This window comes from Pseudomonas sp. NBRC 111127 (genome assembly GCF_001320345.1).
Taxonomy (GTDB): domain Bacteria; phylum Pseudomonadota; class Gammaproteobacteria; order Pseudomonadales; family Pseudomonadaceae; genus Aquipseudomonas; species Aquipseudomonas juntendi.
In genome coordinates this window covers 1-50953 of record NZ_BCBD01000020.1, presented here as the reverse complement: position 1 = coordinate 50953, position 50953 = coordinate 1, and the positions used below count along the sequence as shown (strand labels likewise).

Annotated in this window: 45 protein-coding genes and 4 pseudogenes; 19 read left to right on the top strand and 30 right to left on the bottom strand. The window is 60.2% G+C overall.

Annotated features, from left to right (window positions below; genetic code table 11):
• The 3 genes from APH30_RS06185 to APH30_RS06175 form a co-directional block, all read right to left on the bottom strand.
• A partial coding sequence (locus tag APH30_RS06185) for an SDR family oxidoreductase (RefSeq protein ID WP_156326373.1) occupies positions 1-410 on the bottom strand: 410 nt, incomplete at its 3' end.
• Positions 407-829, bottom strand: a complete 423-nt coding sequence (locus APH30_RS06180) for a nuclear transport factor 2 family protein (protein ID WP_029887149.1) — start codon at positions 827-829, stop codon at positions 407-409. The genes APH30_RS06185 and APH30_RS06180, both read right to left, overlap by 4 nt.
• 100 nt (positions 830-929) lie before the next feature.
• Positions 930-1376 (bottom strand): PAS sensor domain-containing protein, encoded by a 447-nt coding sequence (locus tag APH30_RS06175; protein ID WP_054903840.1) that lies wholly within the window; start codon positions 1374-1376, stop codon positions 930-932.
• Between the two features lie 153 nt (positions 1377-1529).
• On the opposite strand from APH30_RS06175, the gene APH30_RS06170 reads away from it, so the two are divergent.
• A complete protein-coding gene (locus APH30_RS06170) occupies positions 1530-2417 on the top strand; it encodes a MerR family transcriptional regulator (protein WP_054911975.1) in 888 nt (295 codons plus the stop codon).
• 73 nt (positions 2418-2490) lie between these two features.
• On the opposite strand, the gene APH30_RS06165 is transcribed toward APH30_RS06170, so the two are convergent.
• On the bottom strand, positions 2491-3030 hold the full coding sequence (locus APH30_RS06165) for a type 1 glutamine amidotransferase domain-containing protein (RefSeq protein WP_054911974.1): 540 nt from the start codon (positions 3028-3030) through the stop codon (positions 2491-2493).
• Between the two features lie 178 nt (positions 3031-3208).
• Between APH30_RS06165 and APH30_RS06160 the strand changes: the two genes are divergently transcribed.
• The 3 genes from APH30_RS06160 to xth all read left to right on the top strand — a co-directional run bounded on the left by APH30_RS06160 (position 3209) and on the right by xth (position 4693).
• Positions 3209-3481, top strand: coding sequence for a PepSY domain-containing protein (locus tag APH30_RS06160; protein ID WP_047149911.1), 273 nt, complete (start codon positions 3209-3211; stop codon positions 3479-3481).
• Between the two features lie 178 nt (positions 3482-3659).
• Positions 3660-3902, top strand: coding sequence for a hypothetical protein (locus APH30_RS06155; RefSeq protein ID WP_009685528.1), 243 nt, complete (start codon positions 3660-3662; stop codon positions 3900-3902).
• Complete coding sequence (xth, locus tag APH30_RS06150; protein WP_054911973.1) at positions 3899-4693, top strand: exodeoxyribonuclease III; 795 nt, start codon at positions 3899-3901, stop codon at positions 4691-4693. The genes APH30_RS06155 and xth overlap by 4 nt, the downstream gene beginning before the upstream one ends.
• Before the next feature lie 78 nt (positions 4694-4771).
• Here the strand turns inward: xth and APH30_RS06145 are convergent, their stop codons facing one another.
• The 3 genes from APH30_RS06145 to APH30_RS28630 all read right to left on the bottom strand — a co-directional run bounded on the left by APH30_RS06145 (position 4772) and on the right by APH30_RS28630 (position 7242).
• A complete protein-coding gene (locus APH30_RS06145; RefSeq protein WP_054911972.1) occupies positions 4772-6559 on the bottom strand; it encodes a thiamine pyrophosphate-requiring protein in 1788 nt (595 codons plus the stop codon).
• Positions 6560-6675: 116 nt separating this feature from the next.
• Positions 6676-7008 (bottom strand): hypothetical protein, encoded by a 333-nt coding sequence (locus APH30_RS06140; protein WP_054911971.1) that lies wholly within the window; start codon positions 7006-7008, stop codon positions 6676-6678.
• A gap of 90 nt (positions 7009-7098) precedes the next feature.
• Entirely contained in the window at positions 7099-7242 is a 144-nt protein-coding gene (locus APH30_RS28630; RefSeq protein ID WP_156326371.1) for a hypothetical protein, read from the bottom strand.
• A gap of 194 nt (positions 7243-7436) precedes the next feature.
• On the opposite strand from APH30_RS28630, the gene APH30_RS06135 reads away from it, so the two are divergent.
• Positions 7437-7664, top strand: a complete 228-nt coding sequence (locus APH30_RS06135) for a hypothetical protein (protein ID WP_054911970.1) — start codon at positions 7437-7439, stop codon at positions 7662-7664.
• A 95-nt stretch (positions 7665-7759) separates the two neighbouring features.
• Here the strand turns inward: APH30_RS06135 and APH30_RS06130 are convergent, their stop codons facing one another.
• Complete coding sequence (locus APH30_RS06130; RefSeq protein ID WP_054911969.1) at positions 7760-8005, bottom strand: hypothetical protein; 246 nt, start codon at positions 8003-8005, stop codon at positions 7760-7762.
• Between the two features lie 167 nt (positions 8006-8172).
• On the opposite strand from APH30_RS06130, the gene APH30_RS06125 reads away from it, so the two are divergent.
• Positions 8173-9282, top strand: coding sequence for a Gfo/Idh/MocA family protein (locus tag APH30_RS06125; protein WP_054911968.1), 1110 nt, complete (start codon positions 8173-8175; stop codon positions 9280-9282).
• A gap of 41 nt (positions 9283-9323) precedes the next feature.
• Here the strand turns inward: APH30_RS06125 and APH30_RS06120 are convergent, their stop codons facing one another.
• Positions 9324-9788 carry a hemerythrin domain-containing protein gene (locus APH30_RS06120; RefSeq protein WP_054911967.1) on the bottom strand — a complete coding sequence of 155 codons (465 nt, stop codon included), beginning with the start codon at positions 9786-9788 and terminating at the stop codon, positions 9324-9326.
• Between the two features lie 188 nt (positions 9789-9976).
• Here APH30_RS06120 and APH30_RS06115 point away from each other — a divergent pair, with 188 nt between their 5' ends.
• From APH30_RS06115 to APH30_RS06110, 3 genes are all read left to right on the top strand, one after another.
• Entirely contained in the window at positions 9977-10273 is a 297-nt protein-coding gene (locus APH30_RS06115) for a DUF6555 family protein (RefSeq protein ID WP_054911966.1), read from the top strand.
• Between the two features lie 119 nt (positions 10274-10392).
• Positions 10393-10551, top strand: coding sequence for a hypothetical protein (locus APH30_RS29010; protein ID WP_009685520.1), 159 nt, complete (start codon positions 10393-10395; stop codon positions 10549-10551).
• A 59-nt stretch (positions 10552-10610) separates the two neighbouring features.
• Entirely contained in the window at positions 10611-11135 is a 525-nt protein-coding gene (locus tag APH30_RS06110; protein ID WP_029885623.1) for a hypothetical protein, read from the top strand.
• A gap of 27 nt (positions 11136-11162) precedes the next feature.
• Here the strand turns inward: APH30_RS06110 and APH30_RS06105 are convergent, their stop codons facing one another.
• The gene (locus APH30_RS06105) at positions 11163-12386 is read right to left on the bottom strand and encodes a zinc-dependent alcohol dehydrogenase (protein ID WP_009685518.1); all 1224 of its coding nucleotides are present in this window, start codon (positions 12384-12386) and stop codon (positions 11163-11165) included.
• A 212-nt stretch (positions 12387-12598) separates the two neighbouring features.
• Here APH30_RS06105 and APH30_RS06100 point away from each other — a divergent pair, with 212 nt between their 5' ends.
• The gene (locus APH30_RS06100; protein ID WP_054911976.1) at positions 12599-14197 is read left to right on the top strand and encodes a hybrid sensor histidine kinase/response regulator; all 1599 of its coding nucleotides are present in this window, start codon (positions 12599-12601) and stop codon (positions 14195-14197) included.
• Between the two features lie 206 nt (positions 14198-14403).
• A complete protein-coding gene (locus APH30_RS06095; RefSeq protein WP_054911965.1) occupies positions 14404-16476 on the top strand; it encodes a PAS domain-containing sensor histidine kinase in 2073 nt (690 codons plus the stop codon).
• Positions 16477-16504: 28 nt separating this feature from the next.
• Here APH30_RS06095 and APH30_RS06090 read toward each other — a convergent pair whose 3' ends face one another.
• A complete protein-coding gene (locus tag APH30_RS06090; RefSeq protein ID WP_054911964.1) occupies positions 16505-17362 on the bottom strand; it encodes an SDR family oxidoreductase in 858 nt (285 codons plus the stop codon).
• A 139-nt stretch (positions 17363-17501) separates the two neighbouring features.
• Positions 17502-18509, bottom strand: a complete 1008-nt coding sequence (locus APH30_RS06085) for a zinc-binding alcohol dehydrogenase family protein (protein WP_054911963.1) — start codon at positions 18507-18509, stop codon at positions 17502-17504.
• 368 nt (positions 18510-18877) lie between these two features.
• Here APH30_RS06085 and APH30_RS06080 point away from each other — a divergent pair, with 368 nt between their 5' ends.
• Both APH30_RS06080 and APH30_RS06075 read left to right on the top strand, forming a co-directional pair.
• Entirely contained in the window at positions 18878-19060 is a 183-nt protein-coding gene (locus APH30_RS06080; protein ID WP_009685512.1) for a hypothetical protein, read from the top strand.
• Positions 19061-19308: 248 nt separating this feature from the next.
• Positions 19309-20856, top strand: coding sequence for a sensor histidine kinase (locus APH30_RS06075; protein ID WP_054911962.1), 1548 nt, complete (start codon positions 19309-19311; stop codon positions 20854-20856).
• A 24-nt stretch (positions 20857-20880) separates the two neighbouring features.
• Here APH30_RS06075 and APH30_RS06070 read toward each other — a convergent pair whose 3' ends face one another.
• Both APH30_RS06070 and APH30_RS06065 read right to left on the bottom strand, forming a co-directional pair.
• Positions 20881-21573, bottom strand: coding sequence for a DUF421 domain-containing protein (locus tag APH30_RS06070; protein ID WP_054911961.1), 693 nt, complete (start codon positions 21571-21573; stop codon positions 20881-20883).
• 187 nt (positions 21574-21760) lie between these two features.
• Entirely contained in the window at positions 21761-21997 is a 237-nt protein-coding gene (locus APH30_RS06065; RefSeq protein WP_054911960.1) for a hypothetical protein, read from the bottom strand.
• 359 nt (positions 21998-22356) lie between these two features.
• On the opposite strand from APH30_RS06065, the pseudogene APH30_RS06060 reads away from it, so the two are divergent.
• The 3 genes and pseudogenes from APH30_RS06060 to APH30_RS06050 form a co-directional block, all read left to right on the top strand.
• Positions 22357-23280, top strand: a pseudogene (locus tag APH30_RS06060) (universal stress protein); the annotation flags it as partial.
• Positions 23281-23430: 150 nt separating this feature from the next.
• The gene (locus tag APH30_RS06055) at positions 23431-23856 is read left to right on the top strand and encodes a YeeE/YedE family protein (protein ID WP_054889761.1); all 426 of its coding nucleotides are present in this window, start codon (positions 23431-23433) and stop codon (positions 23854-23856) included.
• A 1-nt stretch (position 23857) separates the two neighbouring features.
• Entirely contained in the window at positions 23858-24271 is a 414-nt protein-coding gene (locus APH30_RS06050; protein ID WP_054911959.1) for a DUF6691 family protein, read from the top strand.
• 22 nt (positions 24272-24293) lie between these two features.
• On the opposite strand, the gene APH30_RS06045 is transcribed toward APH30_RS06050, so the two are convergent.
• The 12 genes and pseudogenes from APH30_RS06045 to APH30_RS29000 form a co-directional block, all read right to left on the bottom strand.
• Positions 24294-24752, bottom strand: coding sequence for a fimbrial protein (locus tag APH30_RS06045; RefSeq protein WP_177333711.1), 459 nt, complete (start codon positions 24750-24752; stop codon positions 24294-24296).
• 26 nt (positions 24753-24778) lie between these two features.
• A complete protein-coding gene (locus tag APH30_RS06040) occupies positions 24779-25225 on the bottom strand; it encodes a fimbrial protein (protein WP_177333710.1) in 447 nt (148 codons plus the stop codon).
• Positions 25226-25256: 31 nt separating this feature from the next.
• Positions 25257-26156 (bottom strand): hypothetical protein, encoded by a 900-nt coding sequence (locus APH30_RS06035; protein ID WP_054911956.1) that lies wholly within the window; start codon positions 26154-26156, stop codon positions 25257-25259.
• Positions 26153-28735 carry a fimbria/pilus outer membrane usher protein gene (locus APH30_RS06030; protein ID WP_054911955.1) on the bottom strand — a complete coding sequence of 861 codons (2583 nt, stop codon included), beginning with the start codon at positions 28733-28735 and terminating at the stop codon, positions 26153-26155. Before APH30_RS06030 ends, APH30_RS06035 begins: the two co-directional genes overlap by 4 nt.
• Positions 28736-28774: 39 nt before the next feature.
• Positions 28775-29473, bottom strand: a complete 699-nt coding sequence (locus APH30_RS06025; protein ID WP_054911954.1) for a molecular chaperone — start codon at positions 29471-29473, stop codon at positions 28775-28777.
• Between the two features lie 66 nt (positions 29474-29539).
• Entirely contained in the window at positions 29540-30112 is a 573-nt protein-coding gene (locus APH30_RS06020; protein ID WP_054911953.1) for a fimbrial protein, read from the bottom strand.
• 234 nt (positions 30113-30346) lie between these two features.
• Complete coding sequence (locus APH30_RS06015; RefSeq protein ID WP_054911952.1) at positions 30347-30994, bottom strand: response regulator; 648 nt, start codon at positions 30992-30994, stop codon at positions 30347-30349.
• A gap of 6 nt (positions 30995-31000) precedes the next feature.
• Positions 31001-34189, bottom strand: coding sequence for a hybrid sensor histidine kinase/response regulator (locus APH30_RS06010; protein ID WP_054911951.1), 3189 nt, complete (start codon positions 34187-34189; stop codon positions 31001-31003).
• 84 nt (positions 34190-34273) lie between these two features.
• Positions 34274-35461 carry an EAL domain-containing protein gene (locus APH30_RS06005; RefSeq protein ID WP_054911950.1) on the bottom strand — a complete coding sequence of 396 codons (1188 nt, stop codon included), beginning with the start codon at positions 35459-35461 and terminating at the stop codon, positions 34274-34276.
• Positions 35448-38261 carry an ATP-binding protein gene (locus APH30_RS06000; protein ID WP_054911949.1) on the bottom strand — a complete coding sequence of 938 codons (2814 nt, stop codon included), beginning with the start codon at positions 38259-38261 and terminating at the stop codon, positions 35448-35450. Before APH30_RS06000 ends, APH30_RS06005 begins: the two co-directional genes overlap by 14 nt.
• 133 nt (positions 38262-38394) lie before the next feature.
• Positions 38395-38745: a cupin domain-containing protein gene (locus APH30_RS29005; RefSeq protein WP_177333712.1), complete on the bottom strand. Its 351-nt coding sequence runs from the start codon at positions 38743-38745 to the stop codon at positions 38395-38397.
• 27 nt (positions 38746-38772) lie between these two features.
• Positions 38773-39351, bottom strand: a pseudogene (locus APH30_RS29000) (N-acetyltransferase family protein); the annotation flags it as partial.
• A gap of 263 nt (positions 39352-39614) precedes the next feature.
• Between APH30_RS29000 and APH30_RS05990 the strand changes: the two are divergent.
• Together APH30_RS05990 and APH30_RS05985 are read left to right on the top strand one after the other, a co-directional pair.
• Positions 39615-40739: a DUF4062 domain-containing protein gene (locus APH30_RS05990; protein WP_054911948.1), complete on the top strand. Its 1125-nt coding sequence runs from the start codon at positions 39615-39617 to the stop codon at positions 40737-40739.
• A 4-nt stretch (positions 40740-40743) separates the two neighbouring features.
• Positions 40744-42510, top strand: coding sequence for an alkaline phosphatase family protein (locus tag APH30_RS05985; protein WP_054911947.1), 1767 nt, complete (start codon positions 40744-40746; stop codon positions 42508-42510).
• 46 nt (positions 42511-42556) lie between these two features.
• Here the strand turns inward: APH30_RS05985 and APH30_RS05980 are convergent, their stop codons facing one another.
• The 3 genes and pseudogenes from APH30_RS05980 to APH30_RS05975 form a co-directional block, all read right to left on the bottom strand.
• Entirely contained in the window at positions 42557-45265 is a 2709-nt protein-coding gene (locus APH30_RS05980; protein WP_054911946.1) for an AAA domain-containing protein, read from the bottom strand.
• A 97-nt stretch (positions 45266-45362) separates the two neighbouring features.
• Positions 45363-45497 (bottom strand): annotated as a pseudogene (locus tag APH30_RS29425) (toxin YhaV); the annotation flags it as partial.
• Positions 45494-45676: pseudogene (locus tag APH30_RS05975) on the bottom strand (AbrB family transcriptional regulator); the annotation flags it as partial. The pseudogenes APH30_RS05975 and APH30_RS29425, both read right to left, overlap by 4 nt.
• A gap of 544 nt (positions 45677-46220) precedes the next feature.
• Here APH30_RS05975 and APH30_RS05970 point away from each other — a divergent pair.
• Entirely contained in the window at positions 46221-46736 is a 516-nt protein-coding gene (locus tag APH30_RS05970; RefSeq protein WP_016486311.1) for an MgtC/SapB family protein, read from the top strand.
• 39 nt (positions 46737-46775) lie between these two features.
• On the opposite strand, the gene APH30_RS05965 is transcribed toward APH30_RS05970, so the two are convergent.
• Positions 46776-50885, bottom strand: coding sequence for a CheR family methyltransferase (locus APH30_RS05965; RefSeq protein ID WP_054888248.1), 4110 nt, complete (start codon positions 50883-50885; stop codon positions 46776-46778).
• Positions 50886-50953 lie beyond the last annotated feature (68 nt).

Genomic DNA, 50953 nt, shown 5'->3' with positions numbered 1-50953 from the left:
GTTACCGAACTGCCGACCACCACCAGGTGCGGGCGCACGCCTGCCCGCAACAAGGGCAGGGCGGCGGCCAGGCAGTTGCTCACGCCCAGCAGGTTGGTGCGTACCACGCGTTCGACAAGCGCCGGGTCGAAGTGGCCGGGCTCCAGGTATTCACAAGTGCCTGCATTGAAGACCGCCATGTCCAGCCCACCCCAGGCTTGCTCGATGCGGGCGGCGATCTGTGCCACTTGTGCAGCGTCGGCAATGTCGCCCTCGGCCAACAGCACCTGCCCCGGATACCGCTCGGCCAACGGCAGCAGTGCCTGGCTGCGACGGCCACCCAACGCGACCTGGTGCCCTTGTTCCAGCAGCGCTTGCGCAAGGGCTGCGCCAAGGCCGCTGCTAGCGCCTGTCAACCAGCAGCGGCTCATGCCAGCCTGCCTTTGAGCCAGCGAATGGCCCCGCCCATCAGTGGAACGTGCTCATACAACAGCGCGCCTGCGTCGAAGAAATCCTGGTGAAAATGGACGCGGTCACGCCACTGCAGAAAACTGCAGCCTTGCACCGTTATCGGTGCCCCCCGTGCCAGCCGTGGGTGACGAAACTCGAGGGTCCAGCGCAGGTAACCCTGGCCAGGTAGCACCTCGTCCGCCGCGGCGAAGGCATAGCGGATATCGCGGGCATTGGCGTACAACTGGGCGAAATAGGCCTGCAGGGCATCGAGCCCGTGAATTTGATGCAGGGGGTCGCGGAAGACAACGTCTTCGCTGTACAGGGTGTTCAGTGAATCGAGGCTGTCCACGTCAAGGTGGGCAAAGCGTTCGGCGAACTGCTGCAGGTAAGCGGACATGCTCGGCTCCGGACAATCCTGTACAACACCCGATTGTTGTACAGGTATACTCGAAGCCTACGACAAAAATTGTACAAGTCAAAGTTTTTGTATAGCTATTTCAGCTTTCGCGTTGCGCCAACTGTTGCCGCAGTTCAGCGACCTCGGCTTCCAGCGCCTTGATCCGCGCCTCGGCCTCTACCTGCCGGGAAACATCGTGCTGAATGCCGATGTAGTAGGTCAGTTGATCCGCCTGGTTGAACACTGGGCTGATGGACAATTCGTTCCAGAACGGGCTGCCATCCTTGCGGTAGTTGCGCAGGACTTCCCGGCACGGCTTGCCGTCACGAATCGCCTCGCGGATGCGCTGTACGGCTTCCTGGTCATGGTCGGCGCCCTGCAAGAAGCGGCAGTCCTGGTACAGGATGTCCCTGGCCTGGTAGCCCGTCAGCCGTTCGAAAGCTGTGTTGGCATAGATGAGGATGCTGTCTTCGCCTTCCTGCTCGGCTACGACGATGCCGTCGTTGGATTGCTCGACCATCAGTTGCAGGAGTTTTGCAGTGATCATGTAGCGCTACCTACGCAAATGTCATGTTCAGTAAGCGCAGCGTAGCCTCTGTGCAGGGCTTCGCGCGCAGTTTGCTGCATGATGACCCAGTTCGGCACTGCGCAGAAGGTGTGTATCGGTTTAGAATGGGGCACTTCCCGGACGACCCGTGCAATGACTGATACTACTCAAGCCGACCTGCTGCCCATGCGCGATGTGGTCACCCTGACGGGCATCAACCCGGTGACCCTGCGCGCCTGGGAGCGGCGCCATGGCTTGCTCCGCCCGCAGCGCACCGACGGTGGTCACCGGCTGTACACGGCCGAGGACGTGCAGCGTATCCGCGACATTCTGCACTGGACCAACCATGGGCTGCCGATAAGCAAGGTCGGTGAGCGCCTCGCCGCCCAGCCGAAAGCCGCCATGCAGTCGGATTCGGCCTTTGCCGAATGGCGCGCAGCGCTGCTGCGTGCTACCCAGGCGTTCGATGCACAAGCGCTGGATGCGCTGCATGGCCAGTTGTTCACGTTGTTGCCCAAGGCGACGGTGCTGCGCGAAGTGTTGATGCCGGTCTGGCAGCAACTGGCCGCCGGGCGAGCCTTCGGCCAACGCAGCCAATGGGTGTTCTTCGATAATTTCTTGCGTGCGCGCCTACTGATGCGCCTGCAGATGAACCAGGCCAATGCGCCGCGCGTGATAATGGTGGGCACTGAAGGGCATGCTGAAGCGCAGTTGCTGTGCACCGGTCTGTTGCTGAGCAGTGAGCAACAGCGCATTGATGTGCTTGGCTGTGATCAGCCACTGGAAGAGCTGGCGCTGGTCTGCGCCGCCGTGCAGCCTGCAGCGTTGGTGATTGCCGTACAGGGCTCGGTGAGCGCAATACTGGCCCGCCAGCTGCGCGCCTTGCAGATGGATGTCGCGTGCCCGCTGGCGTTGGTCGGTGCGGACCTCGCCGGGTCACAATCGGTCTTGCAAGGCATCCCCTTGCGGCTGCTGGATGAACAGGGCGATGACCTTGCCGGGGTGCTGAGTGCCTTGCTGGCAGGCCGGTTGGAGCTTTGAGCACCCGCTGCATGACCGGGTGCGCAAAACTCACAGCATCAACGCTACCTCAGCCTGCCTTGGCTGACGCGGTTCATTCGCTCAGTGCTTTGATCAACTGATCGTTGAAGGCCGGGATATCGTCCGGCTTGCGGCTGCTGATCAGGTGGCCGTCTACCACCACCTTCTCATCCACCCACTCGCCCCCGGCGTTGCGGATATCGTCCTGCAAGGTCTGGTAGCTGGTCATCCGCTTGCCCTTTACCAGGCCCGCCGATATCAGCAGCCAGGCCCCGTGGCAGATCACTGCCAGGGGCTTGTTTGCCGCAGCGTGGCTTTTCACCAGCTTTTGCGCGCCCTCGATCAGGCGGATGGTATCGGAGTTCTGCACCCCGCCCGGCAACACAATGGCGTCGTACAGGTCCACCTGCGCGCTGTCGAAGGTGGCATCCACGGTAAACTCGTCAGCCGGTTTGTCATGGTTCCAGCCGCGTACCGTGCCGTCCTTTTCGCTCAGGATATCGACCACCGCGCCTTTTTGTTCCAGGGCTTCACGTGGGCCGGTCAACTCCACCTGTTCAAAACCGTCAGTCACCAGGAATGCCACGCGTTTGCCATTCAGTTTGTCGTACATCGTGATTCTCCGTTTTCGATAGGCCTGAGAAGGAGGCCATCTTCCCGCCGTGAAGTTCCAACGCGATTCACCGGCGGTGCTGGCTGATGACATCGCATCCATGTCCCCGAAACAAAACTGAACGCTGAGGTGCGGCCGCCAGTCGTACCGCTAACTTTCATGAAAAAGGATGTTGGCGATGAAGACGATGACTCGACTGTTCACTGGCCTGGCGCTGGCGACCGCGCTGGGCAGTACGGCGGCGTGGGCGGACCAGCCTGGTGCTGACTGGAAGGTGAGCAAAGACCAGGCGGAAGCGACGCTGAAGGGCGCTGGCTACACGCAAATCACCAAGATCGAGGCCGATGACGGCCATTGGGAAGGTGAGGGCATCAAAGCCGATGGCAAGCAGTACGAGTTCAAGGTCGATCCGCGCGACGGCAAGGTCGTCAAGGACGAACTGGATAACTGATCCAGAGCGGGTGTTGCTCACTGAGCGGCCCGTGCCTGGCGCACGGGTTTTTTTTGGGGCCGGTTCCTGCGCCGTTCTGTTGCGCAGTGGCCGGCCGCGCTCGACCGCCGATGCACCCGGACTGAACATCGCGCGCTCGAGGTGCTCTCACCCATAATGATTGAGCGAGGGCAGCGCCATGAGTATCGAACGTAGCATTCCCGAGCTGGCAGCGTGGTATGCGCAGTACGACGACGTCAGTTACCGCAGCGAATCGCCAGACGCCTACCACCATGAACTGCTGCGCACCGCCGAGGCACTGCGCGACGATGGCACACTCGACTGGGACGACTGGCTGGCGCTCAAGGCACTGGCCGACGAAGCCCATGTGCGAGCGCTGGAAGACGCAGTTCAGGCCCATGTGAATGACCCTGACGCATGAAAAACCTCCGCATCGCCACGTTCAACATCAATGGCATCAGCAGTCGCTTGCCTGCGTTGCTGGAGTGGTTGAAGCGCGAACGGCCCGACATCGCCTGCCTGCAGGAGTTGAAGGCCGCCGATCACAAGTTTCCGCGCCAGGAAATTGAAGCGGCAGGTTACGGCTGTGTTTATCAGGGCCAGCCCGCCTGGAACGGCGTGGCCATTCTGGCGCGTGACAGCGAGCCGCTGGAGGTGCGACGTGGCCTGCCAGGCATGGAGGACGACACACAGAGCCGTTACCTGGAAGCAGCGGCTCATGGGGTGCTGGTCGGGTGCTTGTATCTGCCCAACGGTAATCCGCAGCCTGGGCCGAAATTCGATTACAAGTTGCGCTGGTTCGAATGCCTGATCCAGCATGCGCAAACGCTGTATGCCAATGGGCACCCAGCGCTCCTGGCGGGTGATTTCAACGTGGTGCCCACGGACCTGGACATCTACGACACACGTTCCTGGCTCAAGGATGCCTTGTTGCAGCCAGAGTCCCGTGCCTGTTTCGAGCGTCTGCTGACGCAAGGTTGGACGGATGCCGTTCGCCACCTGTACCCGGACGAGCGCGTTTACACCTTCTGGGATTACTTCCGCAACCACTGGGCGCGTAACGCCGGGCTGCGCATCGACCACCTGCTGCTCAACCGCGAGCTCGCCCCTTACCTGAAAGGGGCGGGGGTAGATGCCTGGGTGCGCAATGAGGCCAAGGCCAGCGATCACGCCCCTGTGTGGGTCGAATTGGGCGGCCGCCGCCGCAATTGAGGCAACGGTCAAAGCGCTCTGCCTCGGTGGCTACCGGAACAGCCGAGGCCCATTCCGGTAGCGCAGTCACGTGGTGCGTTACTTCTTGCCCGGCAGCACCGAGCTGAGCACCTGTTTGGCGGCCTGCACGATGACCCCGGCCTGGTCAGGGTCGCCCTTGAGCAGGCTGCTGGCGAAGTTCTTGGCCTGCTCCAACTTAATGTGTGGGGGCAGGGGAGGCACATTCGGGTCGGTCTTGAACTCGATCAGCACAGGCCGGTCAGCCGCCAGCGCCCGCTCCCATGCGTCGGCGATATCCTCCTCCCGCTCCACGTAGATACCCTGCAGGCCGATGGAGATCGCGAATAGGTGATAAGGCACATCCGGAATTGACTGTGAAGCCTCGAACTTCGGATCGCCTTCCATGACCCGTTGTTCCCAGGTGACCTGGTTGAGGTCTTCGTTGTTGAACACCGCGCAGATCCACTGGGGGTTGTCCCATTGCTGCCAGTACTTGGCAACGGTAATCAGCTCGGCCAGGTTGCTCATCTGCATCGCGCCGTCACCTACCAGCGCGACCACGCCACGCTGCGGGTGGGCGAACTTGGCGGCGATGGCATAAGGTACCGCCGCGCCCATGCTCGCCAGGCCCCCTGACAACGAACACTGCATGCCTTGGCGCACCATGAGGTCGCGGGCATACCAGTTGGCGCAGGAACCCGAGTCGCTGGTGACAATGGCATGGTCGGGCAGGCGCGGGGAAAGTTCGTGAACGACCCGCTGCGGGTTGATGGGGTCTGCCTTGGCCATGGCCCGCTTGGCCAAGGTCTTGTCCCACTTGCCGCGCCAGCCTTCGACCTTGGCCCGCCAGCGCCGATCGGTCTTGTGCTCCAGTAGCGGCAGCAGGGCCTGCAGAGTTTCGCTGGCATCCCCCACCAGATTGACTTCCATCGGGTAGCGCAAGCTGAGCATGTCCGGCTGCAGGTCGATCTGCACGCCACGGGCCTGGCCTTCCTTGGGCATGAATTCGGCGTAGGGGAAGCCGGAACCGATCATCAGCAAAGTGTCGCATTCGTTCATCAGGTGCGCACTGGGCTCGGTGCCTAGCAGGCCTATCGCCCCGGTCACCCACGGCAAATCGTCGGGCAATACCGCCTTGCCCAACAGCGCCTTGGCCACGCCAGCACCCAGTGCTTCAGCCACCGCCATCACCTGTTCGCTGGCCTGCAGCGCGCCTGCCCCCACCAGTATCGCCACCTTGCGCCCCGCGTTCAGAACCTCGGCGGCGCGTTGCAGGTCGGCTGCGAAGGGCACTACCTTGGGCTTGCTGTAGCCAACGCCGGAGTGCACGGTGCCGTGGGCCCGCGGTGGGTCCTCATAGGGCAGGTCCTGCAAGTCGTTGGGAAGAATGACAGCGGTAACCCGGCGCTCGCCGACGGCAGTGCGTACCGCGCGGTCAAGCAGGTGCCGCACTTGCGCTGGGGTAGACGCCTGCTGGACGAAGGCCCCGGCAACGTCCTTGAACATCGACACCAGGTCCAGCTCCTGCTGATAGTGCCCGCCGAGCGCGGCGCGCGCCTGCTGGCCGACAATCGCCAGAACCGGCTGGTGATCCATGCGCGCGTCATACAAGCCCGTCAGCAGGTGCGAAGCGCCTGGGCCGGAAGTCGCGATGCACACGCCCAGTTCACCGGTGAACTTAGCGTGTGCACTGGCCATGAATGCGGCCATCTCCTCATGCCGTGCCTGCACGAACTGGATCTTGCCCTCAGCTCGCCTCAAGGCACCGAACACCCCGTTGATACCGTCCCCGGGGTAGCCAAAAATACGCCGCACACCCCATTGGTACAGACGCTCCACCAGAAAGTCACCTACCGTGCTGCTCATCATGTTCTCCCTAGGCGTGATCGATAGGGGTCTGGACTGAGCAGCAGGCGGTAAAGTTTCAAGTGAGTGCGCGCGGGCCACTCGAGTGGGCGCATACCGCGCTACAGCCGGCTGGCTCAACCACCGGCGCCGCTGCCACCTGCGCCAGATCCGCCACCCTGGCCAGTTCCGGTGCCGTTCCCCGTCCCCCCACTACCCGAGCCGTGGGTGGTGCCATCTCCGCCTGTTTTATCCGTGTCATTGCTGTCGGTACCGCCGGAGCCGGTGCCCATGCCATCGCTGGGTGTGCCGGACCCGGTAGCGCCGCCGTTGCCGTTCATGTGGCCGCTGTCATCCGTGTGGGTAGCAGGAGCACGCTGGTCATTCATGTCGGTGGCGGCCAGGGTCAGCGGCGCACTGGCTCCAAGGCATAGCGCCAACAACAGCGCGTGGGGCTTGAAAGTCTTCATGGTGAGTCTCCATCGAGGTTGATCACCTTTGTATGGCCTGATAAGCGCACCGTCCGTGCATTGCTGCCGACGGATGGCGCAACGCTGGGTTCAACCGTCGGACTGTTCCTCAGGCGGAACCTGGCCTTCCGGCCAATCGGGCGCCTGCTTCGGTGGCTCGGGTTCGGGTACCGGCTCGCCGGGGTTGTGGGGTATCTCGTCAACATAGGGGTCGGGATGAGAAGGGTCGATCATGCTGGTTCTCCGCTGGGTGAGTGAGCAAGGCGTTAGGCGGTGTCGCCACGTAGACCGTTCCATCCAATCTGCCCATGGGTACACAAACTGACGATTCGACGACGCTGTCGCTACGCCAGTGGAGCAATGCAAATCAAACTTTTACCAGCCTGCATGCTCTTCTGATTACACCTGACGCAGCTGAGGAGAAACTCATGAAACACACCGATGGCAAGACCGGCGACAAGGTTCCACGCCCCATTTCCTCGGAAGAGGCACAACGTGGCGAGCAGGTGCCTGGCCCTGTTTTGGAGAAACCCGACCCCAAGACCGAAACGGTAGACAAGGTGATTACGCCTACGTCGATCAAAGAGCAGGAAGCAGAGACCGAGGCCATCAAGCGGCAGTTGGCGCAGGTCGATGAAAAGGTGGGCAAAAGTTGAGCTGTTGATCGACTGAAGGATGACGGCCGTGAGCCAGGGTTGCGCGGCAGCCCTGGCTGAACGCAAACAGCCTATGGCTGCAGATGCGTAATGACTCAGCCCGCTTCCATGGCGGTGTTTTTCTTCCAGCCGCGCAAGTTCATGCAGCACAGGCATACCTGCAGAATGATCAGTGCCCAGGCTTGTGCCTGCCAGCCCCATATCGCCCACAGCACATTGCTGCCAATGAAGCAACAGAACCCCAGCTTACGCCTGCCGGGCCGGCGTGAGCCGATACACCATGCGGCCAACACTGTCAGGATCATGGCAGGCCATTCAAGCCAGTCGATCAAGTCGGTCATCAAAGCTACCCAAACACATGCATTTGATGGTGGGACCGCACTCCTTCTGGCGTGGTTCACACTACCTGACGGCCCGGGGCAGGCAGATTTATGGAACCTCTCAACCCGTGGGCTTGCCCATTCCATGACTCAAGTGCTCAACCATCCTGATGAAAAGGAGCAGTTCAATGCCCACCGCAGCAGGCAAGATCCGCTATGGCGTAGTGGCCGGTGGTTCGATTTCCCAAGGTGCGTTCATGCCCGGCATCGGCCAGACCGACAACTCGGTAATCACCGCACTGGTCACCGGCGATGCGCAGAAGGCTACTCACCTGGCCGCCCAATATGGGGTCAAAGCCTATGCCTACGAGGAGTATGCGACGCTGTTAAGCGCCGGTGAGGTGGACGCGGTGTATGTTGCTACACCTAATTTTCGCCATCGCGAGTTTGTGATCCCCGCACTGGAGGCCGGTATCCACGTGCTGCTGGAAAAGCCGATGGGCACCAGCGAGGCGGATTGCAAAGCGATGATCGAGGCGGCGAACCGCTCGGGGGCAAAGCTGATGATCGCCTACCGCTTGCACTGCGAGCCTGGCACGCTGGACATGATCGAGCGTGTGCATGCAGGCCATTTCGGCGACCCGCGGTTGTTTACCTCGACCTTCACCCAACGGGTCAAACCTGGCAACCACCGGGCACAGAACGGTTTTGCTGCCGGGCCGGTACCCGATATGGGCCCTTATCCGCTGAACATGGTCCGCCAGTTGTTCAATGCCGAACCGATCGAGGTCAGCGCAGTGGGGGTCCACTCGCCGGGCAGCACCCTGCAAACCTGGGACACGGTCACTGTCAGCCTGCGCTTTCCCGAGGAGCGGTTGGCGCAGTTCACCGTCAGCTACACGTTGCCAGACACGGAACGCTTCCAGCTGTTGGGTACAGAAGGCGAGATCGAAGCTTCGCCTTGCTTCGGCTACGGAGAAGGGGTCGCTATCAGTTACCGTGCCACGATCGGTGGCGAAACGCGGGTGCACGTCAACCCGATTGTCGACCAGTTTGCCGGGGAGACCGCTTACTTTTCCGATTGCATTTTGCGCAATGAAATGCCGGAACCTGACGGTGAGGAAGGCTGGCGCGACGTGCGGGTGGTGGCGGCAATCGAGCGCGCCTTGCTGACTGGCCAGCCACAACGCCTAGAGCTGTTGCCTGCGCGTGCGTTTGCCCGTCGGCGTGAGCAGCGCCGGGCCTTTGCGCTGGCAGAGGCGGCACCGATGATCAACACTGAATCGCCTACTGAATAAAGCCGGTGGCTGCGCGCCCGGGGAGGGCGCGCAGGCCAAGGTCATGCCGCTCGCTGTTCTTCCTTGAGCAGTTTCTTCTGCGCCTCCATGGCCAGCCCCATTTCCTCCAGCTCCTGCTTGCCCAAGAGCTTGAGGGCAGTGGGGAACAGTTCGCTTTCCTCCTCCTCGATATGGTGCTCGAGCAGCTCCTTCATCACTTTGACCCGGCCGGCGAACTCCACGGTGCCGGTTTCGGTGTGCAGCAAGTCAGGAATGACCAGCGAGTCGACAGTGCGGTGTTCCTCTTTGGCCTCGTAATACATCTTGGCCTCTTCCTTGCCGCCGGCCTGCTTGATCGCCGGGTACAGGATCTCTTCTTCCAGGGCCGTGTGGATGTCGACTGCCTGCTTGATCCGTGCGAGCAGCTCGGCACGCTTCTTGACCGCGCGCTCGGTGGTCGAGGACAGTTCTTCGAGCAGTTTCTTCACCAGCTGGTGGTCCTGGATCAACAGTTCAATTGCGTTCATGTGGTACCCCTCATAGGCGGGAAAAAGGTCACGGTCGCGAAGTGTTGAGCCAGCGGCAAGCGGCAAGGTTCAATGCGGTTGATCAGCGAACCGGCGTACTGAGCAGGGGAATGACCAAGTGGTCAAAAATTTCTGAATTTTCTAGCGTCGGTTCACTCCATTAGCCTGAATCGATGGAGGAGAGTCCAATGGCAGGGCAGCAGTTGTATGTGATCGAATATGAGCTTCACGGTGAATTTCGCACCTTCATCATCCGCCTGGAGCGTATGGACAACGCCGAGGCCTGGCACTGGGCGAGTTGTGATGCAGGCGTAGGAATTATTCCCCGCTTTGGCCAGCACACGATCAAGAAGGTCAGCCGCCCCATGGCTGAGCGCTATGGCATCGGGAATGTGCGCTGGCGCGCCTCGGGGGATGGCCCGGAGTTCGTTGCACAGCCCATTGATGTGAAGAAGTTCTCGAATGGCGTGCCGGGCAAAAGCTGATACCGCCTGCACGCCGCCTGCCGTTGATCCTGCTTTGGCAAGAGCCGCTGAACTTCGTCGGGGGCTACAGATTCATGTTACCGGCCCTCATTACCACCACGCAGCAGAGGATAAGCACCATGACAGCGTCAGAGAAGGACAAAGCCACCGAGCAGGCCGAAACCACCGGCGAGCAGGAGCGCGACAACGATGCCCAGCGCCCGGATGGCTCCGGGGGCACTTCGCATGACTCCACCGCCCAGAAGGAAGCGCGCGAGAAGGGTGAGCACGGCGCCTGAGGCTGGGCGTGCTTGCAACCGCCAGGGTTCATCAGATCTCACCTATCAGGAGCCGACCTGTGCCGCGCATCATAACCCCCACCACGCCGGAGCATGAGGTCAGCGCGCACAACGCCCATATGTTCGGCTCACCCAAGGAGCGGCTGGATTTCTATCGCGGTGAAATCCAGTATGAGACCAGTATTCTTGCCAACCGCACCGACGCCTACTTGGCCGCACAGTCATTTCTGGTCATCGCGTTCGTGTCATCGATGGGTAACCTCAACCAGAGCTGGGGCGAAATGTTCACCCTGGTGGTGCCGCCGTTTCTGGCCCTGCTTGGCATACTCAGCTCGCTCAATGCCTGGCCCGGTATCCGCGCGGCCTATCGCATCATCGAGCACTGGCAACTCAAACAGAGCCATTTGCTGCGCAGCGAGCCGTTGATGGGCCTGGCCTATGACGAGTCGCCTCTGTTCAGTGAGACGGAAACATCACAGGCCGGGCACCGTAAGTCGCTGTTGTTCTCGCTGCGTACACCGTGGATATTCCTGGTGTTCTGGCTGATCCTGGGTGCCTATGCGGTGTTCATCCAGCTGGCCTGAGCAACGCCGCCGGTAGCAGACCTCGCCTCAACGATGGCGTGGTAACCCTGTGCCAACGCTCGCGGCCAGGTTACTTGGCGCAGCACCTGGAACCAGTATGACCTTGCGGCAATCGTGGCTCTTCTGATCGAACATCTTGTAGGCGAAGGCCGCCTCCTCCAGGGCCATGCGATGGGTCACGATGAGTTCGGGTTGCAGGCGCCCGTTCTCGATGTAGGTGAGCAGTTCGGGCAGGAACTTCTGCACATGGGTCTGGCCCATCTTGAAGGTCAGGCCTTTGTCGAAGGCATCGCCGAACATGAACCCGTGTACGTACCCGGCGTATACCCCCGGCACACTGACGATGCCCCCGCGGCGTACGGCGGCAATGCTCTGGCGCAGCGCCTTGCCGTTACTGCCCTCGATTTTCAGCGCGGTCAACACCGCTTCGGCGGTACTGCCTTTGGCTTCGAAACCCACCGCGTCAATCACGGCATCTACCCCACGCATACCCGGGGTGAGGCGGATGATGCTGTCGGCCGGGTCGTCGTCGTCCTCGATATTGATCGGCACTACGCCATAGGTGTCGTGGGCGAAGGCCAGGCGGTGCTGGTTGGCATCGACCATGAAGATGGTCTGGGCGCCCAGCATCCGCGCACAGGCGGCACTCAGCAGCCCGACCGGCCCGGCACCGTAGATCGCCAGCGTCGAACCCTGGCCCACCTGGGCGTTGGTAACCGCCTGCCAGGCGGTGGGCAGGATATCGGAGAGGAACAACACCTTGTCGTCGGACAGTGCCGTCGGCACCTTGAACGGGCCGACATTGGCCTTCGGCACGCGCACATACTCGGCCTGGCCGCCGGGCACGCCACCGTAGAGGTGGCTGTAACCGAACAGGGCGGCGCCGGGTGGGATGCTTTTCTTGTTGACGATGGCGCCGCGGCCTCGGTTGGTGGTTTCGCAGGCGGCGAACTGGTCGAGCTGGCAGAAGAAGCAGCTACCACAGGCGATCACGAACGGGATCACAACGCGGTCACCGACCTGCAAGTGGGTAACCCCGCGCCCGGTTTCTTCGACGATGCCCATGAATTCGTGGCCGAAAATGTCGCCAGCTTCGGTCTCCGGGATCCTGCCGTGGTACAGGTGCAAGTCAGAACCGCAAATGGCTGTGGCGGTGACTCGCAAGATGACGTCGTCGTCGTGCTCGAGGATGGGATCCGGAACATTGTCGACGCGAACGTCCTGTGGCCCGTGGTAAGTCAGTGCTCTCATGGATACGACTCCTGCGGTGGCTGCTTTCAAGATGGTCCATGCCGGGGAACTCGGCAAGTCGGCAATGTTCAGAAACGGCAATTTATTGGCAAATTCGGTGGGCCACATGCGCCGGCAGCGCAGGCCCGGCAGCGCTGCTGTCTGCATTGAGCAATCTGCCCGCTGGCGTTGTCCAGATTGGACCTGCATCGGTAATGATCGAGGAGTTTTCCGTGAGCAGTAAAAAGGCCCGCGTCAGTAACCAGGCTTCAGGGGATATTTCCGAGCTGCCCCACGACATGTTCTTCGCGGCCGTGGAAACCACGCGGATGCCCATGATCGTCACCGATCCCAACCGTGACGATAACCCCATCATCTTCGCCAACCGGGCGTTCCTCGACATGACCGGCTATGAGCTGGCAGAGATCCTCGGGCGCAATTGCCGGTTCCTGCAAGGCCCGGAAACCGATACCGAGGTGGTCGCAACCTTGCGCGATAGCATTGAACAGCGTGTGGATATCGCCACGGAAATTCTCAATTACCGCAAGGATGGCTCCAGCTTCTGGAACGCGCTGTTCATCTCGCCGATCTTCAATGAGCGCGGCGACCTGATCTATCACTTTGCCTCGCAACTGGACGTCAGCCGCCGTCGCGATGCCGAGGACGCCTTGCGCCAGGCCCAGAAAATGGAGGCTCTGGGCCAACTCACCGGCGGTATCGCCCACGATTTCAACAACCTGTTGCAGGTGATGGGTGGGTACCTGGGGCTGATCGCCAATGAGGCTGACAAGACTCAGGTCGACCTCAATCGCATCCGCCGCAGTGTGGGGCACGCGCAGACGGCGGTGGAGCGCGCCAGCACGCTGACCAAGCAGTTGCTGGCCTTCGCCCGCAAGCAGAAACTGCATGGGCGCGTGCTCAACCTCAACCACCTGGTCGATGACCTGCGGCCCATGATGGAGCGGACCTTTGGCGCCGATGTTCTGGTGGAATTTGACTTCGAGGCCGACCTGCGCAATTGCCGCATCGACCCCACGCAGGCCGAAGTGGCACTGCTCAATATCTTCATGAACGCGCGCGACGCGCTGATAGGGCGCAAGCGCCCGCACGTTTTCATTGAAACCCGCAATGTGCTGGTCACCGACATCAACCATTCCTTCGACGGCCTTTTGCCCGGCAACTATGTCAGCCTGTCCGTGACCGACAATGGTATAGGCATGCCGGCCAGCATCCGTGACCGCGTCATGGACCCGTTTTTCACCACCAAGGAAGAGGGCAAGGGCTCGGGGCTGGGCCTGTCGATGGTCTACGGCTTCGCCAGGCAATCCGGGGGTGCTGCGCGCATCTACACCGAAGAGGGGGAAGGCACGACCCTGCGCCTGTACTTCCCCGTCGACGACGCCAAGGTCGTCCAGCAGCCCGCCGTGAAAACCGCCGAACGCAGTGGCGGCTCAGAGCGTATCCTCATCGTGGAAGACCGGCCGGATGTGGCAGAGCTGGCAAAAATGGTGCTCGAGGACTACGGCTACGCAGCCGACATGGTGCTCAATGCGCGGGAAGCGTTAAAGCTTATCCAGGCTGGCGAGCGCTACGACCTGTTGTTCACCGACCTGATCATGCCAGGCGGCATGAACGGCGTCATGCTTGCCCGGGAGGTGCGCAGGCTGCAACCGCAGATCAAGGTATTGCTCACGACTGGCTATGCTGAAAATTCGATCGAGCGCACCGACATCGGCGGCTCGGAGTTCGAGGTGATATCCAAGCCTTGCCAGCCCCATGACCTGGCACGGCGGGTCAGGCAGGTGCTGGATGGGCCTACCGGCGTCACCTGAGCCGCGGCCAGCGGCTGCACGACTGAGCAAGCCTTTCCAAGTTATTGAATTGTTTGCACCTGCTTGTGGTCCAACACTTGCGCTAGGGTCATAGGCTCTGTACATCTTCGTATACAGCCTGGTCCGTGACCTGTACCAGCGTCACATGTCGGTGAGCAGCGGCTGCCGACATTGCCAGGATTATGACGCTCCCACAGAGGTGGATCATGAATAAAGAGGGGGTTGCCGCACCGTCGGCATTGAATACCCGTTCTGAATTACTCTCTATTGCAGATGATTCCTCGGAAAAATTGCGACTTGTGCTGGAGGCAGCCGCTATCGTCGGTACCTGGGTCTGGGATATTCCCAACGATCGGGTCACTGCAGACGAGCGTTTCTCCCGTTCGTTCGGCATTCCTGCGCAGCAGTGTCAGGCCGGCATCCCCTTGGCTGAAGCGTTTTCGGCGATTTACCCCGATGACCGTGAGCGGGTGCATCAGGATATCCAGCGGGCAGTGGCCAACGGCGGCGCGTTTCGCTGTGAATACCGCGTGCGTAACGAGGAGGGTGTCTACCACTGGATCGAAGCCAACGGCCATGCCGAGCTGGACCATAGCGGGCGAGCCGTGCGGTTCCCGGGTGTGCTCATGGATATCGAAGCGCGCAGGGCCGCCGAAGCGGAACGCGATCGGGTCTCGGCCCTGTTGCGCACATTCACGGCCGCCGTGCCGGGCGTGGTCTACGCCAAGGATCTCGACGGCAGGATGCTGATTGCCAACCACGGCGCGACGCAGCTGATTGGCAAACCGCCCGAATTCTACCTGGGCAAGACCGACCTGGAGTTCCTGGAAGACAAGGACCAGGCGCGCCAGGTGATGGAAACGGATCGGCTGGTGATGGGCAGCGGCAAGACCGTGCAGGTTGAAGAGCGGGTCGACATGCCCGATGGCTCGGCAACCACTTGGTTGTCAGTCAAGGCCCCGCTGGTCGATGAAGCCGGGCAGATCATCGGCCTGATCGGCTCATCGATTGACGTTTCCGGGCGCAAGCAGGCGGAAGCTGAACTGCTGGAGCTGAACCGCACGCTGGAAAAGCGGGTCAGCGAAGCGGTTGCCGAGCGTGAGGCGGCGCAGGAGGCACTGCGCCAGGCGCAAAAAATGGAAGCCATCGGTCAGCTCACTGGAGGCATCGCCCACGATTTCAACAACCTGCTGGCAGGCATCATTGGCAGCCTTGACCTTGCCCGGATGCGCGGCAAGGCTGGGCGCACTGCAGACGTTGAGCGCTACCTCGAAGTCGCGCACCGGGCAGCGCAGAAGGCCGCAGCGTTGACTCACCGGTTACTGGCGTTTTCCCGTCGGCAGCCGTTGCTGCCCGTGCGCACCGATGTCAATGAGCTGGTCGAGGGTTTGAAGGACCTTATCAGCCGCACGGTCGGCCCGTCGATTGCCCTCAAGGTCAATCTGAACGCGCAGTTGGCCACGTGCCTGGTTGACCCGGTACAGGTCGAAAACTCCCTGTTGAACCTTTGCATCAATGCCCGCGATGCCCTGGCGCAGAAGCCTGGCACGATCACGATCGCCACGGCCAACCATACCTTGGAGGCAGGCCCTGGGCTGGATGCCGAACTGCAGCCAGGCGAGTACCTGACCATCAGCGTCACCGACAACGGCATGGGCATGTGTGCAGATACGCTCGCCAAGGCGTGCGAGCCGTTCTTCACCACCAAGTCGATAGGCGAAGGCACTGGGCTGGGCTTGTCGATGGTCTACGGTTTTGCCAAGCAATCGGGTGGCCAGGTAAGGATCAGTTCTGAGGAGGGGGTAGGCACGCGGGTTGAATTGTCCCTGCCGGCAGAGAGGGGCCAGCCGCAGCTGGCGGGCCGTGCAGCACTCGAGCATGGCCTGTGTGGCCGGTGGTCTGACCGTACTGTACTGGTCGTTGACGATGAACCCTCCGTGCGCCTGTTCGTCAGTGATGTGCTCGGCGGTTTGGGGTGTACGGTCATCGAGGCGGCTGATAGCCAGGCTGGCTTGCAGCTGTTGTCTTCCGACACACGCATCGATTTGCTGGTAACGGATGTCGGGCTGCCTGGCGGCATTGACGGTCTTCAGATGGCGTCGTCCAGCCGCCAGATTCGCAAGGCGCTGCCCGTTATCTTCATGACGGGTTTCACCAACCCGGCATTGTTCGAGCATGAGCTTCTGCGCGACCCATCGGCTTTACTGACCAAGCCATTCGCCGTAGACGAACTGGTGGCCAGGGTACATGCCATGCTGGGCGCGCAGCCCGAACGATAATGCCGGGGTTGGCAGGGCGGCTCTGCCCTCAAAGAATTGGTTTACCACCTGTCACGGCATAGCGCGACCCGCTGATGTAGCTGGCTTCGTCAGATGCCAGCAGCACGTAGATCGGCGCAACCTCGACGGGTTGCCCAGGGCGCCCCATGGGGTAGCCGGAGCCGAAGTTCCGGACCGCCTCATCGGGCATGGTCGCCGGAATCAACGGGGTCCAGATCGGCCCCGGGGCTACGCTGTTCACGCGAATGCCCTTTTTGCCCAGCAACTGCGCCAGGCCGGCCGTGAAGTTGGCGATGGCACCTTTGGTCGCCGCATACGGCAGCAAGCTGGGGGAGGGGTCGTCGGAGTTCACCGAACTGGTATTGATGATCGAGCTGCCCTTGGGCATGGAAGGCAACGCCGCCTTGCAAATGCGGAAAATGGCGGTGATGTTGATATCGAAGGTTTTCACCCATTCATCATCGTCAATTTCCTCGAGGGTTTCGTGGGCCATCTGGAACGCGGCATTGTTCACCAGGACATCGATGCGGCCAAACCGCTCGACGGTCTTGGCCACGATGGCCTGGCAGTGTTGCTTGTGCGCCAGGTCACCAGGCAGCAGCAGGCATTGGCGGCCTGCGGCCTCGACCCAGCGTGCGGTTTCCTGCGCATCCTCATGCTCGTCGAGGTAGCTGATGGCAACATCTGCACCTTCCCGGGCATAAGCGATGGCCACCGCCCGGCCGATGCCACTGTCGGCCCCTGTAATCAGGGCGATCTTGCCTGCAAGCCGGCCATGGCCGGTATAGGACTGCTCGCCGCAATCCGGGTATGGCTCCATCTTGCGCTGCGTACCAGGAACGCTCTGCGGTTGAAACGGGAACGGCGGGGTAGGGTAGTCGCGCATGGTAAAAGCTCCTGCAGTTGAGAATGCTCATACCGGTTCGAGGAGGCTGGTACCTGCGCGTTGGTTCCAATGCGCCGAGGAAGCGACGAGCGGTGTCACCCCTGCTCGTGAACCAGGGCGCGATTGCTTCGCGCTCCGGTCAGAAGCTTTCCAGCACGATCTTGCCCCGGGCCTTGCCGCTCTCGATGACGGCGTGCGCACGGCGGAGGTTCTCGGCATTGATTGCACCGAAGTGCTCGCCCAGGGTTGTCCGCAGCACGCCCTTGTCGACCAGGCTGGAGACACGTTCGAGCAGATGATGTTGCTTGATCATGTCGTCGGTCTGGTACAGCGAGCGGGTGAACATGAGCTCCCAGTGCAGCGACAGTGACTTGCGCTTGAGGGGCACGACATCCAGCTGCGCCGGATCGTCGATCAGCGCCAGCTTGCCTTGTGGGCGAAGCACTTCTACCAACTGGTCCAGGTAGGTATCGGTGTGCGTCAGGCTGATCACATAATCCACGCACTCGAGTTCATGCGCTGCAAGCTGAGCGGCGATCGGCCGGGTGTGGTCGATGACATGATCCGCACCCAGTTCCTCGATCCACTGTTGGCTTTCAGCCCTGGAGGCGGTACCGATCACCGTCAATTGCGTAAGCTTGCTGGCAAGCTGGATCAGGATGGAACCCACCCCGCCGGCAGCGCCGACCACCAGCAGGCTTTGCCCTTGGCCAGCCTGCTCTGCAATGCCCAGGCGGTCGAACAGCAACTCCCAGGCGGTGATGGAGGTCAACGGCAACGCCGCAGCATCAGCGTTATTCAGACTACGGGGCTTGTGCCCGACGATACGCTCGTCAACTACATGCAGCTCGCTGTAGCTGCCCGGGCGGTCGATGGCGCCGGCGTAGAACACTTCGTCGCCGGGCCGGAACAACGTCACTTCAGGGCCCACCTCGCGCACAACCCCGACAGCGTCCCAGCCAAGCACCTGTGGCTGTTGGCCGCCGCGGCTTGCCCGTATTTTCGTATCGACCGGGTTTACCGCAATGGCCTTGACCTCGACCAGCAGATCCCTGGCACCCGCCTGGGGCGCGGGCAATTCTGTGTCGTAGAGCGACTGTGGGTCGTGAATGGGCAAACCGGGTTGGGTATAGACGACGGCTTTCATGGGTTGTATCCAGAGGCTGGGAAAGTGGGTGCAGGCTAAGCATTTCAATTGATTGGAAAAACAGCCTGCATGAAGCAAGACTTTCTCTGCAGGCGTGAAAATGCATTGAGGGCCTCGCGACCCGGCCCCGGTTTACGCTTGCCCTGATGGGGCTGTGAAGTGATCAGACATTCACTTCAATGAATAGATAATGTGCAAATTCTGGAGAATCAGAATAAACAATCGAAAATCTTTTCGGCGGTGGCGTTTTTAGGCAGCACATTCCCCGGCGGGCGCATCATCATATTGACCAGCATGTGGCCTTACACGGGCCGCTTGCCTGCGGGGTGAACCTCACCCCAATCGAACCTCCCAAAAGGAACGCCATCGTGCACCACGTCAAATATGACCTGTCCGAAGCCCAGACCAGCCTTGAGTACATCCTCGAACAAGTCATCTATGGCACGGTCGTTGTCATCGTGCGCAATGGTATTGAAATTGCCCGGGTTACCGCGGTGGAAGGTTTGAGCCAGCGTGCTACGCGGCCCATGGCCACCCCGTATGAGCTGTAGCAACGCTGCAGGGGGCGCCACCCACCGGCTGAACAGGCACAGCGCTGCTGCACGCCTCGTCATAATATGCACCGCCCCGTGAATTTACCGCGTAAAGTGACCATTGAAGTCCAGCCCTACGCTGGCGCAGCGGGGCGAGCACTGGCGCGCGTACATCAATTAGCGGCTATTGTAGGAGGGCGGTAAGCGAACCGCCTTCGCTGGGTATGGAGGCTGGACGCGTTCCTGCACACTACAAAGGGAACCCTATGCAGCAGCTACCTACGGACGAAACGATCCGTGCAGCCTTGAATCGAACCCATGCACGGCTTCACCGACAACATGAGCTGGTTGTCGAGTTTGGCGTGGTGTCGTTGCAGGTCACAGAACTCGACCTGCTGCTGACGCGCGCCTGTGAAGTGGTTGCCGAGGGCATGAATACGCGCTACGCCAAGGTGCTCCAGCCTGAATTGGACGGCGACGGTTTCGTCCTGTCCCATGGGGTTGGCTGGGATGCTGCAGACATCGGCAGGGCTACCGTGGGTGCAGATGAAGCCAGCCCGGCAGGGTATGCGCTGGCCACCTACAGGCCGGTACTGTCGAACCATCTGGGCATGGAAAATAGGTTCCGCACCCCTGAGCTGCTGAAAAAATACGGTATAGAGCGCGCGATCAATGTACCGATTCGCGGTGTACTCGGCCCATTCGGCGTGCTTGAGGCCGACAGCAGCAACGGTGAGGATTTCGTGGAAAGCGACCTGGTGTTCCTGGAAGGGATTGCTACCGTCATTTCACTGGCTGCCGAACGGATTGCCGCAGGGGTCGAGGCGCCTCACCCCGACCCCTATTCCGAGACGATCCTCAATGCCAGCCCTGACTGGGTGGAGATCATGTCTGCCGACGGGCACATCGAATTCATGAACGAAGCTGGCCTGACCTTCATGAACACCAGCGCTGCCGAAGTCACAGGCCAGCGCTGGCATGAGCTGTGGCCAGAGGAATCCAGGTCGATTGTGTGGGAGGCGCTGGGTAAAGTCGGCGCTGGCGAGACCATTCGGTTCGAAGCGTATTGCCCGTTATCGGCTACTGAGCCGAAATGGTGGGATGTGACGGTGGCGCCGATCATGGGCGTGAATGGCCAGGTTGAGCGAGTGATCGCCGTTTCGCGCGACATCACCGCACGGCATCAGTACGAGGCCCAACTGCTGTCCCTGATCGAGGCGCAGAACACCAGGCAAGACCGCAGCGACCTCTATCTGGAGGAGATTCATCATCGGGTCAAGAACAGTTTGCACCTGGTGAACACACTGCTGCTGCTGCAGGCAAACCTGGCAGCCGACGCGGCGGTCAAGCTGCAGCTTGAAACCGCGGCTGGCCGGGTAGTCACCATTGCCAGTGTTCACGAGCGGCTGTACCAGACCGCTGAAGACCAAGGCGTGCATGCTGAAGAATATCTGAATGCATTGCTCGGCGATCTGGGCAAGGCCTTGGCAGACCGCAAGATCGTTCTGGAGGCAGATGATTTCGTGCTGCCGCCTGAACGTATGGCGCCCCTGGGCCTGGTCATCTCCGAGCTGATCACCAACGCGCTCAAGTACGGCAAAGGCACCATTGAGGTGCTGGTCAAGCATGCAGGCGACCATGCATTGCTCACCGTTCGCGATGAAGGCGATGGCTTCCCGGACAACTACCCCAAGCCGACGGGCACCGGCCTGGGTATGCGCTTGGTCAAAAGCTATTCCGGGTATGGTAGCGCCGCGGTGACCATTGACCGCCAGGCCAGCAAGAGCTGTATTCATGTCCGCTTCAAGCTCTAGCCTTGCCGGCGTTGGCAGCCTGCCTTATCGACTGCGCAAGGTGTCCAGGGCCGGCGACCAGACGCCATGGCCACAACGTTCGCAGCAGCGCGTATCTTCAGCCTCATGGTAGGTCGCAAAGCCGCAGCCTACGCAGCTGTATAGCCCGGCCGCGGGCGGCGAGCTGTATTCGGGCCGGTGTTCGGCAGGCAGCACGGACAAGCCTGGGCGGGTATCCTCGGCAGTGTAGAAATACAGGCTGAGGTCGCCATCGGTCTCCAGCAGGCCCAAACGGACTTGCCCCAGGTGCTCCACGCCTTGTTGGCGCAGCTCCATGAACAGTTCACTGGCTGAAATGTTCAGATTACGCAGCGAATGGACCTCGTACATGCCGTCCTTGACCACGGTGATGGGCAGGCCATCAATCCACGCCTCGCAGGTCTTGCTTCGCTTCATGAGGTAGATGGTGCCGCGGTACAGCACGAGCAGGGTAATGAACACCAGGGCTACCGGCAGAAGCGGCACATCCTCGTAGAATGTCACGTCGCCCGCCGCAGACCCCAGGGTCAGAATCACCACCAGTTCAAAGCGCGATAGCTGCTTGATCCCGCGGCGCCCGCTGAACTTGAGAAAGCAGAACACAGCGAGAAAGGCGGCCAATACCCGAACGGCGACTTCCAGGAGAAAGGTGACCGGAAATTCGCCGAGCAACATCCTGTGCAGATCGAATGTGACCATACTTGTCTTTTCCCGGCCGTTAAGCCCTCAATGTGGGCCGAATCACGCCTGGCACGCGCTTACCGGCGGCTGGCATGAACCGCCGCCCAGCGCCGTGCCAGAGGTCTGTCAGGCGTTCGACCGCAGGTAACCTCGCAATGCTCCGTGCGCAGCGGCCCGCGGCAATCGCTCAGCGGGCTGATTACCTTTATTCGCTGGCCTCCAGTTTCGCCCATTGGCGGTAGGCCGCTTTCAGGCTGGCAGGCAAGCAGGGCGGATCACCCTCGATTTTACTGTGTGCCGGGTGGCTGCCCTTCCATTCCATCAGCCACGCGATCAGCGCTGGGCGCGTACCGGGGCAGGGGCCAACCTGCTGCTCGAGGGCATCGGCGATGGGGCCGAGGGTTTGGATGTAGTGGTCGAGTTTGGCGAGTGGGTCGTCCATGCTAATGAACCTCTATCGATTGCGCAGCAGCGGTGCTGCTGCCATCAGCGTATCTAGCATGGCACGGTCAGGGCTTGCAGTCTTCCATTGCCAGGCTCGCCTTTCTCCAGGGCCAGCAGGGCCGGCATGTCGAGTGTTTCCACCAGCTTGCCGCGCAGGTTGACGATACCTTGCCTGACGGGTGAGGGCGTTGCGATGGGATCAGGTTGTGCCTGGCGTCCGGCAACCGGTTGATCTGCGCCAAATACCCGCGTTGTGATGAATGCCGTTGTCGTGAGCGCGTCAGTTGACAAACGTCAAGTCTGCCGAGCATGGCTGAACGATGCTGCGAGCACGTAACGGAACCGCCGAGGTGGGCCATGCAAACCCCGCAAAGACTGCTGTTGATAGCATCGCCGCTGATGCGCCGGACCCCTGTCTACGACCGCGCCGCCGCGCTGGCCAAGGCCAAGGGCATGGCGCTGCATATCGTGGCGTTCGACTATGTGGAAGGCCTTGCAACCGCAGGCCTGGTCAATGAACAGGCACTGGCGGCAATGCGCGAAAGCTATGTGCAGCAGCACCGCGACTGGCTCGAAGCCCAGGCGCTACCGATGCGCCGCAGCGGTGTCACCGTGACCACCGAAGTGCTGTGGGTGCAGCACCCGCTCGACGAGATCCTGGTGCACCTGCGCGAACAGCCGTTCGCCATGCTGATCAAGGCCTTCGAGCATGAGCCTTGGTGGGCACGCGCCATGTTCACTTCCCTGGATATACAACTGCTGCGCGAAACCCGCATCCCGCTGCACTTGGTGCACAAGGCCCGCCATGCATTGCCCCGCACCATCCTGGCGGCGGTGGACTTGTCCAGGCCAGAGGATCAGATCGAGGGTTTCAATGACCAGATCATCAGCGAGGCGCTGAAACTGGCCTTGCAGTGCAATGCGCAAATCGAGTTGCTCTATGCCTACGACCTGGGCTCGATGTACCTGGACGCCGACGGTAGTCGGGAACACGCCTTCCTGTTCGACTCCAACTTGGCGCACACACTTCATGAAGCCCAGAGCGATGCCTTCCAGGCGCTGGCCGAGCGCAACGGCATAGCGGCCGAGCACCGCCATATGCGCATCGGTGACCCGGCCAAGGCGCTGGCCCTGTTCATGGACAACCATGACACCGACGTGCTGGTGATGGGCAGCTATCACCACCGCGGTATTGGCTGGTTCATTGGCAGTACGGCCGAACGGGTACTGCATCGCTTGTCGTCCAGTGTGCTGGTGATCTCGCCCGAGCGTTCTCAAGGTTCACTTGGCAGTTGTGATGGGCTGCACGACAGCACCTGCGGTGCGTTGGCACAGACACTGTTGGCGACCGTCAATGGAGGCTGCCTGCCAGCAATGCCATAATGTCGACGTCGGTGTTTCCCTTACGTGGCATTCTTCGAGGCGCTGTGCATGAACGATTTCACCCCTTGGACGGCGCTGGCAGGCGGCGCCTTGATCGGCCTGGCTGCTGCGCTGTTTGCCGTGGCCAATGGGCGTATCGCGGGTATCAGCGGCCTGCTCGGGTCGTTGCTGCAACGTGGCGGGGAGGGGCGTGGCGAGAAAGCGTCATTCCTGCTCGGCATCCTCGCCGCGCCGTTGCTGTGGCAACTGTTTACAGCCCTGCCGCCTGCGCACTTTACGGTTTCGCCCGGGTGGCTGGTGGTCGCCGGGTTGCTGGTCGGCCTCGGCACCCGTTACGCCGCAGGCTGCACCAGCGGCCATGGTGTGTGTGGCCTTTCCCGATTGTCGCCGCGCTCGGCAGTAGCAACGCTGAGTTTCATGGTGGCCGGGTTTGCCACCGTCTATATCCTTCGTCATGTGCTGGCAGGTAACTGACATGCAGCGGCTCAGTGGTTTTCTGGCTGGCGTGTTGTTTGGCCTGGGGTTGTTGCTATCCGGCATGGCAAACCCCGCGAAAGTGCTCGGGTTTCTCGACCTGGCCGGGCGCTGGGACGCCTCGCTGGCGCTGGTCATGGTTGGCGCCATCGGCATCGCTTTGCTGCCCATGACCTGGGCGCGGCGGCACAGCGTGGCGTTGCTGGGTGGCCGAATGCAGTTGCCGACGCGGCGCGACATCGACCGGCGGCTGGTGGGCGGCAGCCTCATGTTTGGGGTCGGCTGGGGGATCGCTGGCATCTGCCCGGGCCCGGCACTGGTGCTGCTGGTTGGCGGCTACTGGCAAGCCTGGCTGTTCGTGGCGGCCATGCTCGTGGGCATGCTGGTGTTCAGCGCATTGCAGGCGCGCGGCTGACTAGGCAGCGCTTTGGCTGCCCTCAGCGGTACGTCATCTGCATCAGCAGGGTTGCAGTGTAGCTGCCCGCTTCAGGCAGCTCGCCCACCGAAACAGGTTTGACAAGAAGGCGTAGCAGTAACGGCTCTTCGCTGACGGGCCAGGTGCCCGTTTCCCCCAGCCCGATACTTGGCTGCTCGGTCTTGTCGCCCAATTGTACCCGCAAGCCCAATGCTGCCCGGTTGGTAAGCATCACCGACCCGTCAGCCAGGCCCATGCCGGGCGATAACTTCAGCTCCAGCTTGGTGCCAGGTTGGCAGTCGAAACGCAGCGGCACATCGGTGATCGCGGCACTGTCATCCGCCAGTTGGTTGAGGTTGACCTTACCAAGGTCGATCTGTTGTGTACTCGGAAACCGCGTGACGCACGGTGGTGCGATCAGGTTGCCGCCGACATCGATCTGCGCTTCTTTCGCAGGTTCGGCAAAAGTGGAGCCAGTCATCGCGAGTAGTACCCAGGCAAGCGCTTTCATAAGTAACTGATCGTCATGACCATCGATGAGGTAAAGGCGCCGGGCGTCAGCGTGCCGAACGGCACCAGTTTCGCCTTCAGGCTGAGATCGACGTCGGCGCCCAGGTTCATGTAAGGCTTGCCTTTGCCTTCGAGGTTCGCTTCCGAACCGTCCGCCCACAGCAGGGACACGCCGAGGTTCGCTGCCGTGGTTTTGGCTACGGTGGGCGTTTGCGTGCCATTGTTGGCGCTGAACTTCACCGACAGCGATGAACCCGGTGAGCATTTCAGACGTACCGGCACATTGACCGTGCCAGTAGTCGCCACTTTGTCTGTTTGCACATCGCCAAACGCAGCGGTCAGTTTGGTGCCAGTGCTCAATATGCAGGGTGGACGAGTGAGGGTGCCGCTGACAGTGATGTTCACCGTTTCGTCAGCCTGCACGGTGGCGCTGAACAGCGCCAATACAGGTAGCAGTCTTTTCATCGCGATGGCCTCAGAGGTAGCTGATGGTCAGTGTGTACTGGCTCTGGAATGTACCGGATGGCGATTTCCCCGCTTCCAGTACTGGCCTGAAGCTAAGGCCCACGCTGTTGCTGCCGGCCCTCAGTTCCATGACGCGCGAGGAACCGAGCTCTACAGGGTTCCCGGTATCGCTCCAGAACGCCCTCATGTTCAAACCTGCCAGAGAAGTCTGTGAGGTACCGTAATTGGGGCCGATGATTGCCCGACTTGGCGTTAATGTAACGTTGGCGCGCAGCGCTGAGGCGCAGTTGAGTACAACAGTGGTCGATTGCGTTGCGTTGTACAGGTCGTTACTGTTGATGGTGCCGAGTTTCAAACTGACAACATCGGGTGAAGTTAGCGTACAACCGGCAGCTTTGACATTGTAGATATAGAGAACGGTATGGATCCATTCTGCATAGAGCGGAGCGCCGATGGCAGTGACGCCTAACACGATCTTCGCCGCGTATCTGCCGGGAGTGCTTGGCGCTTTTCCGCGTACAAAATAACTGTAGGGGATTTTCCGACCGATCGCGATAGGCCCACACACCCCTCCCAAGCAGGTATCTGAGTAAAGGCCCAAAGGCAACTCTATTACCTTCATGTTTGTAAGAGGGTCCCATACAGTTAGTTGCCCTGGGTCATCTCCGTACACAGGAGTGATGTCCACCGTCGGGTAGAAGCTTTTGGTAAATGCGCGGTTGGCAGTACAAATCCCATTGAACCGCACGTTCATTTGATCACCGGGGCTGAAGTCGTAGCCATCCATTGAAGAACCCGAGACATCGCAGGTCAAGTTGCCTCCGATCAGCGCCTGCACTTGAAACGAGATGCTGACCAGTAAACCAGCCAACAGCGCCTGCATAAGCCGGTTGCGTTTATTAACGATCATGATGATTGATCCTTGGCGCCTGACCCGATGGCCGCGCGCTGACATTGCATGTTCAATTGAGTGATTCCGCCCTTTTCCTGCGCCACTTCGTCCTGAGTCACGTGGAGGCTGCACCATGGACGACCGTCCACGCTGATGACCAACTGCGCTTGGTCTGGTACGCCGGTCAGGAAAGCGCGCCCGTTGTCTGCCACCAAGGTGTTGCCGACGGGGCGGCCGTCGGTCGTGAACAACTCGGCGCGGGCGGCGAACGGCGCGGGTTGGCCCTGCCCATCAATGATCCGGAACAGGATGCGTCGGCCTCGCCGGATATCGAAGTCGGTGAGTACAAAAGCGCCGCGGTTCGGTATGACTTCCTGCACCGGCTCGGCAATGTCGACGTCTGCGGGTATGGTCTGGGTGTCCAGCGACACGCGATTCTTTCGATAGGGCAGGGCCTGCGGCACCACTGTATAGCCCTTGCTGTCCGTGCGGACCCCGCGCGTGTTGGTGATGGCTACATCCGCTGCGCCCGGTGTGGCGACGATCACGTTGGTTTCTCCTAGCGGCTGACTGAAAATCAGGTCGCTGCCATACGCCACCACCGAACCCTCCACCCCCATGTCCATTTGCCGGCTGCCTGCGGTCTGGTTGTAGGCGCCACGCAAGATCGCACTCGGCGCGTCATACTGCGCAGCCACGGTGGTACCCGTTTGCCGTTGTGCACTGGTGACTTGCTGCGATACACCCGCGCTGTAAGAGAGGGTATCGTCCTGCAGTGCGTTGCCGCTCAAGGTCGCTGTACGCGATACGGCGCCGCTGGAACTTTGATTGAGGTCGGCCGTGATGCGCTGGTTGCGCGTGCCGCCCAAAGGCATGCTGATGCTCAGTGACAGGCTGCGGTCGTCGAGGGTGGCGCCTTTGCTCACAGCCAGACCCAGGGTGTAGGAGATGTTACCGGCGCTTGCGCTGTACCCCAGCTGTATCGAGGTGTCGGCGTCGCTCCGTCCCCAATAGGCGGTTTTCGATATGTTGGCGTACATCCCGCCATAGCCGCCCAACTGCTGCGATATGTTGGCGCTGAAGTTGCTCTTCATGTGGCCGTTGCGATAGGTATCCAGGCTGCGCTCATTGCTGCGGCTGTCCAGTGCCTCTTTGAACGAGTAGTAGCCGCCGGTGGAATAGCGATAGCCGATCAGGCTGAGGTTGGTGTCAGTAGCCGTCAGGGATTTGGAGTAGCGAAAGCGGAGCGACTGACCCGTCGAGGTGGTCCTTTCCCGGCCCATGGCATCGCTGCGGGCATGAGTCATGTCTATCGAAATCGCACCGAAACCCGCGAAATCGTGGGCAAAACCCAGCAGGCCGGCGTTGTATTGGTCACTCAGCAGGCTGCCGCCAAACAGGGTGGTGCTGCCACTCAGGCCGCGCCGCAGCGACGCCTGAATGAACGTTGGCGTTTGTTGCATGGCGGCCGATTGCGCTGGGCGGTATTGGCCGGCATACACCGAATAGCTCTGCTGCCCCTCGCGCAGCATGTAGGGCACCGACGAGAATGATTGGGTGTAGACCTGACGCTGGCCATCCGGGCCTTCTACCGTGACTTCGATGTCGCCGTTGCTGGCGGTGGGGTATAGGTCGGTGAGCGCGAAGGGGCCCGAGGGTACCCATTGCTCGCGAATCACATAGCCCCGCTGGCGAATGATCACCCGTGACCTGCCATTGGCGATGCCGCGAATCACCGGGGCGAATTCGCGGGCCTGATCAGGCAGCATGTCCAAATCTGAGGCGATACCTAGCCCGCGATAGGGAATGCCATCGAACAGGTCGCCTTCGGTGGTGGAGTCGCCCAAGGTTGCTATCGCCATCAGGTTACCCATGTCGCGCTGTGCGTAGGTTTCCAGCGAATCCCAGCGCCCGGGCGTGCTGCTGCCTTTTTGCCAGGTCGAGAAGTTGCGCAGGCGCCAGGCCCCGACATTGATACCGCTGCGCAGGCTGGCGAACTGGTCGTTGCGGTGGCCGCTGTCAGATTTGACCGTACTGCCAGTGAAGCTGTAGTTGGTGAACGCTACTCGTTCGCCAACGCTCCATTGCCGCCGGCGCACTTCGAACGGGATGCTGCCCAGGTAGGCCTGGGGAATCTCAATGGAGATAATCTGGCGGTTGAAATCGTAGTCGTAGCTAACGCCAGCTAGGCCCTGATCGAAGGCAATACAGCTGGGGTCGGCGTCGTTACGGTTTTGCAGGGCGGCTTCAGCCACCCCTTGAGTGCGAAAGAACTCGGTATCCAGGCACGGGAACAGGCCCGTGCTTGAGCGTTCCTGCGCCCCGGTGGCACGCACGAAGCGCACATCGCGCTGTGCGATCGAGTGCTGGTTGAGGTGTACCTCCACGCGGTAAACCCCCGGTAACTGGCCGTTGCTCATGGCGCTGATCTGTTGTTTCACGGCAGCCGAGCTTTGCCCACCACCAATCTCGAGGAACGATGCATCGAACTCGTAGCCGGCGTATGCGGGCGCTACCTGCAAGGCAGCGGCGGCCAACAGCGGGCAGCCGAAAGCCTTCATGGCGCGACAGCGCACAAGTTGGAATGAACGGAGCATGAGCGTTCCTGCAAAGGTGTAGCCGGACTGGTGCGAGGGTCAGTCGATGTGGACGACCGGTGCTGCTACAACGCTGCCGTAGTCGTCGATGTAGCTAAGCGACAGGGTATCGCCTGCCTTGGCCGGAACCGGCAGCTGACCCGCTTCGCCGGGGCGCAGCACTTCAGGCGCATTGGGTACCAGCTGGCCATTGAGCTTGAGTTGGCTGATCACCACGTGCAGCCTGGAGGCGTTGTTGAATGCCAACGTGCCCGTCTGGGCCCTCCAGCCGACCTGCGCCACCGCCTCTTTCAGCGACCCTTTGAGGCCGGCCGGCCGATAGAACAGCTTGATGCTGGTCTTCAGCGCAATCTGCAGCACGTTCTTGTCCTTCTGGTCGTCGCTCATGGCTGGAATCGCCTTGACGTTCATCAGGTACAGGCTTTCGCGGTCTTGGGGTACGTCTTTGCCGCCCATGAAGATAATGCGCAGTATGTTTTCCTTGTTCGCGTCCAGGCGGAACAGCGGCGGGGTGACGATGAACTCCTCGACGCTGTCCTGATTACTGCTGCCGAAACGGCTGACCCAGGATTGAACAAGGTAAGGAGAAGTGTCTTCGCGGTTGCTGACAGTCAGGTTGGTTTCATTGTTGGCGCCATCGTAGATCACGCGAGTGGCGCCGACGTTGATGGCAGCGTTGGCTGCCGTGCTGTGCCACAGCGGCAGCAAGGCAAGCAGGAAACACAGGTTCAAACGCATGGCAGGGGGCCTCTTGAATCCCGCGGGCCATGGCTTATGCGCCAGGCCCGCGGTATAGACGAGCAATTACTTGTAGGTGACGTCGAAGCTGGCCAGCGCGTGAACCTGGCCGGTGCCGATGCCGGAGGTGGTAATCGCGTCTTTGCCCTCACCGCTGGTGATATCGGTTGCCGTGCGCACATAGGCGGCGGTGAAGTCGAAGGTGTTGGACTGTGCACGCAGGTCGTAGTCGGCAGTCGGCGTGTTCAGTGGCAGCTTTTTGCCGGTGCGCGCGTCGGCGATCTGGATCGCGATACCCTTGACCTGGTTTTCGCCGCTCAGGCCCAGCAGGGTGGGGTCGCTTGCGTCTTGCTGGCCGCTGAAGGTGATCGCGACGTTCTTCTTGGTGGCAAAGCTGCAGTTGTCCAGGCTGATACTGAAGCTTTTCTCTTTCGCGATGGAGCCGACGGTGGGCGCGAAGTCAGCGATGCGCACCGTGTCCAGGGTGACGGTCTTGTTGGCATCGCCGGTAGTGATGGTGCAGGCATTGTCAGTCACGGCGCCGGTGAACTGGATCTGCCCGTCAGCCGCGTGTGCAGGACCCGCCAGCAACCAGAAAGCGCTGCAGGTTAAGGTGAGTTGACTCATTTTTTTCAGCATTGGGATGCCTCTTGGGAAGAAGAATGGTTGGCTGCCCCGTTGGGAAGCCAGCACATGATCAACTTCTCCCGCCAGCACTAACATAAGAGGAATCTTAAAAGCGGTTTTTAATAGGATGAGCCAACTATCGCGCAGGCCAGCTATTTATCCAGTCGCGGGAAAGTTGGAAAGTTTCTCTGATTGTTCGCTGTGCGCAGCACCCTCTGGCGCACACAGGGCTCACCAGCACCGGGTTCAGCTGAACACGTTGTGTTCTATGCAGTAAGTCAGCAGTTCCTGGTCACTGTCGACTTGCAGTTTGCGCATGGCGGAAACTTTTTGTGTACTGATGGTCTTGATGCTTCTGTTCAGGCCCCTGGCTATTTCACCCACCCCTTGCCCGGAGACGAACAGGCGCAAAATTTCGAATTCCTTGGGTGACAGCTTGTCCACGCGCGCCTTGATGTCAGCGTCGTTGACAAGGACCGAGGTGGGCGGCGGGCCGTTACTGGGCACTGGTGAGCCCCTTGCAATGGCTTTCAGCGCACTCTCGATTTCATTATGCAGTTGGTTTTTCTGAATGATTCCCAGCACGCCCAGTTCATGCAGGTGCGTCAGTATCAGTGGGTTGGAAATCATGGTCAGCACCAGCACGCGGCTATGCGGAAAGTTTCGTGTTAGATAATCCAGGAGCTTCAGGCCATCACCGTAAATGGCGTCCCCGGGCATATTGAAATCGGTAATGATCAAATCCACCTGGCACGTGCCCAGCAAGCCGATCAGTTCGCTGGAACTAACGGCTTCTCCCACGACCCGAAAGCGTGGGTCGCGTTCAACCAGCTCACGTACACCCAAAAGAACGATAGGGTGGTCATCCGCGATGATAACGTTGATGGGTTGCATGCTTGATTATCCAGCGTCAAATGTTTCAAGGGTGTCCAGCAGCTCGCCCAAACGAGCCAGATGCTGGCGAATTTCCAGGCCCAGGGCGCGGGTCAAGGTCATACCGTGCAAGCGGTTCTCGAGCTCGACGAACGCAGTGGCCATGGCTGTGTTCTGAACCGCCCCTAGCGCGCCGGCCATGCTGTGCAATTGCTGCGCAACCTGCATGGCATCGCCCCCGCTCAGTGCCGTCAATGTGGTGTCGATGTCTTGGCGCAAGGTGGTGACAAACAGAGCACGCATTTGCGGCGATAGCCGGAGCTGCGCCGCGTCTGCTGGCGGCAGGTCGATGTTGCAGTACTTTTCCAGGTGCGCGCGCAAGGTCGTAAGGTTCAGCGGCTTGACCATCCAGGCGTTCATACCCGCAGCGGTGCAGCGTTGGCCTTCTTCGCGCAGTGCATTGGCGGTGATGCCTATGATTGGCACGGTCTGGTCCAGTTGGCGCAATGCGCTCGCCAGTTGGTAGCCGTCCATGACCGGCATGTTGACGTCGGTCAGCACCACATCGAAATGCCCCTGTGGCCAAAGCGTCAGAGCCTGTTCGCCGTTCGCTGCGACGACCGCCGTGCAGCCCAGAACTTCGAGTTGTTCCTTGATGATGGCCGAGTTGATTACATTGTCTTCCGCAATCAGCGCATGCAGGTTCAAATTGCTTACCTGGGCATGCGCCAATGGTTCACCCGCGGGGCTTTCTCCGTGCAGTGCGTGGTGGACCGCCCAGGCAATCGCCCGGATATCATTGGCGTCGACTTCCTGGTCGGCACCGCGAGGCTGTGATGGGTTCGGTCCGCCGGCCGTGGCGATGATCCTGGGGCCTGGCCACGGCGCAGAGGCGTTGCTGCGAGGTGGTGCCAGCTCCACCAGTGGCGCTGGGCACGCTACAGCATCAGCCCCCAGTGCTTTGCATTTCAGGCCAAAACGCTCAAGCCAGGCGATCACATGCCGAGCCTGGTCGGTGGCTTGCCCACGCACGTAAACGGTAGGCGTTCTCGGGGCAAAGACCGGACAGTCCGCCAAGACCCCAGGCACATGGTCCAGCGCAAGCTGCAGCGTGAAACAGCTGCCCAACCCTGGCTCGCTGAACACGCTCAGTTCACCTGCCATCAACTGGCAAAGCCATTTGCAGATGGCCAGGCCGAGGCCCGCGCCAGCCTGGTCACGGGCGCCACTGACCTGGTAGAAGGCGTCGAACAAATAGCGCTGTTGTTCCTGAGTAATTCCCACACCGGAATCAAGTACCTGCCACTGCACGTGGGCGCGCCCCGCGACACTTTCCAGCACCGTGACGCGTAGCAGCACACGACCGCTGTCGGTGAACTTGATGGCATTGCTCAGCAGGTTATTGAGGATCTGGCGAATGCGCATGGGATCACCGCGTAGCCGTTCTGGTAGCGCCGGGTCGATGCAGGCATACAGCTGTAGGCCTTTAACGCGTGCCGACGCGCTGTAGGTGCGTATGGCGTCTTCGGTCAGTTCCAAAGGGCAGAAATCCTGCAGCTCCAAGGTCATTTGCCCTGCCTCGATCTTGGACACGTCCAGCACATCGCTGATCAGCTGAAACAACGTGGCAGACGAGCGTTGAATAGTCTGCAGGTAATCCTGTTGCCGCGCGGTAAGGGGCGTCAGGCCGAGCAGTTCCACGGTACCCAATACGCCATACAATGGGGTACGAATTTCGTGGCTCATGGTGGCCAGGAAGCGGCTCTTGGCGGCGTTCGCCGAGTCGGCCGCCTGGCGTGCATCTTCCAGTGCGGCTGCATCTTCGACATGCCGGGTGACGTCATGCAGCGCGCACAACCAGGCATCCTGGCCCTGGTAACGGGTCGGCACGAAGGCCACGTGCAAGTGACGCCCGCCCAGTTCGAGATCGGTGTGCCCGGCCTCACTGTGCGAAGTAAGCAGGTGCATCAACTGTTCGCTGTCATGCCACTGCTGTGCCTGTTGGTTTTGCAGAAGCACGCGATGATCACTGCGCCGGATCACGCACAGGCCAGTGGGTGCCGTATCGATCAGCGCACGGCTGAATGCTTCGCTTTCGGCGATGCTGGCGTGTGCGCTTTGTGCGGGCTGGATGACTTGAGTCCGATACCAGCGGGTGATTGCCCGGCTGCAACCGAGCATGGCCACTACCAGGGTCAGCAGGAACAACAACGGCCACTGCGCATAATCGAGAAAGCTCTGCACACTGATGACGTAAATAGCCGTCCAGTGCTGTTCACCTGGGCTGTTCAATTTGAACACCAGACCATCGCGGGTGAAGTTCGCGCCCTCGTGCAAAGCACGTTCAGGCTTGACGGCCCCCGTCAGCACCAAGCCACGCGGGGTGATGAGCGTGAAATCGTCGTAGATCGACCAATGCATCAGTCGTTCGATGTCGTTGATCTGGGACAGGTTCAGCAGCGCGCCGAGTATCACCCAGGTATTGGCGCCTTCAATGCTTAGCGCGGACTTTCCGAGGTCCACACGGACGTATGCCAGCAGCGAGGGGGCGACGCTGTCTGATTCCGTTGCCTGGTATGGCTCCCAGTGCACAGCAAGGTCTGGCCGCTGCGCGTTCTGTGCATGAAGGCGCTGGTTCAAACCGGTCAATACATCGACCAGATGCCTGATCTGCGTCTGCGCGGTGTCACGCAAGCGCCCGGCTGATGGTACGGCCAGATCGAAATTATCGGGGCCGTTGATCAGCACGACCTGCGGCGATTGATAATGCGAGGCTGACCAGAACGCACTGTAGTAAGCGGCTAGGTAGGCGCCCAGCGCGAGGACCTTGGGTCGTTGATCGATGGCGATCCGGTCCGGGTCGATCTTCAGGCTGTAGGGGAGGGAAAATGGCAAGCCGCGGCCTTCATAGATATCAGGCCCTTCATCTGGCATGGGTCTTTGCGAGTAAGGCGGCGGCATGATATCGGGCAAGCGCTTGCCCTCGGCCCCTCGCCGGGAAATATGCTGCAGAAAAAGCTCCTGCTCGCGAATATTTTCCATCAGGCGTGCAAAGTGCAACCGTACACTATCGTGCTGTTCCTCGATCATGCGCTTGACGCCCACGTAGCTGATGCCCAGCAACAGCAGTACCAGCGCGCCCAAGACCAAAAGGCCCTTGTTCAGACGTGCAGAACTGTTGGCGAGCCGTTCCAGAAGCGCATTGCGGTGTGGCATCAATAAGCCTGAAGATAAGTGATGAGAAAAACCTTGCCCACGGTGACCTCGAAAAAGCGCGTAAACCGTTCCTGCATGTGCAGGTCAGAATGCCCTGGCTGGGCCGTCAAGTGTCAGCAAGTGTTGGAATTGCCCTGCAGATACAGCCTGAGAGATTAAAAAGCCCTGAACCTGAGTGCAGCCGATTTTACGCAACAGGGCAAGTTCTTGCGCTGTCTCCACGCCTTCGGCCACCACCGTGAGCCCCAACTGGCGCCCCAGGCTGACAATGCTGGTCAGGGCCTGGGCCAGTTCATCGCTGGCGTTGCAGCCTCGTACCAGGGACCGATCGATTTTCAGTTCAGTGAACGGTGCAGACACCAGATTCATGTATGAACTGTACCCCGTGCCAAAGTCATCCTGGGATAACTCGAAACCCTTGATCCGCAGGCGGCAGGCGCCGGCGTAGAAGTTGCTGATGTCATCGGGCAGCGAAGACTCCATCAGCTCGAAACATATCTGCGGCGGTAGCCCCTGGTGCGCCAGCACGAAGGCATGGATACGGTCAGGCAGGTCGTGACTGTTGAGCAAGTGGGTCGGCAGATTGATCGAAACGGGAATCTCATAGCCCTGTTGCCGCCAGGCGGTCTGCGCGGCGATCGCCTGTTCCAGCATCTGCCACAGCAGGCGCTCTTCAAGGCCGCAAGCCACAAGTGCCGGCAGGAATGCCCCAGGCAGCAGGGTGCCGTGTTCGGGGTGCTGCCAGCGCACCAGCGCTTCGGCCGCCACGATCTGCCCATTGCTCAAGGCCTTCTTGGGTTGAAACCAGGCTTGCAGTTGGCCCTTGTTCAAAGCCTGCAGCAGGCTATCGTGGTCGAAACCTTGCTGATGCTCAGCCGGTAGCGCCTGCCCAAGCGCCTGCAATTGGTCGAGCAGACAGCGCAGTGCGGCGGCGGTAACAGGTTTGGAGATCAACCCGATCACTTTGACCTGCAGATTGCTGGCCACCAGACTCGCCCCCATCAGCATTCGGCGCGAAGCCGCGCTCATGATCGCGAGTGCAGGCCGCGAAGGTAGCCGGGCGAGCCCCTGAATGAACTGAACGCCGTCCATACCGGGCATCAACAGGTCGGTGATCACCAGGTCGAAGTCCCGTTGCCCCAGGCAGGCAAGCGCTGTTTCGCCGTCTTTGGCGCAGACGACATCGACGACCCCCAGGTCATTGAACAAATTGAGCAGGTAGCGATGCTGGAAAGGGTGATCTTCGACGATCAACACGCTACATGGAATCATGGGGCATTCTTCCGTAGGGAGCCAACACTGCCGACAGCCCCCGCAATGTGAACGGCTTGATCAGACAATGATCCATCCCTGCCGCCAGGCACAGCGCATCTTCCCCGCGCATGGCATTGGCCGTTGCGCCGATGATCGGGGTTGAACACCCCGCCTGGCGCAGCGCTTTACTCAGTTCGTAGCCATTGAGACGGGGCATGTTGACGTCGGTCAGAACAATGTGGAAATCCCCGGCGCGCCACAGTGCCAGTGCTTCCTCACCGTCGCTGGCCAATGCAACTGTGCAGCCGAGCTCTTCCAGTTGATCGCGCAAGATCAGCTGATTGATGACGTTGTCTTCGGCAACGAGAATGTGCAGGTGCAGCGGTTGCATGCTGTGGGGCTCGGTTTGTAGGGCGCTGGTGGCTACGTGGCCGCCCTGTGCTCGGCGAACAGCATGCTCGATGGCCGCCAGGTCATTGAGGTTGACCTGCCATTCATCCGCTTGGCTTGGCCGCTCGTGCGCGCCGTCACCCGTGGCCACTATCCGCAACCCAGGCCATTGACGCTCAGGGCAAGGATGTTGCTGCGTGGGATGGAGTTCCAACAAGACGGCCGTGGGCTTGAGCTGTTCACCGATGGGGTAGCCCAGCTGTGGGTTTGCGCCCCAGCGCCGCAACCATCCGCAAATGCTCTGTGCCAATTCGCGTACGGGTGACTCGACATACACGATATCGGCGACCAATGTCGCCGGCCCTCTACCAGGCTGGGTGGCGGTGGGCAGTTGCAACGGCACCGTGAGGGAGAAGCTGCTGCCCAGCCCTGGCTTGCTGACCATTTCCAGACTGCCATTCATCAAGTGGGTCAAGCGCTGGCAAATCGATAGCCCCAGGCCAGTACCGGCGACCGGGTTCTTGTTGGCCTTCACTTGGTAAAACGGCTCGAAGATTGCCTTGTGCTCATCTTGGGCAATACCTTTGCCGGTATCGGCAACCTGCCATTGAAGAACTACGCGCTCGCCCTCGCGGTTGACAACATTTACGCGCAGCACGATACGGCCGCAGTCGGTGAATTTGACGGCATTGTTAAGCAGGTTGTTCAGAATTTGCCTCACACGGCTGGCGTCCCCAGTCACTGCGTCGGGAAGTTGCGGGTCAAGGCAGGCGTAGAGTTGCAATCCTTTACGTTGTGCAGCGGCCGCGTAGCCCTGTACTAGCTCCTGGGCCACAGACACCGGGGAAAATTCGCTGACTTCCAGCGCCAACTGGCCCGCTTCGATTTTCGATACGTCCAGCACGTCACAAATCAATTGCAGTAATGTGGCGGAGCAACCTTCTATGGCCTGCAGGTAGCTTTTCTGCTGGGTGTCGAGTTGCGTGCGGGAAAGCAGTTCCAAGGTGCCAAGCACGCCATACAAGGGTGTGCGAATTTCGTGGCTCATGGTCGCTAGGAACAAGGTCTTGGCCTCGTTGGCCGCATCGGCCGATTGGCGTGCCTGCTCCAGCGCCGCTTCGATTTGCCGCCGTGCACTGATATCGCTGAAGGCACACAGCAACACGTCTTCTCCTTTGTACCGGGTTGGCGCGCAGCTTAAGTAAAGATGGCGCCCTCCGCTGGTTTCAAAGCAATCGGTCAACAGCGGTTCGTTCGTATCGAACGCTGCCCGAATCCACTCGGGAGCGAGCTGCTCGCTACAGCCTCCCAGCCACTGCCGGGCCAGGGCATTTTCCAGTACCACCTGGCCGTCGGTACGGCGCAGTACACGCAGCGCCACAGGAGCGGTCTGGATCACATCACGGCTGAATGCCTCGCTCTCCACCAGTGCCTGGAGCCGATGGATTGCCGGGTTGATGACGCGGTGCTCCAAGCGCCGGCTCAACAGGTAGACCAGGCTGATACTCAGCAAGCAGAACACCATAACACCCAGGCATTGTGGCCATAGGGCCGACAATACTGCGAGCAAACCGATCGAATAAGTGAGCTGCCAGTCGGATGACTTGAGCTGTTTGCGCAGTACCAGTTGCTCGGGCAGCCAGCCAGTGCCGACAAAACCGAAAAAGTCCTGCTGGCGTAGCAGCGGCAGATCTTGGCGGGGCGGCGGTTTTTGGCTATTGCTGAACAGCGGCATGCCTTGGGCATTGAACATGGTGAACTCGCCAGCACTGTGGTCGCTCAAGGCACTCGAAATTTCGCGGTCGTCCATTTCCAGGCCAAGCCAACCTGAGCCGGGATCGCGTTCGTCCAGCCGGATGAAGATATAGAGCTGCGAGTGCTCATCGTTGGCATGGGTCAACCAGAGTTCCTTCAAGTTCTCAACGTCGCTGTGGTAGAAGGCCTGCAGCTGGTTGAGAATGGGCCGAGGGGATTTACGCGGCATCACGGTGCCATTGAACAGGCGCAATACCTGAGGCTGGGCCCCGCAACTGATGTAGAGCAGATTCAGCCGTTTTGCCTTCAAGAAGTCACGCATGCGCTGGGTCAACCAGATACTCCACTGCTGCCCAGGTGTAGGCCCAAGCAAGAGACGAATTTCTTCCTCGGAAACGGGAATATCCACCTTCGCCTTGCGTGTTGTAGAAAGGCTGAGACTTTCAAGCAGTGCTTCGCGGGTAGTGAAAAAGGTGTGCGCTTCGGCAATGGCGCTGCTCATGTAACTTCGGCGCTGGGAGATTTCGTTATTGAAGGTAAATAACAGAATGCTGTAGGCCCCGCCGAGAATACCCGCGACCAGAACCAGCGAAAAAAAACGCAGTGCACGGCGCGCAGCCTGAGGGGAGGAAAGAAGGGGGCTGATCTGATGCAGGTGGTTCGATAATCTCATTGCCTCAGTCTATGGAGGACTGGGCGCGGGAAAGAATCAGACAAATCCTATTCCCGCGGAGTATGGCTTGTTTGACGAAACCTATGGTCGCCGGCCCCTGCACTACGCCAGGGGGCAGCGCAGCCCGGGTGTGTCAGACAAGGATCACGAAGTTCTTTTTCATGTCCTCAAGCACAGTCCACTTGCCTTTGGCGCCGGGCTCGATGATGAACGTGTCGCCAGCGGCGAGGGTGACCGGCGCACAGCCGTCGAGCTCGATCACGCAGCGCCCGCTCAACACATGGCAGAATTCCCAGACTTTGTAGTCGATACGCCACGCTCCGGTACTGGCCTCCCATTCGCCGGAAATACGACCTTGCTGTTCATCGTGGTAGTACTTGGACGTCAACGTGTGCGGGTCGCCTTCCACCACCTCTTCGAAGAAGGGCAGGTCGCGCACCGGTTGGATATCCATTTCGCGGAACACGGTCAGTTTCTGGGTCATGGTTATTTCTCGTGCGGGTTGGGGGTTAGGGCGATACATCAAATAGGCTTCGCCGGTGACGGCGAGCATCGGGTGCGGCACGATCTGGCAGGTTTTCACGATCTTGAAGCCATGACGCTCGTAGAAGCGCCGTGCACCGTGGTTTTCCGCGTAGTCGATCAGGCACAGGCCCTGCAAGCCCAGGTCCTCGGCGCGTTGCTGGGCGTGGCGAAGGAACTGCACGCCCAGGCCCTGGCTGCGCCAGGCCTCATCCAGGGCCAGGCTGGAGATGTACAGGGTGTCGGGTATTTCCATGTCGGCGTAAGGCGCGAGTACCGGGTCTGTCTCGACCTGCCGGTCAGAGGCCGCATGCAGTGCATAGCTGTGCATCATGCCGATGACGCGACCTTCGCAGGTGGCCATCAGGCAGTTCTTGTATGAAAAATCGCCCTGTTCCCTGGCATAGCGAGCCGCGCCCACACTCAGCAATGCTTCTCCCGGCGCGGCCAGCTTGCTCCATATGTAATCGGCCATGCCTTCTGATGTCAGTTGAAAGAAGCGCGCGATATCGGGCGCGTCCGAGGCCTCGGCAGGTCTGAAGTGGGTAAGCATGTCCAGGGCTTCCATGGGATCGGGTGGCGGGGTGGCGGGTTTACACCGTTGATCGGGGGAGGGTAGGTGCTTTGCAGGGCGGGCATGATGCTCCAGGCGAACACTGTCGGCACAATGCGCGACGGTACGCCTTTGCTCAGTTGCAGGTGGGTGGCCACATTGACGGCGGCGAATAGAGCGCGAAAGTTTGGTTGCTTGGATTACCTGGCATATAGCGGCAGGTGAATTCGCGTCTATGATTTGAGCGTCGATCCTCGGAAGTCGAGGCAGGAGCAGGGATGGCCCAGTCAAAGAAAATCAGAGTCATGCTGTCCAGCCGTTGTAATGACCGTTTCCCGGCGAGCAGCGAGCAAACCCTCAGCAGCATCCGAGCGCAACTCAAGCATGAGATAGAGGGCACGCTGCTGTTTGGCAAACAGGTATTCGACGTATGGATCAACGAAGATGCCCCCCCGTCGGATGGTTTGCAGGACAGTTGGGACGCCTGTTTGCAAGCCGTCAGGGATTGCGACGTGCTGCTTGTGCTGTCCAATGGCAATGCGGGGTGGGCTAGTGGTGACGGGGACATTGGGATTTGTCATGCAGAGTACATGGAAGGATTGGCCACTGCCCGAGGGAAGGTGCGCTTCATTGCCATGCCAAATATAGCGACCGATTCTGGTCTGGACGCGCAGGCTACGCGCAACCTGCGCTTCCAGGCATTCATTGCACAGCAAAGTCCCTTCAGGGGGGGCATGGTTTCAACCGTTGAGCAACTGCGTAGCCGCGTTCAGGAAGCGTTACTCGACGCGTTGGTCGTTCTGACTCAGCGCGGTGTAGCCGCTGCGGCTTCGAGCCGTTTCGACATGGGCCAAGCGCTGGATTGGACACGCATGGACTTCCGTCAGCGCAAGCGAGCGATGGAAGCGGTCCTGTTACAGGCGCTCAATGGCGGCAACACTCCTGCTAGCGAAACGTACGCCATCGTTCCAATTGCCGGACTGAACGTGGTTGTGTTTGCCCATGCCATTCCGGCTGCATTCACGGTCGCCGCTGCGCGTGAGTTGGTGGGTAAGCCTTTTCTACATGATCACGAACATGCTGACCTTTTGAACGGTGCCGAAGGACCGCTGCATTTGATCGCTTGTCATCGTGGTGCCACAGAGCTTCAGGCCACGGCGTTGCTAGGCTTTGCTGACGCCACGGTTGTCAGCGGTTCATTCGGTATTTTTGTCGCTGACGATATACAAAAAGTCCAGTTTGCGTTTTTGGCCAACTGTCGCGATGCGTCGCAAACGCGCCATGCACTCCAGCGTTTCAGGGAGTGGCTGGAGCAAACGGGTGAAGCACAGGCACTGGCGAAAAGAGCCGCTTCACGCGCCAAAATCGTCAAAGTCATTGCCGACGAATTCGAGGGGAGATAGCAGGATGTCCAGAGCACTGTTTACTGTAGGCCCCGTCTTGTCGTTCCGTGGGGTCAGCGACACTGGGCAGTGGCAGGTAACTGCGTTGGTCGGCGTTTTAGCGGGGGCCGCCTTCCCTGCTTTTTCTGTTGATGGCAAGCGCTGCGAGGCGCCGAAAGTTTTGCTGAAGCGGGCGAAAGAAACCATCCTGCGTTACGACCTGAGCTGCGCTCAGCAGGCCCAGGAGCGTACGGTTCAGTTCGGCGTGGGGCAGGGAGGGCCGCAATGGCATTTCTCCGTTCCTGGAAAAGACTATGCCCCAAGGATGGCCTACGTTTCTTGCAATGGCTTTTCCGATCCAAGTGGAATGCGCAAGTTGGTGCGCCCCGAAAACGCCGTCTGGGCGGACTTGATCAGCAACCACGACCGTGATTTGCGTGCTGCAGGGTATGTGCTGGACAAAGAGCAGCTTTGGCACGAGAAGCGGATCCATGACAAGGGACTGAAGCGGTTCCATTTGCTGCTGATGGGTGGGGACCAGATTTACTTTGACTCGATCTGGGAGGACCTGAAACCGCTGAAGAAATGGGTCGGAATGGCGCGAAAGGATCAGCTGGCGTTCAAGGTCAGTGCAGCGCTGGAAAAGGAGATTGAGTCCTACTATTTCGGGCTCTATGCCAGTCGTTGGCTGCCTGATGCTCGGCGTGACTGGGGGCACACGAAACCGAATCTTGATTGCGCTGATGCGATGGCGAGAATACCTACGGTGATGATGTGGGACGACCACGATATTTTCGATGGATGGGGATCATACAGTCCGGCCATGCAGCACTGCGAGTTGTTTCAGGTGATGATGCGTCATGCGCGCAGGGCGTTCTGGGTGTTTCAGTTGCAGCATGCTGTTGAAGATTTGCCCCCTGTAAGATTGCTCCAGCGTGCCGATGTGTCCCAGCAGGATCCACACTATGAGCCCATACCCTGGAGCGTTCATTTGAAGGGCGACCAGTTGGCCTTGCCGCTCCTGGACGACCAGCCAGGCTTCAGTTTTGGGTATCACGTGGGACCCGTGTCGTTGTTCGTAGCTGATCTACGCTCGGAGCGTTCACGCACGCAGGTTATGGGCGCCGATACATGGAGTGCCATGCAGGCTTGGCTGAATACGCTGCGTGACGGTGAGCCCGTTCATCCTGGGAGCAAATGTCAGCATTTGATCTTCATGTCCTCGGTCCCTGTCGCGCACCCCAAGCTGTCCCTGGCTGAAGGTCTACTCGATACGTTTGGCCAAGACCATGTGCTCGACAGCAATGCGGATGACCTCAAAGACCACTGGTCGCACGGTGACCACGAAGGGGAGCGCAAGCGATTGCTGGAGTCGCTGACCCGTATCGCTGAGCAGAGAATGCTGCGGGTCTCCATTGCATCCGGTGATGTGCATGTCGCCGCCTGGGGCAGTTGCTATCGTCGGGATATCCCACCGATATCAAACTGGGCGCAGATTCAGCAATTCACTTCTTCAGGCGTGGTGCATCCGTCATTGATTGGCGTGGCTGAACGGCTGTTTCTTCAGTTGCTGAATCATACTGCTGGCAAAGTGCAGTCCATTGACGTGCAACACTGTGTCGAAATGATGCTGTTCCCGGGTTTCAACCGCTATGTGATGCCGGCGCGCAACTGGTTGGCGTTTGAGTTGGACATGGGGGATGAGCGAGGGTGCAAGCTGTGGGCGACTTGGCGTTGTGAAACTGAGGAGGGTTTTTCCAACCACCTGCAAGCGGTGCATCCGGCTCAATAGTAGCCCTGCCGCGCCGTTGCAACTGCCCGTAGCAGCCCCGTGTCGCTTAATCGCCCAGAGCAGGTGTGGCCCACCGCGCGAGAAACGCCTCAATTCTGCGCTCAATATCACACTCCACCGTCCGCAGCCGGATGATAGGAAGACCGCAGGCGGCCAGAATCTCATTCTTCATGACGTCCCGAGCGGCCTGCACAGGGTGATCGTGATACCCGCCATCGACCTCGATCACGCCAACTGGGGTCTTGCCAACTTTAAAATAAAGTACGAAATCGCAACTGGCGCGGCGCATGAAAGCCCGCTGGGCTTGCGTCCACTCGAACTTGCCCGTCGATACGAGCTTATCCAGGTGGACCTGCGTATGGTACGTCAGTGCATGGCAGGCTGGCGCTGAAAGCGCTTCGCGAAGCAGTTGCGCCACGATCTGCTCCGACTTGTAGCATGAGTCTTCGGGCCGCAGACGGGCCTTGAGGCGTTCCAGTGACTGGTCGTACTCGTGGTACAACAAGTCGAATGCCGACACCACTGGCGCACGGACGATCTGCTCATCCTGCGCGTAGTAACTGATATAGCGGATCAGCGCGGCGATGTGGCCATTGTTCTCGGTGAAAACCTCGTCACCGGTCACAAGGGTGAAGCGATGTTTTGCCCGCGACACTGCCACGTTGATCATGCGTGGGTCGTCGACGAAATCCAGACGCCTTTGCGCCTGGTTGCTGCGCTTCTTGTCCAGCACGGTGGAAAAGACGATCTCGTCGCACTCGCGCCCCTGGAACTTGTGCACCGTGTCCTTGATGAAGTCCGCTGGCAGGTGCTTATCGCAGAGTTCGACCTGTGCCCGGAACGGGGCGATGTAACCGCGGCCTTCACCGTCCATTGCAACGGACTGCCTCTCGTCTTCGAGCACTTTCAACAAGGAGTCCAACTCCCGAAGGTTGGTGTTCTTGCGTGCGTGGTTGCCTTTGGCTGTCACCACAAGACGTAGGGGCTCGTCGCCGTTGTTTACGGTCATCGGCACCAGTGCGTTGTCATAGAATTGCTGATTGCAGAACTGGATGATCTTGGGGTGGCAGCGGTAATGCTCCTTCAGCAGCGTCCTTGGCAGCGCCTCCTGGAACACGGCAATGCACGAATCCAGCAGACTGTATTGCTCGCAGTCGTAGGCCGCGGCCGGCGCCGGCAGCCCCAGTTTCACGGGGATGTGCGGCAACTGGCGGTTGTCGCCGACAACGATCAGGTTCTTGGCGCAGCCCAGCGGCAGGATGCCCGGTACTATGTCCTGCAACGACGCTTCATCGATGATCACGTAGTCGAGAACCGCCCCTGGCGCGATCGAATTGACGATCGAGTGCGTGCCGCTGGCCAGGATAGGAAAACGTTGCATGAAGGCATCAAACTCCCTGCGGTAGCTTTTCATATCGAAGCTGGATTGCGGCGGAACCTGGCCTTGCACATGCTGTTTCAGGTGGTGCATCGATGCAGTTGTCAGTGCTTTGAGTAGGGTCGTGAAGTTCGCACGCGCCAACGTTTCGCGGCACGCCAGCAGCTCGGTTTCCTTATCCTGTAACGACCTGTCGTAGTAGTGCATCTGCAGTGCATGGAACGCGGCCATGCGTGCCTCGCCTTCGGTGAAAGGCTTGGTGCGAAAGACTCGGAATTGCAACAGCAGCTCGATGCGATCCTTGAGCTTCACACGTCGCTCGCCCAGGTGCGATAGGTAGGCCATAAGGTCGGCAGTCTTGCGCGGGGTCAGCCTGTACTTGTCCAGCGGCATAACCTGCACACCGTTTTCTGCCTGCCACTGCTGCAGATAGCGCCGCTCGATGACCAGCTCGTCCATTTCAATCTGCAGTTGAGCCGCCCGGTTGTGGTCTGCCAGATGCTGCTTCAAACGGGTCAGCAAGCCCTGGATCTCTTCCAGAGACGGCGCCGGCCCAGCCACGCTGGGTGGCCATGCAGGTAAATCGTCGAAGAACGCTTCGCGGTTTTTCTCATTGCCAAGTTTGGCAACCAGGTGGCCCAGGCCGCATTTTTCCAGTTTCTCGTAGACGTTTGCCACGGCCGCATTGTTGTTGGACAGCACCGCAACCCTCTGCCCGCGCAATAGGATATTGGCGATGATGTTGAGAATGGTCTGCGTCTTGCCGGTTCCCGGTGGGCCTTCGATCACGCTGATTTGCGCACTGAATGCCCGCTCGACGGCCTGATGCTGGCTTTCGTTCAGACCGAACGGATAGATGAGCCCCTGACTTGGTGCGAGCGTTCCATTGCGCCCGGTGCAATAGGCTTGCAAGGCAGTGCTGGCGAGAGCTGGCAGTTGTCCAAGCTGAGTCACGACATTTTTGGCAATGGCACGATCTTCCTCTGAACGCGCTTCAGCGCATCGGCCTTTCGCAATCGCAGTGAAATAACCGAATACAGACGTGTTCTTGATCGAGGTAGGCTCGATCAATACGATGCCGTCCATCTTGTGAACGTAGGGCCTGGTACCGCCCGGATAGTGCACTACCGCATAGCGCTCGTCGTAGATCACCGCTTTGTCGATGGGTTTGACGATCATGCTGCCAGGTTTGGTCAGGAGTACATTGTTCAACTCGCGGGAAGGTGAGACTCGGCAGTTATTCAGCGGACGGGTGTACTTTTTACTGGATGGGAAATGACAGGTCAGCGCCAACGCTTCGTACTTTTCGCTCCAGCCGATCGTCCAGTCACTGATCTTTGCGGTTTTGTCCTCACCATCCACCTGAATCGAAGCCATATTACCTGTCCCTGTGCGCATGACATTCGGTTACGTCTTGTACCGGAGGCTGCTTTTCCTAATTAATGCCATAGTGCCATCATTGTGCAGTGGTTTGCAGCTTGACGTTAGCGTTGCTCTCAAAACCTTGCGGGTCGTTCTGCTCGGCCTGGGCGGCGGCTTCTTGCAATTTGCGTAGCTGTAAAGTCACACCTTCATGGAATGACAGTGTCCAGTCATGTCGCACCCTCAGAGCGCGACCTCACCGTCGATATCTTCGTCCAGGTTTACGGAGTGGTTTGCGTTGGCGAGCATGGTTTGCCCCAAGTTTTCCGGTAGGGTGGTGAGGTTGCGTCCGCTTCGGATATCAGCCTCCAGCAAACCCAGGAACGTACCGATGGCAGGGTCTTCATGGGTGGTGTCTACGCAGCTGAATCGGCGCTCTCTCATATAACAATCCACAACTTATTGATTTAGCGGGGGGCTTGTGGGAGCGGGCATGTCGAGGCGTCGAACCGCCGCGAATACCGGCGTAGCCGGTGCCAGCCACCGCGTTGGATTAGTCGCGGCGGTTCAACGCCTCGACATGCCCGCTCCGTGTCGAGTCTTGTAGTGAAGCTCAGCCATTAACCGGATTCATCGCCCCTAAAGACTGTCCGGATCCCCAAAAAACATTTGGAAAGGCCTCTGGAACGGCGTTTCTGGCTTCAAAAAGCAGAAATGTACCCCCAAAAATACCCGCGATACCCCCAGCAGGATGCGCGATCGAGAATGGCGATTTCTGACAGCTGTCAAAGTCAGCCAGACGGCTTGCACTCGACCTGCCAGGCAGTCCGATGCAGCAACCTTGAAGTGCTCGCAGTCATACGCTTTAACCGTCCTCGGAAGCCGCTGCCATGCCGATCAAGATCGAACCAACGAGCGCCTGTGAAGAGCGCCGCACCAGCAGAAAGCCTCATCAGGCCGGTACCTGTCAATGGACCTGATCTGGCAAACAATCCAGGCCGAATTCGCCGACATTGGCGATGAGCGCGAGATCGTACGAATCCTCGTACGCCTGGTAATGGCTGCCGTACTCGGCGCAGTGCTGGGCTTCGAGCGCGAGCACAAGGGCAAGTCCGCCGGGGTGCGCACGCACATGCTGGTGTCGCTGGGGGCGGCGCTGTTCGTGCTGGCACCGAGCATGGCAGGTGCCGATGCGCAGGCGCTCAGCCGGGTGATTCAGGGCATCGTTGCCGGTATCGGCTTTCTGGGCGCGGGCACCATTCTCAAAGGCAATGGCCAGGACACCAGTCATGTGAAAGGCCTGACCACAGCCGCGGGGCTATGGATGACGGCGGCCATCGGTACGGCAGCCGGGATGGGACGCGAAGCCACGGCGCTGGTCAGCACGGTGCTGGCGCTGTTGGTGCTGGGCACGATGCCCTTGCTGGTGGAAAAGGTCGAAAGGCAAGACGAAGAAAAACAGAAGGAGGAGGGCAGGAAGCACTGAGGGGCGTGGGTCGCCCCCGCAAAGCCTGCCTTCCCTTATTCAGACCGACGCTGATCCATTCAGGCGCTCGATCGCTTCGATCAGGTCGTCATAGCCCACAGGCTTGTTCAGGTGACGGTCGAACCCGGACTGGCGAGACTTGTATTGGTCGGCGCTGGCCCCATAGCCTGTCAACGCGATGGCCGGGATGTAGCGCAGATGCTCCAGGCCGCGCAGCGCCCGGATCAGAGCATGGCCGTCCATGCCAGGCATGCCGATGTCGGAAATGATCACGTCGTAACGCGCATCTGCCGCCGACTGCAGCGCCAGTTTCGGGTCGCTGTAGGCATCGACGTCGGCATCTTCCATCAACAGCAATTGTTCCATCACTTCCAGCACATCGACCGAGTCATCCACCAGCAGGATACGAACCCCTTTCAGCCGACCTTCTGATGGCAGCACTTCGCCTTGCACCTGGGGTTGCTGGGCGTACGCGCACAAGGGCAGGGTGATGATGAACGTACAACCCTGGCCTATTCCGGGAGACTCTACGCTGACCGCTCCGCCATGGGCTTCTACCAATTGACGAACCAGGGAAAGGCCAATACCTAGCCCCTCTCGCCCATGGCCGGTGGGTGCAGCCTGGTTGAACAGCTCAAAAATATCTTCCAGGGAGTTTTTGGCGAGGCCTATGCCCTGATCGATGACTTCAAGTCGCGCCTGCTCATCCTGCCGAGCAAGTCTCAACAGAATTTCGCCATCGGCAGGGCTGAACTTCAGTGCGTTGTTCAGCAGGTTCCAGATGATCTGGTCGACACGGGTGCTGTCGGCCTCCACATAGACCGGTTCCCCATCGGCCGGCAGCGTCAGCCGAACACTTCGGCCGCGCTGCTCATTGCAAGCTACGGAGCAGATACCCTGCAGCACGGCGCACAAATCGACCGGCTGGGTCTTCAGTTTGAGTTTGCCCGTGCGGATGCGCGCTACATCGAGCAAGTCATCGATGATCCGCGCCTGGCTGGTGACCGCTTCGCGAATGACGTTGACCGCTTTGCTCGCCATGCCGGTACTTGTGACCGATGGTATACGTCGCAAGATATCGGCATTGAGCTGAATCAGGTTCAACGGGTGCTTGAGCTCGTGGGACATCACTGCGAAGAACTCGTCCTTCATGTGGCTGGAGCTTTGTGACTCGGCCAGGCGCTTGCTTTGTTCGTCCTGCAGGCGCTTGTGGCCGGTCAGGTCACGGGCGATCTTCACGTAACCGCGCAGGCTGCTGCCCTTGAGGCGTGACACTTCGCCACTGCAATAGAAGCGGCTGCCGTCCTTGCGCACATGCCAGCGTTCGTCCTGGCCGCGGCCATGCAGGCGCGCGGCACGCAGTTCACGTTCTGGTTCGCCATCTTCGCGGTCCTGATCGGTGAAGATCAGCGCATAGTGCTGGCCAATCACTTCATCCTTGGCGTAGCCGAAGATCAACGCAGCGCCCGTGTTCCAATCGATTATCAGGCCCTGTTCATCAAGCAGGATGATGGCGAAGTCATGGGTGCTCTCCGCGACCAGGCGCATGCGCTCCTCACCTTGGCGCAAGCGTTCTTCGGCTGCGCGGCTTTTGGTGATATCAATGAACGTCAGCACGGTGCCATCGACATTCTGCTCGCTGGCCCGGTACGGTAGCAGGCGCGCCAGGTACCAATGCTGGTCCTGGCCGATCACTTCACGCTCGATCGTGGTTTCGCGCTCGATCACCGCACGCGCATCGTCCGCCAGGCCTGGATATTCCAGGCGATGGGTGATGTCGAGCAGCGAGCGGCCGGTGTCGACCGGCAGTATGCTGAAAATGGCGGTGGCCCCAGGGGTGAACCAGCGAATGTGCAGGTTGCGGTCGACAAACACGGTGGCGATCTGGGTGGAGGCGATCAGGTTGCTCAGGTAGTCGTTGATCTTGTCGGTTTCATCGACCTTGGTCTTGAGCTCGTAGTTGACCGTCAGCAATTCCTCGTTGATGGATTGCAGCTCTTCCTTGCTGGTTTCCAGCTCTTCGCTGGCCAGGCGCAACTCTTCGTTGACCGCCTGCATTTCTTCGTTCGAGGCCATCAGCTCCTGGCTGGAGATGTCGGACTGCTCGATGGTTTCCTGCAACTGCTGACGGGTACGCTGCAGTTCGCGCTCCAGGGTGCTCAACACCATGCCTTCGGTTTGCTGAATGGCAGGCGGGTTGTGGGGATCAGCTTCGCGAACCTGGAAAATCACCAGCAGGCATTCGCTGCCACTGGGTTCGTCCTGGTGGGGCTGTACCTGTACCTGGACTTCGACGCGCTGATCGTCGACGGTGATGATCACTGCGCCCGAGCTGACCGGCTGGCCGGTGTTTTGAGCCTGCAACAGGGTACTGCGCAGGGCAGGGCGCAGCGGCGTGAGTACCAGGTTGAGCAGGCTGGGGCTGACTTCGCCACCGGCGTGGCGCAGGAAGCGGCCGACACCATCGCTCATGTGCAAGATGTTGCCGTCAGCATCGACGATCAGGCTGGGCGGTGTGCGCCTGGACAACGCCCGGTGATGGATTTCAGCATAGGACAGCTTGCGCAGGGGCTTGGGTTTGGCGCGTACTGCTGGCGTGTCGGGCGTCTGAAGCCGCCCCGGGCGGCGCGCCGGTTCCACTTCCCTGGCGCGGAAGATGCGATGGCGCTTGTCCACGGCAATAAACAGGTCGGCCGCCACGTCCGCTGATTCCGAACTGCCCAGGAACAGGTAACCTCCTTTACGCAGGGCGAAGTGGAACAGCCGCAGGATTTCCCGTTGCACTTCCCGGTCCAGGTAGATGAGCAAGTTACGGCATACCACCAGGTCCAACTGAGAGAACGGTGGATCGGACAACAGGTTGTGCCGGGCGAACAGCACTTTTTCGCGAATGTCCTTGCGTACGCGGTAATTCTGATTTTCCTTGATGAAGAACTGGCGCAGCCTGGCCGTGGGAACATCGGTGGCGATGGCATCGGGGTAAACGCCCAGCCGGCCGACATTGATCGCGCGCTCGTCGAGGTCGGTGGCGAACACCTGCACCTTGGCACTGCGCTGCTCCATCGCCAATTGCTCGGTTGCCATCATCGCCAGGCTATAGGCTTCCTCGCCGGATGAACACCCCGCCGACCAGATGCGTATTTCGCGCTGCGGATCCTCGCTGTCATCGTTGGCCAGCCCCGGCATCGCCTGTTGTTGCAACGCTTCGAAGGCGTCCCGGTCGCGAAAGAAGTTGGTGACCCCGATCAGCATGTCCGCCAACAGGGCGCGAGACTCCTCAGGATGCCGCTCGAGGTAGTCGCGGTAACCGGCAAGGTCGGTCTGCGCGGTGACGTGCAGGCGACGTTCAAGCCGGCGCAGCACCGTCGCGCGCTTGTAGTGCTGGAAGTCGTGGCCGGTGCTGGCATGCAGCCGGGCGAGGATGTCGTCGAGGAGCGGGTCGCATTGGGCTGGGTCGCCTGAGCGTTCGCCTAGCGGCGGCGGGAGGCTGTCATCCTCGATTTCCGGCAGTTTGACCTTCTGAGCCGAGCGACACAGTTCTACCAGCTTGCCCGGAATCTCGGTCACCGGAAGGATCAGGTCGACCATGCCGGTGGCGATGGCGGCCTTGGGCATGTCAGGGTACTGGGCGTCATCGGGCGACTGCACAAGCGTCACGCCACCTTGTTCCTTGATCCGCGATAGGCCCACTGCGCCATCGCTGCCGCTGCCCGAAAGGATTACGCAGAACGCATGGTCCTTGTGCACATCAGCAAGGTCGCGAAAGAACAGGTCGATGGCGACGTGGTCGCCGCGGCTGCGCCTGGCCGGGCTGACCCGCAGGTAGCCGTCATTGGTGGACAGGCGGTTGGCTGGCGAAATGACATAGACGTGATCACGCTCGATCGGTACCGGCTCGCTTACCTGGCACACCGGCATTCGCGTGACGCGCTGGATCAAGCGGTCTGCCTGGCTCTGGTGGTCCGGCGACAAGTGCAACACTACAACGAACGCCATGCCGCAGTTTTCGGGGACGCGCTGAAAAAACGCCTGGACCGCCTCCAGGCCGCCGGCCGATGCACCGATACCCACCACTGGGAAGTCCAGATGGCTGGGGCTTAGGGCAGGGTTTTGCGGCGAGGCGGGCGTGGGTTTGCTGGACGATTTCATGGGCACGAGCCTTGTGCGAACCGGGAGTGAGCAGTGGCAGCGATTATAGGCCTGGCACCGATCAATCT

Excerpts from the sequence above, each read along its gene's own strand:
- APH30_RS06175 (WP_054903840.1), bottom strand. The coding sequence starts at position 1,376 with ATGATCACTGCAAAACTCCTGCAACTGATGGTCGAGCAATCCAACGAC.
- APH30_RS06125 (WP_054911968.1), top strand. The coding sequence starts at position 8,173 with ATGCCCACCGCAGCAGGCAAGATCCGCTATGGCGTAGTGGCCGGTGGT.
- APH30_RS06065 (WP_054911960.1), bottom strand. The coding sequence starts at position 21,997 with ATGGACGACCCACTCGCCAAACTCGACCACTACATCCAAACCCTCGGC.
- APH30_RS06045 (WP_177333711.1), bottom strand. The coding sequence starts at position 24,752 with ATGACTGGCTCCACTTTTGCCGAACCTGCGAAAGAAGCGCAGATCGAT.
- APH30_RS06005 (WP_054911950.1), bottom strand. The coding sequence starts at position 35,461 with ATGATTCCATGTAGCGTGTTGATCGTCGAAGATCACCCTTTCCAGCAT.
- APH30_RS06140 (WP_054911971.1), bottom strand. The coding sequence starts at position 7,008 with ATGAAGACTTTCAAGCCCCACGCGCTGTTGTTGGCGCTATGCCTTGGA.
- APH30_RS05990 (WP_054911948.1), top strand. The coding sequence starts at position 39,615 with ATGGCCCAGTCAAAGAAAATCAGAGTCATGCTGTCCAGCCGTTGTAAT.
- APH30_RS05970 (WP_016486311.1), top strand. The coding sequence starts at position 46,221 with ATGGACCTGATCTGGCAAACAATCCAGGCCGAATTCGCCGACATTGGC.
- APH30_RS06030 (WP_054911955.1), bottom strand. The coding sequence starts at position 28,735 with ATGCTCCGTTCATTCCAACTTGTGCGCTGTCGCGCCATGAAGGCTTTC.
- APH30_RS29010 (WP_009685520.1), top strand. The coding sequence starts at position 10,393 with ATGACAGCGTCAGAGAAGGACAAAGCCACCGAGCAGGCCGAAACCACC.
- APH30_RS06165 (WP_054911974.1), bottom strand. The coding sequence starts at position 3,030 with ATGTACGACAAACTGAATGGCAAACGCGTGGCATTCCTGGTGACTGAC.
- APH30_RS06170 (WP_054911975.1), top strand. The coding sequence starts at position 1,530 with ATGACTGATACTACTCAAGCCGACCTGCTGCCCATGCGCGATGTGGTC.
- APH30_RS06050 (WP_054911959.1), top strand. The coding sequence starts at position 23,858 with ATGCAGCGGCTCAGTGGTTTTCTGGCTGGCGTGTTGTTTGGCCTGGGG.
- APH30_RS06070 (WP_054911961.1), bottom strand. The coding sequence starts at position 21,573 with ATGGTCACATTCGATCTGCACAGGATGTTGCTCGGCGAATTTCCGGTC.
- APH30_RS06095 (WP_054911965.1), top strand. The coding sequence starts at position 14,404 with ATGAATAAAGAGGGGGTTGCCGCACCGTCGGCATTGAATACCCGTTCT.
- xth (WP_054911973.1), top strand. The coding sequence starts at position 3,899 with ATGAAAAACCTCCGCATCGCCACGTTCAACATCAATGGCATCAGCAGT.
- APH30_RS06105 (WP_009685518.1), bottom strand. The coding sequence starts at position 12,386 with ATGAGAGCACTGACTTACCACGGGCCACAGGACGTTCGCGTCGACAAT.
- APH30_RS06160 (WP_047149911.1), top strand. The coding sequence starts at position 3,209 with ATGAAGACGATGACTCGACTGTTCACTGGCCTGGCGCTGGCGACCGCG.
- APH30_RS05965 (WP_054888248.1), bottom strand. The coding sequence starts at position 50,885 with ATGAAATCGTCCAGCAAACCCACGCCCGCCTCGCCGCAAAACCCTGCC.
- APH30_RS06130 (WP_054911969.1), bottom strand. The coding sequence starts at position 8,005 with ATGACCGACTTGATCGACTGGCTTGAATGGCCTGCCATGATCCTGACA.
- APH30_RS06155 (WP_009685528.1), top strand. The coding sequence starts at position 3,660 with ATGAGTATCGAACGTAGCATTCCCGAGCTGGCAGCGTGGTATGCGCAG.
- APH30_RS06000 (WP_054911949.1), bottom strand. The coding sequence starts at position 38,261 with ATGAGATTATCGAACCACCTGCATCAGATCAGCCCCCTTCTTTCCTCC.
- APH30_RS06090 (WP_054911964.1), bottom strand. The coding sequence starts at position 17,362 with ATGCGCGACTACCCTACCCCGCCGTTCCCGTTTCAACCGCAGAGCGTT.
- APH30_RS06025 (WP_054911954.1), bottom strand. The coding sequence starts at position 29,473 with ATGCGTTTGAACCTGTGTTTCCTGCTTGCCTTGCTGCCGCTGTGGCAC.
- APH30_RS06020 (WP_054911953.1), bottom strand. The coding sequence starts at position 30,112 with ATGCTGAAAAAAATGAGTCAACTCACCTTAACCTGCAGCGCTTTCTGG.
- APH30_RS06180 (WP_029887149.1), bottom strand. The coding sequence starts at position 829 with ATGTCCGCTTACCTGCAGCAGTTCGCCGAACGCTTTGCCCACCTTGAC.
- APH30_RS05980 (WP_054911946.1), bottom strand. The coding sequence starts at position 45,265 with ATGGCTTCGATTCAGGTGGATGGTGAGGACAAAACCGCAAAGATCAGT.
- APH30_RS05985 (WP_054911947.1), top strand. The coding sequence starts at position 40,744 with ATGTCCAGAGCACTGTTTACTGTAGGCCCCGTCTTGTCGTTCCGTGGG.
- APH30_RS06115 (WP_054911966.1), top strand. The coding sequence starts at position 9,977 with ATGGCAGGGCAGCAGTTGTATGTGATCGAATATGAGCTTCACGGTGAA.
- APH30_RS29005 (WP_177333712.1), bottom strand. The coding sequence starts at position 38,745 with ATGACCCAGAAACTGACCGTGTTCCGCGAAATGGATATCCAACCGGTG.
- APH30_RS06055 (WP_054889761.1), top strand. The coding sequence starts at position 23,431 with ATGAACGATTTCACCCCTTGGACGGCGCTGGCAGGCGGCGCCTTGATC.
- APH30_RS06085 (WP_054911963.1), bottom strand. The coding sequence starts at position 18,509 with ATGAAAGCCGTCGTCTATACCCAACCCGGTTTGCCCATTCACGACCCA.
- APH30_RS06135 (WP_054911970.1), top strand. The coding sequence starts at position 7,437 with ATGAAACACACCGATGGCAAGACCGGCGACAAGGTTCCACGCCCCATT.
- APH30_RS06075 (WP_054911962.1), top strand. The coding sequence starts at position 19,309 with ATGCAGCAGCTACCTACGGACGAAACGATCCGTGCAGCCTTGAATCGA.
- APH30_RS06145 (WP_054911972.1), bottom strand. The coding sequence starts at position 6,559 with ATGAGCAGCACGGTAGGTGACTTTCTGGTGGAGCGTCTGTACCAATGG.
- APH30_RS06035 (WP_054911956.1), bottom strand. The coding sequence starts at position 26,156 with ATGATCGTTAATAAACGCAACCGGCTTATGCAGGCGCTGTTGGCTGGT.
- APH30_RS06015 (WP_054911952.1), bottom strand. The coding sequence starts at position 30,994 with ATGCAACCCATCAACGTTATCATCGCGGATGACCACCCTATCGTTCTT.
- APH30_RS06010 (WP_054911951.1), bottom strand. The coding sequence starts at position 34,189 with ATGCCACACCGCAATGCGCTTCTGGAACGGCTCGCCAACAGTTCTGCA.
- APH30_RS28630 (WP_156326371.1), bottom strand. The coding sequence starts at position 7,242 with ATGATCGACCCTTCTCATCCCGACCCCTATGTTGACGAGATACCCCAC.
- APH30_RS06120 (WP_054911967.1), bottom strand. The coding sequence starts at position 9,788 with ATGAACGCAATTGAACTGTTGATCCAGGACCACCAGCTGGTGAAGAAA.